The organism is Kitasatospora sp. NPDC058063, from assembly GCF_042885395.1.
In the GTDB taxonomy this organism is placed as follows: domain Bacteria; phylum Actinomycetota; class Actinomycetes; order Streptomycetales; family Streptomycetaceae; genus Kitasatospora; species Kitasatospora lactacystinica.
On record NZ_JBHVSD010000012.1, the window covers coordinates 207,153 to 264,823 of the forward strand.

Genomic DNA, 57,671 nt, shown 5'->3' on the forward strand with positions numbered 1-57,671 from the left:
GAGCTCGACGCCGACCTCACCCCCGTGGCCTGCATCGACGACGTGTGGGTGACCTACGTCCCGACCAACTTCCCCTGTGAGTTCAACTCCTGATCCCTTCGGATCCCGAGGCACGACGGACCACGGCGGACCGGGCAAAGGACGGAACGATGAGCACACCGCCCGACCCCGGCTCCGCCGCGGTCCTGGGACAGTCCGCGGCGGTCCTGGGGCAGGAGCAACTGCGGCGCCGGGCCGAGGAACTGGCCGCCCGGGCGCCCGGCCCGCACCGCCCGCTGCGCACCGACGGCCAGTGGTGGTACCTCCCGGACCCCCGGATGCCGGAGCTGGCCCACGGCTGGAAACTCCACCTGTCCGCCCGCCCGGAGGGCTTCGCGGACCTGCTGGACACCGTCCTCCCGATCCTGCTCGGCCGTGTCTGCGACGTGAAGTTCGCGGTGAGCGCCGCGGCACTGTGGGAACTCAACAGCGGCCGGCACGGCGCGGCCGCCGTCGGCAAGGCCGTCACGGTCTACCCCCGGCCGGAGGAAGTCCGCTCCCTGGGGCTGGAGTTGGCGCAGGCATTGGCCGGCCGGGAAGGCCCCGCCGTGGTGAGCGACCGCCCCGTCCGGCCCGACGCCCCGGTGTACTACCGCTACGGGCCGTTCCGCGTCACCGACGACGAGGCGCAGGCCGGCATGGCGGGGCCGGACGGCTCGCTGTTCCCCGGACTGGCCGCGGCCCGCTACCGTCGGCCGCCGTGGGCGGACGACCCCTTCGAGGCGGCCGACGCCCCCGCCCGTCCGGCGACCACCCGGGTCGGGGCCGGCCGCTACCGGATCACCGCCGGCATCACCCGGGCGCCGAGCGGCCACGTCTACCGCGCGGTCGAACTCGCCACCGGGCGCGAGGTGGTGGTCAAGCAGGCCCGGGCCTTCGTCGCCGAGGACGGCGCGGGCACCGACGCGCGCGGCCGGCTGCGGCACGAGCGGCGGGTGCTCGACGCGCTGGCCGGGATCCCCGGCGTGCCCGCACTGGTCGACTACTTCCGGCACGGCACCGACGAGTACCTGGTCAGTGCCGCCCGCGGGCGGATCGACCTGCGCCGCGAGGTGCTCACCGCCGGCCCGTACGACGCCGACGCCGACGCCAGTGCCGATGCCGGGACAGCGGGCGGACGGGACTGGTGGACGCTGGCGCGCCGGCTGCTGCACGTGCTGGACGCGGTGCACGCCCGCGGCGTGGTGGTCTGCGACCTCAAGCCCGCCAATGTGGTGCTCGACCCGGACGGCCGGCCCGCGCTGGTCGACTTCGGCGTGAGCGCCCTGGCCGGCGACCGCCCCCCGGGCGCCACCGCCGGGTACGGCCTGCCGGGCGCCACCGGCGAGGACCCGACCGAGGACCACTACGCGCTGGGCGCCACCCTGCACCACGCCCTCACCGGCCTCGACCCGGTGGTGATCGACCAGGACCCGGCGACCAACCGCGATCGCACCCTGGCCTGCCTGCGCGCCGCCCTCCCGGAGCCCGGGCACCCGGCGGCGGTACTGGTCGAGGGCCTGCTGAGCTTCGACCCGGTACACCGCGCCGCCGCGGCGGCCCGGCTGCGGGAGGGGTCCGTGCCGGCCGGGCGCACCGGGAACGCCCGGTGGAACGCGCAGACCCGGCGGGCCGTCCTCGCCGGGGCCCTCGACCACACCGTCACCACCTGCGTCCGGATGGCCCGCGAACTGGTCGCCGCCGACCCCGGCGCGGAGCGCCCCCGGACGCTGCTCTCGCTGTACGACGGCGCGGCCGGCCTCGGCCTCGAACTGCTCCAGCACCCCGAGCGCCCGGATGCCCGGGCCGCCGCCGCCGAACTGGCCCGCTGGACGGCCGCCCACCCGGCCCTCGACCACCTCGACGGCTCGCTGTACCAGGGCCGTTCGGGCGTCGACCTGTTCCTCGCCGAGGCGGCCGCCGCGCTGGGCACCGAGCCCCCGCGGCACCGCCGGTACGAGGGGACGGGCGTGGACCAGATCGGCGGCACCGCCGGCATCGGCACCGGGCACCTGCTGCTCGCCGCCCTCGGCCCGGCGGCCGGGGCACACCGCGCGGCGGCGGCCGACTGCGCCGCCGACCTGGCCGGCCGGTCACTGGACGACCTCGGGGAGGAGCCCAACCCCGGCACCGCGGCCCTGGCCGAGGGCTTCGCCCACGGCCGCGCGGGCCTCGCCCACTTCCTGCTCGCGATGCCCGACGAGGCGTCCCGGCATGCCGCCCGGCAGATCGTGGACGCACTCGCGGCCGACCTCCCGCGCATCGTCGCCGCCGCCCGCGCGCCCGGGGCGACCCGCCGCTACCTGTCCTGGTGCCGGGGCCTGGCCGGGCTCGGCAGCCTGCTGGTCCAGGCCGGACGGCGGGACGGCGACGACGCGCTGATCGCCCTGGCCGCCGAGGCGGCCGACACCTGCCGGACGCTCGCCCCGAGGACCGCGCAGGTGTTCCGCTGCTGCGGTCTCGCGGGCGTCGGAGACCTCTTCGTCGACCTCGCGATGGTCACCGGCGAGGCCCGGCACTGGGCGGCCGCCGAGGAACTGGCGGCCCTGATCCTCACCCGGGCCGGCGGCCGGCCCGACCGGCCGCTGCTGCCCGGCCGCCGACCGGACGCGGAGGCCCGGGCCTGGGCGGTCGGCACGCCCGGCGTCACCACCTTCCTGCGCCGCCTCGCCCGGCGCGGCGGCCCGGTGCCGGGACTGCTGCCGCTGCACTGACCGGCCCCGGGCGGACGGAGTCCCGTCCGGTCGGGCCCTGATTCCGGCCGGTCGTACGAGACCGTGGTGATGACGTTCCGTCATGTCTTCCGTGCGGCTCCGCCGAGCCCGTACGGCGCCAAGGTCCTCCTCGGCGACGGCGAGACCCGCGCGGACGTCACCCCGTCGGGCGCCCTCTCACGCCCCGGCGCCCACTGCGACCAAGGGCGCCGGCCCGGACCGGGGGCCATCGACATGGCCGTGCTGTCGAACGGCCCAGGCCTGCCCCTTCGACGGGCTGGGCGGTCGATAGGAGTCGTCTGTCCGGTTGGTGGCGCCCCCGAGGGGATCGGGGCGCGTCTCCGGGGGCCGTCGGGGTCGGGCCCCTACCCAGGTCGTAGCCATCCGGCCGGAGGGGTGCGACCTGGTGGGGAGAAGGGGTCGGACCTGAGTTCGACGATCCGCCGCCGGAATGCTGGGAGAGTTTCAACTAGCAGACAACAGATGGGAGTTGGAGACGACTTCCAGTCGAGATCGCGGAGGTTGCCATGGTGGGGACGTCGATGGACGGAGCCGGCCGCACGGGTGCGCGGCCGGCGACCGGACGGCGCCGGGTGTCGGCCGTCCGGGTGGCGGCGGTCGTGCTGGCAGGAGCGGGCCTGGTGGCCGGCGTGGCCCCGGCGGCGAACGCGCAGGACACCGGCGGCGCGACCGCCGTCGGCGCGGCGGCGGACCAGGCGCGGAGGGTCGACCGGGCGGCGCTGGACGCCGGCCTGCGGGCCGTGGTGGCGCCGGGCGGTGCCACCGCCGCGCTCGGCCGGGTGGGCGAGGCCGGCCGCACCCTCTGGAAGGGCGCGGCCGGAACCGCCGACCTCACCACCGGCGAGCCCGCCGCGGCCCGAGACCGCTTCCGGATCGGCAGCGCCACCAAGACCTTCGTGGCCACCGTCGTCCTCCAACTCGTCGCGGAGCACCGGATCGGCCTGGACGACCCGGTCGAGAAGCACCTGCCCGGCGTCGTGCGCGACGGCGCCGGCATCAGCATCCGCCAACTGCTCAACCACACCGGCGGCATCTACAACTACACCTCGGACCCGGCCTTCGCCTACGACGACGACGCCACGTTCCGGACCTGGCTCAGCACCGACCGCTGGAAGTCGCGGACGATGGCGGAACTCGTCGCCATCGCCGAAACCCACCCGGCGTACTTCCCGCCGGGTCAGGACTGGCACTACTCCAACACCGACTACATCCTGCTCGGCATGCTCATCGAGAAGACCACCGGCCGCAGTTGGCAGCAGGAGGTCGACCGTCGGATCATCCGGCCCCTCGGCCTGAGCGAGACCACCATGCCGGAGAACGACCCCGCCGTCCCCGGTCGCCACACCCGCGCCTACGTCAGTCTGCCCGGCGGCCCGGTGGACGTCACGCTGTTCAACCCGAGCATCGCCGGCCCGTCCGGCGCCGGCATCTCCACCACCGCCGACCTCGCCGCCTTCATGTCCGCCCTGCTCGGAGGACGGCTCCTCGGGCCTGCCGAACTCGCCGAGATGAAGCACACCACGGGCCTCGGGCGCGGCGCCGACTACGGCCTCGGCCTGGAACGCACACCCACCCCGTGCGGAGACTTCTGGGGCCACCGCGGCGACAGCATCGGCTACAGCAGCGTCATGCTCGCCGACGACACCGGGCGGCGCCAGGTCGTGCTCTCCCGCAACCCGTACGACCCCGCCGGACTGCCCGCCTCCGAGGCCGCCTTCACCAGCCTGGTGACCGCCGCGGCCTGCGCCGGCCGGACCGCCTAGGGTCCTGCGCCAGGAACACGCTCAAGGCGTGACGCGAATGGTCCGAGGAACTCCTCGGCGGTCCCGGCCTCGGTGGACGGGCAGGGTCCTCGTTCCACAGGACCGCACGGCCGATGGGGCGGGGGATCCGTGAGGACTGGGGTTCCGCTTGAGTGGAAACGGTATTGAGCCGACCAGGCGCGGGCTCCGGCCAAGGTGGCGGCGGCCCGTACCGCCGCCCGCCGCCCGCCGCCTAGAGTCGCCGTCGGGCGGTGCGAAGCCCGGGTCCGAGCGACCCGCGGGCGGCGCACCCACGGGGGCCCGGCACATCCCGCAACATCTGATCGCAGGCCCGTCTTCCGGTTCGACCGGCAGGCCTGCCAACGTGAGGGAGAACGCCATGTCCGACATCACCGCGTCCCGCATCGAGAGCCTCGACCTTCAGGACCTCGACCTCAGCGAGCTGACCGTCACCTCGCTGCGCGACACCGTCGCGCTGCCCGAGAACGGCGCCTCCTGGGGTTCTTGTTCCTGCCAGGCCTCGTCCTCCTGCGCGCAGCCGCAGGACATGTAAGGAACAGCCCGAACCCGTCGGCCGGGCCCTTCGAGGCCGCGGCCACGGTTCCAGGAGGGACCCGGCGCGTCCACCGGACGCGCCGGGTTCGTCCCGCGTCCACAGCGCCTGCCGCGCGTCCGCGGGACCTGTCGCGCGGACCCGGACGGGCCGGCGGCGTTGCGGCCGGAACCGACCAGTCCCACGAGACGCGCCCCAGGCCCCGTCGGAGGGAACCGCCCATGCCCGACCGCGCCGCCCGGCCCCGGGACGCCCGGGCTCCGGCCCCCGTACCGGCTCCGGCCGCGTACGCCGCGCGCCACGCCCTGGTGCGCTCCACCGTGCTCGCCCGGCCCGCCCAGTCCGCCGCCACGGCGCACACCCGGGCGCTGCTGCGCGACCTCGCCGCCGCCGAGGCCGCCGCCGAGGCCCTGCGGCCGGCCCTCTGCGACGACCTGTACGCCGGCCGGGCCGGGCACGACGAGGAGTTCCACCGCAGGGTCGTGCTGCCGCTGCGCCGCGACCTGCACAACGGGCGAACGCCGCGGGCGGCGCTGCTCGACCGGCTCGCCGACCTGCCGGGCCGGATCCCACGGCTCGCCGAGTGGCTGGAGTTGCGACGGCTGCGGGCCCGGCTGCTGGACGCGCTCGCCGAGGCCGTCCCGCCCGCCCTCGCCGCCGAACGGGCCGCCCTCGCGGACATCTGCCGGGAGCCCGCCTTCACCCGGGCCGTCGCGCTCGGCAGCGCCGACCTGCTGCGCGCGGTGGCCAATACGGCGGGCGCGACCGGGGAACCGCGCGGCCGGGCGCGCAAGGAGGAGGCGGCCGTACTGCGGCACGCCCTGCGGGCCACCGCCAAGACCAGCCCGCTGTCCTGGTTCACCGCCGTCGGCTGGTCCTCCGAGGACGCCGAAGCCGCGGCGGGCGAGCCCCGCGCCTGCGTCCGGGAGAACCGGGCGCTGGTCACCGCGCTCGTCCAGGCCCTGCTCGACGACCCCCGCCGCAGCCGCGCGCTGCCGCACCGGATGAGCAGCGCGGCCCGGGTCGCCGACGGCCGGGCCCGCTATGCCCGTGCGGAGGCACTGTTCGCGGGCGGGCGCTTCCTGGTCACCCGGGAGGAGGAGGTCGAACTCGCCGCCCGGCCCGAACTGTCCCTGCTCACCTCGCTCGCGGCCACCCCGGCCCCGCCGGACCGGCTCGCCGCCGGGCTCGCCGAGGCCCTCGGGCGGCCGGGCGACGACCCGGCCGCGCACCGCTTCGTGGACCAGCTCGTCACAGCCCGGCTGCTGGTGCCCAGCGAACCGGTCGACCCGCAGGACCGGCACCCGCTCCGCAGCCTCGCCGGGTGGCTCCGGCAGTGGCCGCAGGACGCCGAGCTGGCCCACCGGATCGAGCAACTCGAACGGCAGACCGCCGAGTTGGCCATGATCCCGGGCGCGCACCGTCCCGCACTGCTGGCCGTCCTCGCCGAGCACTGGCGGCGGCTGCTGGCCGACGCAGGCCGGCCGGTGCCGCAGGAGGCCGCGCCGCTCAGCGTCCTCAGCGAGGACGTCCACGCGCCGGCTCCGCCGCAGCCCCGGCCGGGCGCGGCCGACCGGGCGGCGCTCGCCGAACTCACCGCGTTCGCCGAGCTGTTCGACCACGCCCACCTGATGCGACGGGCGGCCCGGGACCGCTTCGTCGCCCGCTACGGCGTCGGCGGGGTGTGCGACGCCCCCTGGGACTTCGCTGCCGACCTGGCGGACTCCTGGGCGGATCCGAAACCCCCGGGCGAACTGGCCGCGCTGCGCGAGGAGTTCGCGAAGCTGCCGGAGCAGGACGGCGAACTCGTACTCCCCGCCGAGCGGATCCGCGCCCTGGCCGCCCGACTGCCCCACTGGACCGCGGTCCGCCCGCTCAGCTACTCCTGGTTCGTCCAACGCGGCTCCGCGGACGGCCTGTTGTGCGTCAACCACGTCTACGGCGGCTGGGGGCGCTTCACCAGCCGCTTCCTCGACGGCCTGGCCCCGCAGGCCGCCACCGAGGTCGCCCGGCAGCTGCGGTCCGGACTCGGCGCCGGCGCCCGCGCCGCCCAGATCCGGCCGGTCGGCGGGTTCAACGCCAACCTGCACCCGCGGCTGCTCGCCGACGAGATCGGCCCCGACCGGCAGTGGACCAGCCTCGCCGAGTCCGACCTCGACCTCGTGCACGACCCGGTCGACGACCAGCTCCGGCTGCGGCTGCGCACCACCGACGAGCTGCTCGACGTCCTCTACCTGGGCTTCCTCGCACCGGTCATGCTGCCCCAGCGGCTCGGCCCGCTGCTCAACGACCACCCCGAGGGGGTCGTCGACTTCCGGCCGCTGCTGCCGCGCACCACCCTCGCCGCGCCCGGCGGCAGCGTGCTGCGCACCCCGCGGCTGCGCCACCGGCACGTCGTCCTCGCCCGCCGCCGCTGGCTCCTGCCGGCCGGAGTGCTCGACGCCCTGCGGGCCGACCTCGCCGCCGACCCGGGCCCCGACGGGGTTCCGGCCGCGGCCGTCGCCCGCTGGCGGGCCCGGCTCGACCTGCCCGAGCAGCTCTTCCTCCACCCCGCACCGGCCGCGGCCGACCCCACGGGCACGCCCGGCGACGCCTTCGTGGCCCACCTGCGAGCCCCCAAGCCGCAGCCCGTCGACCTCGGCAACCCGCTGCACCTGCGCCACCTCGCCAAATGGCTCACCCGGCACCCGCACGGCGCGGTCCTGGAGGAGGCCCTCCCGGCCATCGCGGGGCAGCCGGAGCCGACCCGGGCCGTGGAACTCGTGGTGGAGACGTACCGGCCCGGCCGGGGCAGCCCGCCGGCGGGCGCCTTCGAATCCGTCCGCACCGCCATCGCCGAGGAGGCGCCCGATGAGTGACCCGGCCGACGGCCGAGGAGCCGTGACCGCCTGGGACGTGGTCCTGTACCACTACCGGCCCGACAAGGCCCGCGCGCTGCGCGAAGCCGTCCTGCCGCTGGCCCGGCAGGCGGCGGCCGAGGGGCTGGCCGCCCACGTCGAGCGGCACTGGCGGTTCGGACCGCACCTGCGGCTTCGGCTGTGCGGCCCGGAGGCACGGGTGGCCGGGGCGGCGCAGCGGGCCGCCGAGGCGCTGCGGGCGTGGTCGGCCGCGCACCCGTCCGTGGCCGACCGGTCGGACGAGGAACTGCTCGCCGAGGCCGCCGTCGCCGGACGCGCGGAGCTGATCGCGCCGCCGTACGCGCCGCTGGTGCCGGACAACACCGTCGTGGCGGCGCCCGTCGACCGGTCCGCCGAGGAAGCCCTGCGGGCGCTGATCGGCGCCGAATCCGCCGAGCTGCGCGAGGAGTTGCTGCGGACCGGCCTGCCCGCCCTCGACTCGGCCTGCCACTTCCTCGGCGCGCACGGCGACACCGCGCAGGCGCGGGTGCAGCTGGTCGTGACGGCGCTCGCGACCCACGCCACCGCGCACCCGGACGGGCTGGTCGGCGCGCACTACTCGGTGCTCTCGCACCTGGAGGACTTCCTGGTCCACGAGGACCCGGACGGCAGCCTGCGGGCCGCCTTCGAGCGCCGCTGGGAGCAGAGCGGCCGGGCGGTCACCGCGCTGGTCGGCCGGATCGCCGACGGCGGCGCCCGCGACTGGGAACGGGACTGGGCGCACTGGTCGGCGACCGCCTGGAGCCTGGCCGAGCGGCGGCTGTCGGCCGGCGCCGACCTCGGCGGCCGCCACGCCGAGTACCGGGAGCGCGCCGAGGCCCTCGGCGACCCGGCCACCGCCGAGCGCTGGAACGCCGAACTGCGTACCCGCTACAGCGAGTTCCACCGACTGCTGCAGCGCTCCGACCCCGACGGCAGGATGTGGCACCGTCCCGACTACCTGATCAACCGGGCCGGCACCAACGGCCTGTACCGGCTGCTCGCGATCTGCGACGTCCGCCCGATGGAGCGCTACCTGGCCGCCCACCTGCTGGTGCGCAGCGTGCCCGAGCTGACCGGGCACCGCTGGCAGGCGCTCCTCGGCGCCGCGGAGGAGCAGGGCGGCGCGGTGGCGACGGGCGCCGCGGAGCAGTCGGGCGCCGCGGTGGCGACGGGCGGCGCGGAGCGCACCGAACTGGAGGGGGCGGCATGACGGCCGAACCGGACGCCGTTCGGCCCCGCTTGCGCCCCGGAGTGGCGGTGACGCCGCTGCGCGAAGGGCTGCACCTGCGCGGGCGCGAGAGCAGCGTCACCCTGGAGGGCAGCCGGGCGCTCCCGGCGCTCTGGCAGGTGCTCGCCGCCCGGCTCGGGCCGCAGGCGGAGGCCGTCGACGCGGCCGTCGACGCGGAGGCCGTCGACGCGGCCGTCGAGCCGAGGGTGGCGGCCGCGCTGGCCACCGTCACCGCCCGGCTGCGCGAGCACGGCCTGCTCGTGGACCACCCGGACGGGGTCCGACTGCCGCCCTGGCCGGGCGCGGTGGCGGACGACCCCGGCGGTGCGGAGGCGGCCCTGGCGGCCGCCCGCCCGGTGGTGGCCGCCGCGGACCCGGACGGCCTGTCGGCCCGCGCGGTGGCGCGCGCCTTGGCCCGGGGCGGGACGGCGGCTCCGGCGGTGGTCGCCGAGCCCGGGCTGCCCGCCGGCCGGGTGGTGGCCACGGCGGCCGGTCCGGCGGGAACGGAACTGGCGGTCGCGGTGCAGTGCGGTGCGGACGGCGGCTTCGTCACCGAGCCCGCCGACCCGGCCCGGGCCCGGACGGACGCGGCGGCGCTCACCGCCCGGCTGGAACCCGCCCCCGCTGCGGACCCGCCGCCCGTGCTCCTCGCGCTGCTCGCCGCGGCCGGCGCCCAGCGGCTGCTCTGCGCCGTCGCGGGTCTGCCGGACCCGGGCGAGCCGGCCGACGATCCGCGGCTGCTCGACGGGCGCCCCACCGTCCTGATCGCCGACGCCGCTCCGCCGCACGCCGAGCACCACCCGTGGGCGGCGGGCCCCGGGGCCGTCGCCGCGCCGCCCGGGAGCCTCGCCGAGGCGCTGCGCCGGGTGAACGCCCTCGGTGACCCCCGGCTGGGTGTGCTGGACGCACCCTCCGCGGGCGACCTCCCGCAGCTGCCCGTGGCCCTGGTCTCCTGCGCCACCCCCGCCGGCCCGCTGGCGGCCGGGGCCGTGCGGACGGACCTCGCCCGGCTGGCCGCCGCCTGCCGGTCCGCCGAACTGCACCTGGCGGCGGTGGGCGGGGGAGCCGTGCCGGTGGTCGGAGTCGACCCGGACCACGCCCTCGGCCTGGCCCTGCGCCGCGCCGTGCTCGCCCGGGCGGCGCGGGGCGACGGGCCGCTCCCGGACGACCGGGCGGTGCGGGGGGAGCGGGCGGTGCCCGAGTCCGCCTGGCGGGACCACCCGCAGGCCGGGCACTGGTACGGCGTCCTGGCCCGCCGGCTCGGCCGAGCACCGGTTCTGACGGTTCGTCAGCTCTCCGGTGAGTCGGTGTACCTGGCGCAGGTGGAGGAGGGCAGGGCGGTCGAGGGCGCGCCCGCCGACGCCGCCGCCCACGCCGCACTGGCCGCCCTCACCCGGTTGATGGCCCGGGACGCCGGCCTCGCCGCCGTCCACCACACCGTCCTGTCCGGCGCCGCCGCCCCGCTCGCCGCCGCCGGCCGGACCCCGGCGGCCTGGACCGACCTGGGCTGGGCCGACCGCTGGCTCGCCGACATCGCCGACCGGGAAACGGACCTGCAGGCCGCCCTGGTCCGGATCACCGGTCTGCGCACCGCCCGCTGGCAGCCCGCCACCCCCGAGGCCCGCCCGTTCGCCGACGCCCTGGACGGCTGCGGCTTCACGGCCCTCACAGCCGAAGGAGGCCGCCCATGAGCGAGTTGCCGGTCCTGACCCCGGTCGAGGCACTGGCCGCCACGAGCGGCACCGCCGTCGTCCACCTCGCCGAATGGACCCTGGGCCTGGCCGCCCGGCTCAGCCGGCACGCCCTGGCACACCCCGTACGCCTGGTGCCGGTGCGCGAGGACGGCGCGCTGACCGTGGTCGGGCCGGTGCTCGCCCCCGGCGCACCGGCCTGCCTCGCCTGCGTCGAGTACCAGCGGCTCGCCACCGCCGGCGGCCGGGTGCCCTGGCAGAGCCCGGCCCTGGCGCTGGGCGGCACCGGCACCCCGGCCTTCGCCGAGGCCGTGTCCGCGCTCGCCGCCGAGCTGGCCAAGGGCACCGAGGCCGCGAAAGGCGCCGGCGGCCCCGAGGCCGCGGAGAGCGCCGACGGCGCCACCGTCCACATAGTGCACGGCGGCCGGGCCACCTGGTCCACCCACCGGGTCCGCCCCGTCGGCGGCTGCGAGGTCTGCCGGCCGCTGCCCGCCGACACGCCCGAGGCCGCCCGGCTGCCCGCCACCCCCCGCCCGCTGCCCGACCCGGCCGTCCTGCGCGGGCCCAACGACCGCACCGACGCCGGGCAGTTGCGGGCCGAACTGTACGACGAGCGGTTCGGCCCGGTCCGCCGGCTGTTCCGCACTGAGGACTCGGCCTTCGCCCTCACCACCGCCTGGGTGACCGACGGCCGGGCGCTCGACGACGGCGGGTACGGGCGCGCCGAGGACTTCCGCTCCAGCGAGCGGGTCGCGCTGTTCGAGGCGGTGGAACGGCACGCGGGCATGCGGCCGCTCGGGCGCCGCACCGTCCTGCGCGCCTCCTTCGCCGAACTGGCAGGCGAGTTGGGCCCGGAAGCCGTCCTCGACCCGGTCCGGCTCGGCCTGCCCGACGACGCCCACCAGGGGCACCCCAGTCCGGCCACCGCCCCGTACACCCCCGAGCTGGTCCTCGACTGGGTGCACGGCTGGTCGCTCACCCGCCGCCGCCCGGTCGCCGTCCCGGAGCGCGTCGCCTACTGGGAGGTTCCCGGCCGCGACCGCCCCCGGGTGGTCTACGAGTCCTCGAACGGCTGCGGACTCGGCAACAGTCCCCAGGAGGCCGCGCTCTACGGCCTGTTCGAGGTCGCCGAGCGCGACGCCTTCCTGATGGCCTGGTACGCCCGCACCCCGCTGCCCGGCGTCGCCGTCCCCACCGAGGACCCGCAGATCGCCGAACTCGCCGACCGGGCCGAGCTGTTCGGCTACCGCCTCACCCTGCTCGACGCCACCAACGACCTCGGCGTTCCCGCCGTGATCGCCCTCTGCCGCCACCGCGGCGACCACCCCGACGCCCCGCGCACCCTCCTGGCCGCCGGAGCCCACCACGACCCCCGGACGGCGATCCGCTCCGCCGTCGCCGAGGTGGTCACCAACGTCCAGGAGGCGCCCCACCGCTCCGCCGCCCCGGGCGGGCCGCGCGACCCGCAGCGGCTGCGGCCGATGCTGGAACGCCCGGAGCTCGTCCTCTCCCTGGACGACCACGTCGGCCTCAACACCCTGCCCGAGGCCCAGCCCCGCCTCGACTTCCTGTTCGCCGGCCCGCCACCGGTGCCCTGGACCGAGCGCTGGCCCGGCGACCCCGAACCGGTCACCGACCTCACCGACCTGCTGGAGCGGACGGTCAACCGGCTGGCGGAGGAGGACCTGGAGGTCCTCGTGGTCACCCAGGACGAGCCCGGCGTCCGCGACCGGCTCGGCCTGCACTGCGCCAAGGTCGTCGTCCCCGGCACGCTGCCGATGACCTTCGGCCACGCCAACCGCCGCACCCGGGGCCTGCCCCGCCTGCTGGAGGTCCCGTACCGCCTCGGCCGCACCACCGCGCCGCTGCGCCACGACGAACTCCCGCTCTACCCGCACCCGTTCCCTTAGGGCGTGTCTTTCGGACACGCCCCCAGCCCACCGGAGAGCACGCGATGACCACCCACGCGCTGCCGGCCACCGCCTGGCACAGCCTGCACCTCGCGCTGCCGCTGCCCGCCCGCGAGGCCGACGCCTTCCTCACCGAGGACCTCGCCCCGCTGATGGACGGGCTCGCCGGCACCGACTGGTTCTTCATCCGCTACGGCGAGGGCGGCCCCCACCTGCGCATCCGCCACCGCGGCCCGGGCCCGGCGCCCGCCTCCCTCGCCGCCGACCTCACCCGCCTCGCCACCCGGCGCACCGCGCCCGACGGCCCGTTCGCGGACGGGCACGGCACCGTGACGGAGGTCCCGTACGAGCCCGAGACCGAGCGCTACGGCGGCGCGGACCTGCTGCCGATCGCCGAAGAGGTGTTCACCCACTCCACCCGCGCCGCCGTCGGCGCCCTGCACGCCCTCGGCGCGGCCCCCGAGAAGCGGCTGCAACTCGCCCTCGACCTCGCCCACACCACCGCGTACGCGCTCGGCCACGACGAACTCGCCGCCTCCCGCTGGCTGCGCCGCCACGCCGCCGCCTGGCGCTGGGTCACCGAGTTCCGGCCGCTGCCGGGCGCCGCCGTGCACACCCGGGTCAACACCGTGTTCGCCCGCCAGCGGGAGACGCTGGCCCGCCGCGCCCGGGAGCTGCGCGCGGCACTGGACGCCGGCACGGCCACGCCCTGGCTGGGGGACTGGGCGGCGCGGGTCGCCGAGGCCGCCGCCCGGATGCGGGCCGCCGTGTCCGCTGCTCCCGCCGTGGCCGCCGCCCACCCCGCGCCCGCAGAGGCCGCCGAGGCCGAGGATCGCCTGGAGTGGATCTGGGCCTCCCAGCTGCACATGCTGTTCAACCGGCTCGGCGTCGGCCCCGACGAGGAACGGGCGGTCTGCCGCCTCGCCGCCCGCACCCTGCTGGAGACCGGACAGCCGTTCACCTTCTTCCCCGCCGACCACCACGCCCCCGACCACCAGTACCTGGAGCGCAGCAAGTTCCAGATCGGCCGCGGCGAGGACACCGCCCTGCGCGACCTGCCGCACCACCCGGCCCCGAGCCCCCGACCCGGCGACCTCCCGCTGCCCGCCGACCCGCTGCCGCCCGTCACCCTCGCCGACGCCCTGCGCACCCGCCGCTCCACCCGCGGCCCGCTGACCGGCCCGCTCACCGCCGGCGCCCTCGGCGGACTGCTCTGGTCCGCCTTCGCCCCCGACCCCGACGCCGGCCACCGCCCGTACCCCAGCGCGGGCGCCCTGCACACCGTCCGGCTGCGCCTGCTCGCCCTCGCCGTCGACGGCCTGCCCGCCGGCACCTACCACTGCCTCCCCGAACACCGCAGCCTGCGCCCGATCGGCCCGGCCCCCGCCCTCGACGACCTCAAGGCGCTCTCCTCCTACCTCTCCCGCCCGGCCGAGGACCCGGACGCCATCGGCGTCGACCGGGCCCCCGCCGTCCTCGCCGTGTACCTCGACCTCGCCCGGCTGCGCCGCCGCTACGGTCTGCGCGCCCTGCGCCTCGGCGTCCTGGAAGCCGGACACCTGGCCCAGAACCTGCTCCTGACCTCCGCCGCCTTCGGCCTCGGCACCACCCCCCTCGGCGGCCTCCAGGACGACCTCGCCCACGAACTCCTCGGCCTGGACGACCTTGGCGAGCCGATCCAGTACCTGCTCCCGCTCGGCCGGCCGGGGACTGCCGCACCCTGATCCGACGCGAATTGTCAGACACGCCGCCGGACCGAGGCGGTCCCGTGTGCCTCAGGGCCGGGCGGGGGAGGCCGCCGGGGTCTTGTCCGCCGCCCCGGCCCGGGGCGTGCCCTCGACGGCGACGCAGATGCCGAAGACCCGGTCGTGGCCGGTCCAGCCGTTGATGCGGCCCCGGTTGTTGCTGATCTGCACGCGCCGCCTGGCCGGATCGAGGGCCGACACCAGGTGCAGGTACACGGTTCCGGCGACCCGGGCGAGAACGATGTCGCCGAGCTCCAGCTTGGACGGGTCGACCGGGGCGACGGCCACCAGCTGCCGACTGCGGATCAGCGGGACCATCGACGAACCGCTCGGCCTGAACTCGACGGTGGCTCCGCCGGCGACCCTGGCCGCCACCCCATCCAATGCACCCATCCGCCGAGCGTGGCAGATCCGCCCGCGCGGGCCCAACAGGTTTTCGCTCCCCGGCCCCCCGGCCTCCCGGCCCGCCCGAAACTCCCCGGCGGATTCCCGCGGTGCGGCACGAGGAGGAGCTTGACATGTTGATGCGGGTTCCATATCCGGCATAGCCTCATGGAATGGTGCAGAGCAGGGCGAGCGACGTCGACGGCTATCTGACCGGGGTTCCCGAGGGACGCAGGGCCGTGCTGGCCGAGTTGCGTCAGCTGTGCCGGGAGGAACTGGTGGGTTTCGACGAGGTCATGGCGTACGGGATGCCCGCGTACGAGCGGGACGGTGCCGCGGAGATCGCGTTCGCCAGCCAGAAGCAGTACATCTCCTTCTACCTCATGCGCGGTGACGTCCGTGAGGCGTTCGAGGAACGGCTGGCCGGGCAGGACATGGGCAAGGGCTGCCTGCGGTTCCGCAGGCCGGAGAACGTCGACTTCGGCCTGCTGCGGGATCTGCTCAGGGCCACCGCGGCCCGGCCCGGCAGGATCTGCTGACGCCGCCGCCGGGCGCCGGGGTGCCGCCCGGGACGGGTCGGCGAGGCGGAACGATCCGGGGAGGCCGGTTCACGGTGCCGCGGGCGGGCCCGGCGACGGCTGCCGGCCGCCGAAGAAGACCTGCACCTCCCGGATCAGCCCGTCCCGGACCGTGATCGCCTCGACGTTGCGGTAGCGGTCGCCGGTGGTCAGCTCGTACTCGTAGTAGGCGAAGACGAGTTCCTCGCCGGCGGGCGTCACCCGCAGCAGCCGCTGCTCCGTGAACCGGTCGGCGGTGGGGAAGCACCGGCGGAAGAAGGCCTCCTTGTCGATGCGGTCGTCCTGGGGGCTGGTGAACGTGAAGTCCTCGGCGTACAGCGGCACGGCCGCGTCCCGGTCCTGTGACCGGTAGCAGCGGAACGCGGCCTCGACGATGCTCGCGGGGGTGCGGTTCATGCGATCTCCCTGGTTCTGCTTCAGTCGGCCAGTCCCAGCGGGTCGTCGGCCGGGTCCAGCAGTTGCGGGCCGTTGTTGCGGACACTGTTGACGGTGGTGGGGACGGCGCGGACGCGCAGGTCGCCGTCGGCGGGGCGGCGCAGCAGGTGGTGGAGCTCGGCGTGGTCGGTGTGGGCGGGGGAGAGCCAGGTGGGGAGGTCGTCGGGGGCGATGGTGAGGGGCATCCGGTCGTGGACGCGGCCGGCGGAGTCGGTGGCGTCGGTGGTGATGACGGTGGCGGTGGCCAGCCAGGCGAGCGGGTCGTCCTCGGGGCGGGTCGCGTCGCGCCAGAACTCGTAGAGGCCGGCCATCAGCATCACGTTGCCGGTGCTGAGGAAGTACGGCTGCTTGTACTTCTTGCGGTCGGCGGTGGCGGGGACCTCGCGCCATTCGAAGTAGCCGTCGGCGGGGATGACGCAGCGGCGGGCGGTGAAGGCCTTGCGGAAGGCGGGCTTGGTGTCGACGGTCTCCGAGCGGGCGTTGATCATGCGGGCGCCGCCGGACGGGTCCTTGGACCAGGACGGGACCAATCCCCAGCGCAGCGGCCGCAGTTGGCGCAGCACCTCGCCGGTGTCCCGGTCGACGCGTTCCAGGACGGCCGGGACCGGGTCGGTCGGGGCGACGTTCCAGCTCGGTGCGAAGGTCTCGGCAGGGTCCCACCGGAGCTCTCCGAGCAGTGAGACGAGGTCCTGGGGCGTGGTGGTGGAGACGAAGCGGCCGCACATGCTCCCCAGCCTCCCACGTCCCACGGACAACGGCGTTCAACGGGGCGCCCGCGCGCCCGGGGTGTGGCCGAAGGCGCGGCGGAACACGTCGATGAAGGCGCTGGCCGAGGCCCAGCCGCAGCGGTGCGCGACGGCGGTGACCGGCAGTCCCTCGGCGAGCAGGACCAGGGCGTGGTGCAGCCGCAGTTGGGTGCGCCACTGGGGGAAGGTCATGCCGAGGTCGGCGCGGAACAGCCGGGACAGGGTGCGGTCGCCGGCGCCGACGGTGCGGCCGAGTTCGGCGAGGGTGCGGCCGTCGGCCGGGTCGGCCTCCAGCAGTGCGCACAGGGCCCGCAGCACCGGTGCTGCGGGGGTGGGCAGGTGCAGCGGCTGCTGGGGGGAGGCGCGCAACTGGTCGAGCAGGACGGCGCGCAGCCGGGCGCATTCGGGGGTGTCCTGTGCGGGACCGCGGGTGTGGGCGACGATCAGTTCGCGCAGCAGCGGGCCGACGGCGAGGACGGTCGGGCGGTCGAGGCCGAGCGGGTTGTCGGCGGCGGGCAGGCCGATCAGGTGGAGTTCGAGTTCGCCGTGGGCCCGGTGGGCGTGGACGGTGCCGGCCGGGATCCACAGCGCGCGGTTGCCGGGGGCGACCCAGGAGCCGGCGTCGGTGGTGATGCTCAGCACGCCGCGGGCGGCGTAGGCGATCTGGTGGTCGTCGTGCCGGTGCGCGTCGATGGCGCCGCCTGGGGGCAGCAGCCGGGCCTCGGTCGACGCGACGGGCTCATGGCGGATTCTCGGCATCGGATGGCAGATTATCGGAAGTCCGACGGCGGGTGGAGGCCCGAGGCTGGCGGCATGCCGAAGAACTCCGACCACAGGTCGATCCTGCTGCTCTCCGTCGGGCACTCCTGTGTGGACGTCTACCAGGGTGCGGTGGCGGCCCTGGTGCCCTTCCTCGTCGCCGAACGCCACTACGGCTACGCCGCGGTGTCCGGGGTGGTGCTCGCCGCCTCGCTGCTCTCCTCGGTGGCGCAGCCGCTGTTCGGGGCGCTCACCGACCGTCGGCCGCTGCCCTGGCTGCTGCCGGTCAGCACGCTGCTGGGCGGCGCCGGCATCGCGCTCAGCGGGGTGAGCGGCTCGTACGGGCTGACACTGTTCTTCGTGGCGCTGTCCGGGGTCGGGGTGGCGGCCTACCATCCGGAGTCGGCCCGGGTGGCCCGGCTGGCGGCGCAGCGGGCGCCGGGGACGCAGGGAGCGTCCGCGGCGCCGGGCGGGCCGGGCGTCCACCGGGGGATGGCCTGGTTCTCGCTGGGCGGCAACCTGGGCTTCGCGGCCGCCCCGCTGCTGGTCGCCGCGGTGGTCGGGACGGGCGGCCTGCGGCTGACCCCGCTGCTGGCCCTGCCCGCGCTCGCGGGCGCCGCGCTCTGCCTGCCGGTGCTGCGCGAGCTGGAGCGGCGCCGGGCGGCCGGGGTGGCGCAGCCCCCGGCTCCGGCAGCCGACAACCGGGCGGCGTTCCTGAGGCTGTCGCTCGCGGTGGTCTGCCGCTCGATCGCCTTCGTCGGGCTGAGCACCTTCCTCTCCCTGTTCGCCACCCAGCGCCTCGGCGGCGGTCCGGCGGCGGGTACCGCGGCGCTGGTGGTGCTGTACGCGGGCGGTGCGGTGGGTTCGGTGCTGGGCGGCGCGCTGGCGGACCGGTGGGGGCGGGTCGCGGTGTCCCGCTGGTCGTACCTGGTGGCGGCGGTCGCGGTGGCCGGGGTGCTGCTGGTGCCGGGCCCGGCGCTGTACCTGTTCGTGGCGCTGACCTCGGCGGGGCTGTACGTGCCGTTCTCGCTGCAGGTCACCCTGGGGCAGGACTACCTGCCGTCGCGGATCGGCACGGCGAGCGGGATCACCCTCGGGCTGACGGTCAGCATCGGCGGCCTGGCGAGCCCGGTGATCGGCGCCCTCGCGGACGCGACCTCGCTGCGTACGGCGCTGCTGCCGCTGGTGCTGATGCCGGTGCTGAGCTGGGCGCTGTTCCGGACGCTGCCGGAGCCGGTGCTGCCCGAGCCGGTGCTGCCCGAGTCAGCCGGGTCCGGGCCGGCGGCGACGCGGGAGGCACCGGTCGGGCGGTGACCGCCGGGCCCACCTCCGCACAGGCGTCGAACGGCTGGACCTGCCGGCCGCGCGTTGCATCGACCCGGCGCGGGAGTGCCCGGGGGCGGAGGTGGTGGAGGAGCAGCAGGGCGGGGTCTCAGCCCTCGCGCGGGTCGTCCTCCGTCCACGGGCGCAGCTTCTCCGGGTTGCGGACCGCCCAGATGCGGGTGATCCGGCCGTCCGCGAGCTCGAACGCCGCCACCGTCGCGGTGCGGCCGCCGTGCCGGGCCACCAGGCCGGGGCGGCCGTTGACGGTCCGTTCGAGGAGTGTGAGCCCGGGGGCCCGGTCGGCGAGGTGGACCAGGTACTGGGCGATCCGCTCGCCGCCCCGGACCGGGCGCAGGGCGGCGCCGGCCAGGCCGCCGCCGTCGGCGGTCATCGTGGCGTCCGGGGCGAGCAGGGCGATCAGGGCCGTGATGTCCCGGGCCTCCCAGGCCTGCTTGAAGTGCCGCACCAGACCGGCCTGCGCGCCCGTCGGCGTCGTCGGGGCCTGCGCGGCCCTGATCCGTCGGCGGGCGGAGGCGGCCAGCTGCCGGCAGGCCGCCGGGGTCCGGCCGACGATCCCGGCGACCTCGGGGAAGGGGTAGCGGAAGACGTCGTGGAGGATGAACGCCACCCGCTCGGCCGGGGTCATCGCCTCCAGCACGACCAGGAAGGCCATGCTCACCGACTCGTCCAGGGTCACCCAGTCCGCCGGGTCGGCCGGTCCGCCGCCGCCGGCCGGCCCGCCGATCCACTCGCTGCGGTCGGGCAGCGGCTCGGGGATCCACTCGCCCACGTACCGCTCCCGCCGGGCCCGCGCCGATCCGAGCAGGTCCAGGCAGACCCGGGTGGCCACCGTGGTCAGCCAGGCGCCCGGCGAGGCGATGGCCTCCTGCTGCCGGCGGGGCAGCGCGTACCAGCGGGCGTACGTCTCCTGCACCGCGTCCTCGGCCTCGGCCAGCGAACCGAGCAGCCGGTAGGCGAGGTTGATCAGCTGCCGCCGCTCGCCGACGATCACGCTCAGCTCCGGTACGGGCCGCTCCTGCCCGGGCTCGGACGGGGTGTTCATGGTCGGGGCCGCTCCCTGCCTCGTCTCGTCCGCCGGCGCGCTCGCCGCGCTCGCCGCGCTCGCGGCTCCTGCCGTTCTCGCCGCTGCGACCCGACCACGAGCCGGCCTGCGATGTCCGCCGCGGGACGGACCCCGCCTCACACTTCGCCGGCCTGTGTCGTCGGATCACCGGGACACTATCGATCAACCGCCGCGAGGCAGAAGAGGGGAACACGACATGGCCATCCACACCACGGCGAGGGCGTCGACGGGGACGGCGCCGACGGGGACGGTGTCGGGAACGGCGGTGGCACAGCGCACCCGGGCCTTCCTGCGGGTCTCCGTCGCGCTCCAGACCGCGACCGTCCTCCTCCAGGCGGTCTCGGCCGGCCTCCTGCTCTCCACCTCCTACGGCGAACTGCTGCACGGCATCGGCGCGCGGGTGATGTACGGGGCCTCGATGCTGTACGTGCTCGCCGCCGTCCTGGCCTGGCGGCTGGGCGGCGGCTCGCCCCGCCCGATCCTGTACGCGTCGGGCTTCCTGGTGCTGGCCTCGGCGCAGGTCGTCCTCGGCATCGCGCACGTGCCGTCGGTCCACGTCCCGCTGGGTGTGCTGATCTTCGGCCTGAGCGTGGCCGTGCTGGTCCGGATGCCGGCCGCCCGCTCCGTGCGGACGGCCGGCCCCGGGTCCTCGTGACGCGCTCGGCTCAGGAGGCGACGGTCCAGCTCTGGCCGGCGGCCGGGCGGGTGGTGACGGGGGTGCCGGCGGTGCCGGCGCCCGCGTCGAGGGCGAGGCCGGTGGCGACGTTGGTGACGGTGACGCCGGCCGGGCCCTGCGTCAGTTTCCACTCCTGCCAGGGGTTGCCGGGCGACAGGTCGAGCAGGTAGGCGCTGTTGCCGGCCGAGCTCCCGGCGGAGAGCACGGTGTGCCGGTGGGTGGCGGTGGCGCAGTTGTCGGTGATCCGGACGGTGCCGTCGGGGTTGGTGGTGAAGGTCCACTGCTGCGCCGCGTCACCGGGGCGCGCGGGCTCCAGGTCGGTGATCGAGGCGATCGGCGCGGTGCAGGAGCCGAGCAGCGAGAGCGCGAGGCCGCCGCTGGTCAGCGTGTGGTACTTCCCGTCGTCGACGACGCCCGACGGCCCGCCCGTCGACGCCGGGGTGAGCCGGTAGAGGGCCGCGCCGTGCGCCGGGAGCGAGGCGCCGATCGGCCCGGTGACGGTCGAACTCGCGCCCGTCCACAGCTCCTTGGCCCGATAGCCGGAGCCGCCGAGGCCGAGTTCGGTGAGACTGGTGGAGACAGTGCGGCCGGCCGACGGGTCCTGGTTGACCAGCAGCACGGCGGTGTCGCCGTTGGCGAGCTGCCGCTTGAGGACCACCGGCGCGCGCCCGTCGGCCGGCCTGGCGCCGACCAGGGTGGCGGGCTTGGTGAGGCCGTCCTGGTCGATCGCGATCACCTCGCGGTTCTTCAGGATCGCCAGGCTCGCGCCGTCGATCCCGGTGGACCAGGTGTAGCCGCCGTCGCTGTGCCCGGACTGCGCGGCGGTGCGCAGGTCGGCGCCGGAGATCAGCGGCGCGGCGAGCATCGCGAGGATCGAGGTCTCGGTGCGGGACTCGTCGTCGGTGAAGGGCTTGTGGCAGACGCAGGTGTCGGTGGTGCCCCACAGGCCGTAGACGTCCTGCCAGCCGGTGAACATCATGTCCAGGTCGTTCCAGCTGCCCGGGCGGACGTTGCCCGGGTACTGCAGCGCGGTCTGCAGCTGCCCGTTCCAGAGCACCCCGTCGAGCTCGCTGTCCCGGTCGCCGCCGATCCGGCAGAGGTTGGCGACCTGGCCGCACCAGACGCCGGTGGGCGCGTAGCCGGGGGCGTGGAACGGGGCCGTCCCGGCGGCCTGGACCACCGGGTCGGTGCGGGCCGGGTCGTCGGCGGCGAGCAGGTACGGGACGCCGGTGTGGGCGGGCTGGGCGGAGACGCTGAGGGTGACCTTGGGCCTGCCCTGGGCGGCGGAGGCGGCGTCCAGGGCGCGCTGGAAGGTCTGCACCCGGGCGTAGACCGAGCGGGTCAGCTCCTTGCCCTCGCCCTGGGTGTAGTAGTTGTGACCGTCCGGGCCGACGATCTGCGGGCCGTACGGGCAGTCGTCGTACTTGACGAAGTCGACGCCCCAGGAGACGAAGTCGGCCGCGTCGGTGGACTCGTGGCCGAGGCTGCCGGGGTGCATCTGGCAGGTGAGGTAGGTGTCGGTGGCGTAGAGGCCGAACTTCATGCCCTTGCCGTGCGCGTAGCGGGCCAGGTACTCGATGCCGTTGATGCTGCGCCCGTCCACGGTCTGCGCGGGGAAGTGGTCGGGGCGGGGGATCAGGTGGCCGGAGGTGGGGTCGTTGCCGGTGCCGTCGGTGCCGCTGACCGGGTTCCCGGCGTTGTCGTAGAGCTGCATGCCGCCGTCGGCGTTGCGGACCAGGTCGGTGCTCTGGCCGTCGCGGTGCCAGAGCGACCAGCCGTCGTCGATGGTGACGGTGTCGTACCCGGCCGCCACCAGGCCGTTGGCGGCCATGAAGTCGATGGTCTGGACGACCTGCTCCTGGGTGACCTCGGTGCCGAGGGAGTTCCAGGAGTTCCAGCCCATGGGCGGGGTCAGGGCGTTGCCGTTGCCGAGCGCGGCGGCCGGGGCGGCCGTGCCGAGGCCGACGGCTCCCAGGCCGGCGGTGGCGAGGGCGAGGGACAGGAGGGATGCCGCGAGACGGCGGCGGGTTCGGCGCATGTGCGCACTCCTGAGGATGTGGGGGGACCGGTTGGTCGGGAAGACTCGTGGGGGGAGAGGGGACCGCGGCCGGCCGGGTGGGGCCGGCCGGCCGCGGGTGGTGCGGTGTGGGGGTCAGTCGGTGACGGTCGCGGTCGCGGAGCGGCCGGGGGCGAGGGTCACGGTGGTGGAGGTGTAGGTCACGCCGTCGACGGTCGTGGTGCGGGCCTCGCGCGGTGCGCCGTCGACGGTGACGCGGGCGTGCTGCCCGGGGAAGCGGGCCTCCCAGGTCAGCCGCTCGGTACCGGTGTTGGTGACGGTGCTGCGCTGTGCGCCGTCGTGGCGGACGGTCACCGTGCCGGCGCCCACCGGGATGCCCGCGACCTGGAGCCAGCCCATCGAGGAGGGCAGCTGTGGGGCGGTGGTGAGCGCGTGGCCGGCGGCGTCCGGGGTGACGCCGAGCAGGCCCTGGACGGTCTGGGCGAGCAGGGTGAACGGGACCTCGGGGTAGTCGCCGTTGAGCATCGCGCCGCTCACGTGCGGCTCGCCGGTGCTCTCGTAGATGTGCCGCATCCACTTCCAGGCGGTGGTGCCGTCGTGGTTGGCGAAGAAGGCGTCCGGGAGGTAGGTGTAGGCCTCCAGGTTGGCCGAGCGCTCCGGGCCGGAGTCGGCGGCGTCGACGGCGGCGAGGAAGCCGTCCCGGCGCGGGCCCGGGTCGAGCAGCCGCTTGACCGGCATCAGCACGCTCGCCTCGTAGCCCCAGCCGGTGATCGGCTTGCCGGTGGTGTCGTAGCCGTGGACGACCTCGCCGGGCTGCGAACCGTCCACGCTCCAGGTGGAGTTGACGTACGTGTGCAGCTGGTCGGCGGCCTTCCGGTAGCCGGCGGCGGAGGCGCCGTCGCCCCGGGCCTCGGCCAGCGTCGCGGCGGCGAGGTAGGCCTGGTACTGGGCGCCGACCGCGTCGCCCGCCTCGGCGTAGGTGCGGGTGGCGTTCTCGGCGTAGCTCGCGGTGCCGGCGAAGATGCTGCGGCTGGTGGCCTGCGGGATCGGCACCCCGCCGTTGTCGACCGGGCCGGGGCGGGCGGCGATGAACGGGCCGAGGGTGTTGCGGACGTAGCGGCCCAGGCCCGGGTCCTGGGCGTAGTCCCGGTCGCCGGTCCAGCGGAAGGCCTCGCCCGCCTGCTGGACGAGTTCGAACGGCGCGGGCAACTCGCGGACGAAGCGGTCCGGGCCGCGGTAGTCGATGGCCGCGTAGCTGCGGGCGTCGAAGTTGAGCGCCCAGACCGGGTAGAGCCGGTTGACCTCGGTGGCGGAGGCCGCGAATCCGCGCAGCATGGTCTTGTTCTCGGCGTCCAGCCCGAGCAGGTGGGCGCCGACCAGCTGGTGGGCGAAGTCACGGCTGTAGAAGGCGGAGCGGAACGGGTAGCCGGCCCAGTAGGAGGCGTCGTAGGTGGTGGTGCCGGTGCCGCCGGGGTGGTTCTCGTCCTGGTCGAGCACGCCGGTGGCGCCGGGCTGCTGCACCCAGCTGTTGGCCTTGGTCTTGGCCCAGTCGAAGAGGGCGACGACCTCGGGGTCGGAGGAGCTGATCACCGGGTCGTTGGGGGCGGACGGAGCGACGGCGGCGTCGTCCACGTTGACCCAGCCCGTCGGGGAGGAGCCGATGGCGAGGGTGAGCCGGTCGCCGGCGGCGACCCGCACCCGGGGGAGGGTGTACTTCGCGTAGGTGGACTGCTCGGGCAGCGGCAGGGAGCGCACGGGGGTGCCGTTGACGCTCACCGAGAGGCTGCCGCCGGCGCCGCCCGTCGCGATCCAGGCGGACAGGTCGTAGGTGCCCGCGGTGACGGCGGTGACCTGCTGGCTCACCGTGTAGCCGGGGCCGGCGTCGAGGTAGGCGAGGCGGCTGCCGCCGTGCGGGTTGTTGGTGGCGGTGCCGGTGTGGGCGGTGAAGGTCCAGCCGGCGGCCGTCGCCGACCCGCCGGTGGCCGAGCTGTCGGCGGCGGGGGCGGCCGTGGACGGGCCGCCGCTTCCGCTGCTCTGCTCGAAGCCGGGGTCGGCGAGGACCAGCGGCTCGGTGCGGGTGAGCGTCCAGCGGTGGGCGGGGCGGTGGTCGCAGTGGTGGCTCACCGGGGCCGGGTCGGCGGTCAGGCAGGCGCCGGTGCCGCGGACGGTGAGGGTGTAGGTGCCCTGCGGAGCACGGGAGACCGTGAAGCGCTCGGCCTCGGGGGCGGAGCCGCAGTCGGCGGTGGCGGGGCGGCGGTCCGGGCCGCCGAGGGTGAGGCAGCGGCCGCTGGCGGCGTTGACCAGGAGGTAGTCGCCGCCCGTGCGGCGCAGCTGCCAGCGCTGGCTGAGCAGGCGTCCGCAGGCCGCGCCGAGCACCGGGGTGCCGGGGGCGGGCTGGGCGTACTGGGGGCCGAGGCAGGAGCCGTCCAGCGCGGAGCCGAGCTGGTAGCTGCCGCCGTCGACGAGCGGTGCTCCGGCGGCGGCCGGGGCCGGGGCGGCGCCGAGGGCCTGGGCGGTGAGGACGGTCAGGAGGGCGAGACCGGTGGGTAAGGCGCGGGGGCGGGGCGGCATGGCGGAGCTACCTCCGGTCGGTCGGTGGGGTGAGGGCGTTGGAACGTTCAAATCGGGTGGGAAAGCCGAGCTATGATGCATCGCATGTGATGGGTGACATTTCACATGGTTGTTTCGGTCGCGTCAACGGGATGTGCGGTAACGGCTTCCGGGAGGTGACCGGGACGAATGGTGAAGGCTCCCGCCCGACGGGGGTGGGCGGGAGCCTTCACGTCCTGGGGCGGGGTTCAGCGCTTCAGCGTGGCGAGCGTCTCGTCCAGGCTCGGCGTGCCGGGGCGGGGCCGGTTGTACGGGAGCTTGGAGAGCATCGATCCCATCGCGCAGGTGTTGGTCAGCGCGGAGAAGGCCAGCCCGCCGCCGACGGCCGCGGAGACCCAGCGGGCGCCCGGCAGGGCGAGGTCGATCAGCACCCCGGCCAGCACCAGCGAGCCGGCCACCAGGCGGACCTGGCGGTCCAGTGCCCACACCCGGCGGGCGCCGGCCACCTGGTCCAGCGGCCGGCCGGCGTCGGCCCAGGCGTTGGTGCCGCCGGTCAGGGTGAGGGTCGGGATGCCGGCGTCGGACAGCTGGCGGCACGCGTTGTCGGCGCGCGGCCCGGCGGCGCAGACGACGGCGATCTCGCCGTGCGCGGCGGCCTCGCGCAGCGTGGGCAGGGCGCGGTCCAGCTGGTCGAGCGGGACGTTCAAGGCGCCGGGGATGTGGCCCGCGGCGTACTCGCCGGGGGAGCGGACGTCGATGAGGGTGAGCTGCCCGAGGCGGGGCTGGAACTGCTCGACGGTCAGCGGCGTGGTCATGGGGATGCGGGGTCCTCTCGGGAAGGGGGTGTGGCTGGGGGATGGGGGATCGGGGGGCTGGGCGTCGGCCCGCCGCGTTGGCGCGGTGTGCTGATCGGCCCGGCGTGGTGAATCAGGCCAGCGTGGTGATCAGCATCAGCGCGGCGACGGCGAGCAGGGCGACGGCGAAGGCCTTCCGCAGGGTGCTCCCGCTGAGCTTGTCGGCCAGCCGCTTGCCGTCCCAGGCGCCGAGGATCGCGGCCCCGGTGAAGGGGGCGGCCACAGCCCAGTCGATCGCGCCGGTCGCGCCCAGGCGGGGCAGCAGGGCGGCGAGCGAGTTGGCGGTGATGACCAGCAGGCTGGTGCCGACCGCCTCGGCCATGGTGAAGGCGAGCACCGAGACCAGGGCCGGTACGGCGAGGAAGCCGCCGCCGACGCCGAGCAGTCCGGTGACGGCGCCGAGCCCGGCGCCGGCGGCCGTGGAGCGGCCGAGTCCTGCGGCGGAACGTTCCGCCGCTTCGGCCTTGGGTGGCCTCAGCATCCGGAAGGCCGCGAGCGCCGCCAGTACCGCGAAGGCGCCGGTCAGCAGCGCACCCGGCAGGTGGGCGGACAGCGCCCCGGTGGCCGCGGCGAGGGGCAGTCCGGCGGCGGCGAACAGGGCGCCGGTGCGCCAGCGGACCCGGCCCGCCCGGGCGTGGGCGATCAGGCCGGTCAGCGAGGTCGCGGCGACGATCACCAGGCTGGCGGTCGTGGCCAGTGCGGGGCTGAAGCCCAGCAGGTAGACCAGGGCGGGGACGGCGAGCATGCTGCCGCCGCCGCCCAGCCCGCCCAGGGCGAGACCGACCACCGCACCGGCGGCGAGTGCCAGGAGCAGCGTGGTCATATCACGTGCCCGGCGCTTCCGTCGGGCGTGGTGACCGGGAGCCCGGACAGGGCCCAGGCGTTCATGCCGCCGGCCACGTTCAGCACCTCGACGCCGCGCTGGGCGAGCAGCTCCGCGGCGCGCTGGGAGCGGTGGCCGGAGCGGCAGATCGCCAGCACGGTCCGGCCGGCCGCCGCGGGCGGCAGCGGGACACCGGCGACCAGGCCGATCAGCGGCTGGTGCAGCGCGCCGGGGGCGTGCCCGGCGGTGAACTCGGCGGCCTCCCGGACGTCGAGCAGCACGGCGGCGCCGGTGCGGGCGAGTTCGTGGGCCTCGGTGGGGGTGGTCCGCCCGGGGGTGCGGTGTCCGCGGGCGCGGTCTTCGTGGGCGCGGTCTTCGTGGGCGCGGTCTTCGTGGGGAGCGGCCCCGTGGGCGTGCGGCAGCAAAGGCATGCGGTGTCTCCAGTGGTGCAGACCGGACCGCAGTGGTCCGGCGGGTCGGGGGCGGCGCGGGCGTCCGTACGGGCCCGATGGCCCGGTACGGCGGCGTGGCCGGTGCGTCCTCGGCCCCGCCCGTATCGGCTCGGCGGCGGTGGCCGACCCCCTCGATGGCTTCACCATAGTACCCCCGGGGGTATTATCGAAATCGTTCGGACATACCCCCGCCCGTATCGGCTCCCGAAGCCGTATGCTCGGAAATATACCGAGGGGGGTATCACGATGGCGCTGTGGCGCCCAGGAATCCGGCTTCGCCAACCAGGAGAAGGCCAAGGCCCGACCCGGAGGAGACAACCCCGTGATCTTCAGCCAGTACTACCTCGACTGCCTCTCCCAGGCCTCCTACCTGATCGCCGACGAACGCACCGGCCAGGCCGTGATCGTCGACCCCCGCCGGGACGTCGACGAGTACCTCGCCGACGCCATGGCGCGTGGCCTGACCGTCGTCGGCGTCATCAACACCCACTTCCACGCCGACTTCCTGGCCGGCCACCTCGAACTCGCCGCCCGCACCGGCGCCTGGATCGGCTACGGCCACCGCGCCGAGACCGAGTACCCGATTCGCAAGCTCACCGACGGCGAACGGATCGAACTCGGCGACGTCACCGTCCAGGTCCTCGAAACCCCCGGCCACACGCCCGAGTCGATCAGCATCCTGGTCTTCGAGCAGCCCGACGACACCGTCCCGTACGGTGTGCTCACCGGCGACGCGCTGTTCATCGGCGATGTCGGCCGCCCCGACCTGCTCGCCTCGGCCGGCGTCACCGCCGAGGAACTCGGCGCGATGCTCTACGACAGCGTCCACCACAAGCTGATGGGCCTGCCCGACGAGACCCTCGTCTTCCCCGCCCACGGTGCCGGCTCGGCCTGCGGCAAGAACCTCTCCGCCGACCGCCAGTCCACCATCGGGGCGCAGCGACTGACCAACTACGCCTGCCGGCCCATGGACCAGGACACCTTCGTCCGCATCGTCACCGCCGGCCAGTCCACCGCCCCCGCCTACTTCGGCCACGACGCCGCCCTCAACCGGCAGGACCGCCCGCTGCTGGATCCCACGAACGCAGCCCGCCCCCTGTGCCCCGAAGGCTTCAAGGAGGCCCGTTCCGCAGGCGCCGTCGTCCTCGACGCCCGCAGCCCCCAGGAGTTCGGCGCGGGACACATCCGCGGCGCCATCAACGTCCCCGTCGACGGCCGCTTCGCCGAACAGGCCGGCACCGTCCTCACCCCCGACAGCAGCATCGCGATCATCGCCCCGCAGGACCGCGAGGGCGAGGTCATCACCCGCCTCGCCCGCATCGGCTTCGACCACATCGCCGGCTACCTGCGCAACCCCGGCAACGCCCTGCCCGCCCTCGCCGACGAGGTCACCCCCGCCGGCCGCCTCACCGCCGACCGGCTCCGCACCGCCCTCGCCGACGAGCAGCCCCCCACCGTCCTGGACGTGCGCACCTGCGGCGAGCGCGAAACCGGCTCCATCGAAGAATCCCTGCACATCCCCCTGACCGAACTCCCCGGCCGCCTCGACGAGATCCCCACCGACCGCCCCCTCGTCGTCCACTGCGCCAGCGGCCACCGCTCCTCCATCGCCGCCAGCCTGCTGCGCCACCACGGCCACACCGAGGTCTCCGACCTCCTCGGCGGCTACGCCGCCTGGCACACCCTCACCCACCCCGCCCAGGTCTGAACCCAGCTGCCCCGGGCCACCCCCGTCGGGGTCCCGGAGTGCTCCCGAAGCCGCGCCCGCCACGGGACTTCAGGACACGATCCCGGTCCTGGAGTCCGGCGAGCGTCGCGACCGTGCTGGTGCCGATGGTCCGGCCCGGGGAAGTGCCGGCATCCCCCTCGTCGCACGTCTGCTTCAGCAGCGAGCATCGGGTGTTGCGGGCTGCCGGCTCGGACGAGCTGTTGCAGTAGATCGGGATGGCACTCGCCCAGGCCCCGTTTGCAGGCCGGTCTGCTTCGGGTCCTGGGCGCCAGGCTCCGGAACGAGGCCGGGGAGAGCTCGGCGTGGCGAGATCCCGATGGTGCGACGCGAGCACGAATCCCTGGACTTACTAGGACGTCCAACTATATGGTCGATGACAGGTCCGCGGTGTCAGGGAAGCCGGTGTGAGTCCGGCACGGTCCCGCCACTGTGACCGGGGAGTCCGTCCTCGCAGATGACGGCCACTGGCAGCCAGCCGGGAAGGCCTGAGGGCGTGCGGTGATCCGGGAGTCAGGATACCGGCCGCGGGTGATCCGTGTTTTCCACGAGGATGGAGACGACACGCATGACTCCGGGCTGCTCCCGTTCCGCTGCTCCTGGCTGTCCTGTGCCGACGGCTGTCGGAGCCCACCTGCTCTGACGGTACGTCATGCCACCGCCACCGTGACGTTGCGGGGCCGCATCACCGTGCGCCCGACCGTCGGCGGCGGCCTCCATTCCTCCTCTCCCCACCCCTGTCGAGAGAAGGAACCGATGGTCCGAGAACTGACCCACTTCATCGCCGGAAAGCCCACTGTCGGCACCTCCGGTCGCTTCGGCGACGTGTACGACCCCAACACCGGCCGGGTGCAGGCCCGGGTGCCCCTGGCGAGCCGCGCCGAGGTCGAGGCGGTGATCGCCGACGCCGCGCAGGCCCAGCCCGCGTGGGCCGCCTGGAACCCGCAGCGGCGGGCCCGCGTCCTGCTGCGCTTCCTCCAGCTGGTCGAGCAGGAGAAGGAGGAACTGGCCCGGCTGCTCTCCGCCGAGCACGGCAAGACCGTGGCCGACGCCCACGGCGACCTCCAACGCGGGCTGGAGGTCGTGGAGTTCGCCGCCGGGATCCCGCACCTGCTGAAGGGCGAGTTCAGCGACAACGCGGGCACCGGCATCGACGTCTACTCGATGCGCCAGCCGCTCGGCGTGGTCGCGGGCATCACGCCGTTCAACTTCCCGGCGATGATCCCGCTCTGGAAGGCCGCGCCTGCGCTGGCCTGCGGAAACGCCTTCGTGCTCAAGCCCTCGGAGCGCGATCCCTCGGTGCCGCTGCGGCTGGCCGAGCTGTTCCTGGAGGCCGGGCTGCCGCCGGGCGTGCTCAACGTGGTCAACGGCGGCAAGGAGGCCGTGGACACCCTGCTGGAGGACCCGCGGGTGCAGGCCCTCGGCTTCGTCGGCTCCACACCGGTCGCCCAGTACGTGTACGCCACCGCCGCCGCGCACGGGAAGCGGGCGCAGTGCTTCGGCGGCGCCAAGAACCACATGATCGTGATGCCGGACGCCGACCTCGACCAGGCGGCCGACGCGCTGGTCGGCGCCGGGTACGGATCGGCCGGCGAGCGGTGCATGGCGATCTCGGTGGCCGTCCCGGTGGGGGAGGAGACCGCGGACGCCCTGGTGGCGAAGCTGGTCGAGCGGATCGGCGCGCTCAAGGTCGGACGCTCGGACGACCCGGCGGCGGACTTCGGCCCGCTGGTGGGCCGTGACGCGCTGGACCGGGTCCGCGGCTACCTGGACCTCGGGGTCGAGGAGGGCGCCGAACTCGTCGTGGACGGACGGGACTTCCGCCTGGAGGGGCACGAGGACGGCTACTTCCTGGGCGCCACCCTCTTCGACCGGGTCACGCCCGGCATGCGGATCTACCGGGAGGAGATCTTCGGCCCGGTGCTGACCGTGGTGCGTGCCGCCGACTACGAGGAGGCGCTGCGGCTGCCCAGTGAGCACGAGTTCGGCAACGGCGTGGCCATCTACACCCGGGACGGCGACACCGCCCGGGACTTCGCCCGCCGGGTGAACACCGGCATGGTCGGGGTCAACGTGCCGATCCCGGTGCCGATCGCGTACCACACCTTCGGCGGCTGGAAGCGCTCCGGCTTCGGGGACCTCAACCAGCACGGGCCGGACGCGATCCGCTTCTACACCCGCACCCGCACCGTCACCTCGCGCTGGCCCTCCGGGGTCAAGGAGGGCGCGAGCTTCACCATGCCGACGATGGGATGAGCGCGATGCACGACCTCACCGAGGACCAGCGCGCCATCGCCCGGACCACCCGGGCCTTCGCCGAGGAGTACCTCGCGCCGCACGCCGTGGAGTGGGACCAGGCCAAGCACTTCCCGGTGGACGTGCTGCGCAAGGCAGCCGACCTGGGTCTGGCCGGTGTGTACGTCCGGGAGGGCGCGGGCGGCTCCGAACTCTCCCGGCTGGACGGCGTGGTGGCCTTCGAGGCACTCGCCACCGGCTGCCCGTCCATCGCCGCCTACCTGTCCATCCACAACATGGTCGCCTGGATGCTCGACCGCTACGGCACGCACGCGCAGCGCGCTCGCTGGCTGTCCGCGCTCTGCACGGCCGAGCACCTGGGCAGCTACTGCCTGACCGAGCCCGGTGCCGGCTCCGACGCGGCCGCGATCGCCACCCGGGCCGTGCGCGACGGCGACCACTGGGTGCTGGACGGCGTCAAGCAGTTCATCTCCGGCGCGGGAGCCTCGCAGGTGTACGTGGTGCTGGCCCGGACCGGTGCCCCCGGGCCGGACGGGATCTCCGCGTTCGTCGTCGAGCGCGACGACCCGGGGGTCGCCTTCGGGCCCGACGAGAAGAAGATGGGCTGGAACGCCCAGCCGACCCGCCAGGTACTGCTGGACGGGGTCCGGTTGCCCGCCGACCGCCTCCTCGGCGCGGAGGGCGAGGGCTTCCGGATCGCGATGAACGGGCTGAACGGCGGCCGGCTCGGCATCGCCGCCTGCTCCCTGGGCGGCGCACAACACGCGCTGGAGCGGGCCACCCGCCACCTGGCGGATCGCGAGGCGTTCGGCGCCAGGCTGCTGCACGCCCAGGCCCTGCAGTTCCGACTCGCCGACATGGCCACGGAGTTGGAGGCCGCCCGGGCGCTGCTGTGGAGAGCCGCCGCGGCGCTGGACCGGGGCGACCCCCGGGCGCCGCAGTTGTGCGCCATGGCCAAGCGCTACGCCACCGACACCGGCTTCGAGGTGGCCAACCAGGCCCTCCAACTGCACGGTGGCTACGGCTACCTGGCCGAGTTCGGCATCGAGAAGATCGTCCGCGACCTGCGGGTGCACCAGATCCTGGAAGGGACCAACGAGATCATGCGCGTCATCGTCGCCCGCGGCCTGACCGGAGCCGCGTGATGGCCGGGACCGACCTCGACGAGGTCATCCTCCAGCGCGAGGGACGGGCCGGACTGATCGTCCTCAACCGCCCCGCTGCGCTGAACGCCCTCACCCACGGCATGGTGCGGACGATCTCCGAAGCCCTGGACGCCTGGGAGGGCGACGACCGGGTCGACACCGTCGTCGTCACGGGCGCCGGCGAGCGGGCCTTCTGCGCGGGCGGCGACATCGTCGCCATCCACCGCGCCGCCACCGGCGGCGATCCGGGCGCCGTCGAGGAGTTCTGGCGAGACGAGTACCGCCTCAACGCCCGGATCGCCCGCTACCCCAAGCCCTACGTCGCGCTCATGAGCGGCATCGTGATGGGCGGCGGGGTCGGCGTCTCCGCCCACGGCAGCGTCCGGATCGTCACCGAGAGCACGCGCGTCGCCCTCCCGGAGGCCGGCATCGGCTTCGTCCCCGACGTCGGCGGCACCTACCTGCTCGCCCTCGCCCCCGGGGAGCTCGGCACCCACCTCGCCCTCACCGCGGGTTCCGTCGGTGCCGCCGACGCCCTGCTGTGCGGGCTCGCCGACCACTTCGTCCCCGCTGAACGACTGCCCGCCCTGCTGGACGACCTGGCCGAACTGCCCGTCCACGACGCCCTCGAACGGAACGTCGAGCCCGCGCCGACCGGTGCGCTGGCCGACCGACGCGGGTGGATCGACAGCTGCTACGCGGCCGGAACCGTGGAGGAGATCCTGGACCGGCTGCGGGAGAGCGGCGAACCCGAGGCGAAGAAGGCCGTCGACCGGATCGCCGCCAACTCCCCGACCGCCGTGAAGGCGACGCTCGCCGCGCTGCGCCGGGCCCGGGCACTCGGCCCGCTGGAGGCCGTCCTCGACCAGGAGTACCGCACCTCCTGCGCGGCGCTCGCCACGCCGGACCTCGCCGAGGGCATCCGGGCCCAGGTGATCGACAAGGACCGTTCGCCACGATGGCGTCCGGCGACGCTGAGCGCCGTCGAACCCGCCACCGTGGCCCGCTACTTCGCCCCGCTCGGCGAGCGCGAACTCGGCCTTGCCACCACAACCCCCCTGGAGCGCTGGTGACCCTCACCATCGGATTCATCGGACTGGGCAACATGGGCGGCCCGATGGCCGCCAACCTCGTCGAGGCCGGACATCAGGTGACCGGCTACGACCTCGCGCCGGAGGCGCTGCGGCAAGCGGAGACGGCCGGCGTCCGCCCGGCGGCCTCCGCCGCCGCGGCGGCCCGACAGGCCGACGTCGTCATCAGCATGCTGCCGGCCGGCCGCCACGTCCTGGCCGCCTACGCGGAGCTGCTGCCGTCAGCCCGTCCGGGCACCCTCTTCGTGGACTGCTCCACGATCGACGTCGCCGACGCCAGGGAGGCGCACGACCTGGCCGTACGTGCCGGGCAGCGCGCGGTGGACGCGCCGGTCTCCGGTGGGGTGGTCGGCGCGACGGCTGCGAGCCTGACCTTCATGGTCGGCGCCGAAGAGGCCGAATTCGCCGCGGTCAAGCCCGTGTTGGCGGTCATGGGGCGCAAGGTGGTGCACTGCGGCGCGGCCGGTGCCGGCCAGGCGGCGAAGGTCTGCAACAACATGATCCTCGGCATCTCGATGATCGCGGTCAGCGAGGCCTTCGTGCTCGGCGAGAGCCTCGGGCTCAGCCACCAGGCGTTGTTCGACGTGGCCTCCACCGCCTCCGGGCAGTGCTGGGCGCTCACCAGCAACTGTCCCGTCCCCGGGCCGGTGCCGGCCAGCCCGGCCAACCGCGACTACGCCGCCGGGTTCGCCGCCGCCCTGATGGCCAAGGACCTCGGACTGGCCGCCGGCGCGGCCGAAGCCGCGGGCCTGCCCACGGAACTCGGGCGCAAGGCAGCGCAGTTGTACGCGGACTTCGCGTCGTCCGAAGGCTCGGGCCTGGACTTCTCGGCGATCATCACCACCCTCGGGAAGGACACCGCATGACGTAGGAGACGATCCTGGTCGAACGCAAGGGCCGGGTCGGGCTGATCACGCTCGACCGCCCGAAGGCGCTCGACGCGCTGAACACCCAGCTGATGAACGAGGTGGTCGCGGCCGCGGCCACCTTCGACCGCGCCCCGGAGATCGGCTGTCTGGTGGTCACCGGTTCGGAGAAGGCCTTCGCGGCCGGCGCGGACATCAAGGAGATGCAGTCCCTCGAGTTCGTCGACGCCTACCTCGGCGACTGGTTCGCCGCCTGGGACCGCTTCGCCGCCCTGCGCAAGCCCGTGGTGGCGGCCGTCGCGGGCTACGCGCTGGGCGGCGGTTGCGAGTTGGCGATGATGTGCGACGTCCTGGTGGCGGCGGACACCGCGGCGCGCGTGGCATCCGGGTCCGGGCCCGGGATCCCTTGACCCGCTGTTCGGGCATCGCCATGATGGGCCGTCATGTTGTGACTCCGCCGCTGGGGGAAGTCCGGTTCGAATCCGGCGCTGACCCGCAACGGTAGGCCGCCGACCCCGCGTCGGCGGCGAGCCCGAGTACCCGTCGGCGGAGGTGTGTCACCCCTCCTCCCGTCGTGGTCTGCGGGCCGGAGCCCGCTGGCCCCTCGGCGCTCGCCGACGCCTTCCGGGCCCCTGCGCCCAGGCCCGGAAAGGCATCCCATGCCCGCTGTTCGCCGCTCCCTCGGTCTGCTCGCGATACCCGCCCTCACGCTCGCCACCGCACTCCCGGCGGCCACCGCCGCCCACGCTGCTCCCGCCACCTCGACGTCGTCGCCGACGGTCCGTCCCGACGCCGCCGCGGGTGGCTGGCTGGCCCGCCAGCTCGTCGACGGCGACCACTTCGAGTCCGTCTTCAACGGGACCGCCTACCCCGACCAGGGCCTGACCATCGATGCCGTGCTGGCCTTCGCCGCGTCGCACAGCTCCGACGAGGCCGCCGCGAAGGCCACCGCCTGGCTGGCGAAGCCCGAGATCATCGGCGGCTACCTCGGCGACGGCACCACCGAGGCCTACGCGGGCGCGACCGCCAAGCTGCTGCTCGCCGTCGAGGTGCGCGGCGGGAACCCGACGGCCTTCGGCGGAGTCGACCTGCCGGCCCGGCTGCGCTCGCTGCAGACCGCCGAAGGCCGCTTCTCCGACCGCTCGCAGTGGGGCGACTACAGCAACGCCTTCGGCCAGTCGCTGGCCCTGATCGCCCTGCACCGCACGCCCGGTGACGCCCCGGCGGCGGCCGTGGACTACCTCGCCAACAGCCAGTGCGCGGACGGGGGCTTCCCCGTCTCCTTCGGCCAGGCCGCCTGCACCAGCGACCCGGACGCCACCGCCCTGGCCGCCCAGGCCCTCGCCGCCACCGGCCGCACCGCCAAGGCGAACGCGGGCCTCGGCTGGCTCACCGCCCACCAGAACGCCGACGGCGGGTTCGCGGCCGCCGGGTCGACCACCTCCAACGCCAACAGCACGGGCCTGGCCACCCAGGCGCTGCTCTCCGGTGGACGCCTCGGCTCCGGCCTCAAGGGCTGGGGCCGGCTGGTGAAGTTCCAGCAGGGCTGCGCCGCCGACCCGGCGCTCCGTGGCGCCGTCGTCTACGACGCGTCCGGCTTCAACGCGGGCAACGGCGCCCGGGCCACCGCGCAGGCCGTCCTCGGCCTCGCGGGTACCCCGCTGGCCACGCTCTCCGCCGCCGGGGCCCGCCCGGACGCGCCCACCCTGGCCTGCCCGACCCCGGCCACGCGCTGAACACACCTGACATCAGGAGGATTTCACCGATGACCGACACCTTCATGGTGGCCCGCCCGGCCCGCCGTACGCTCGGCTCGATCGCCGCGGCCGCCGCCCTCACCGCCGGACTGCTCGGCGTCTCCGCCGTCCAGGCCCCGCAGGCGCAGGCGGTCGCTTGCAGCGGGACCACCGGAGTCACCGTCGTGGTCGACTTCACCGCCGTCGGCGGCGGCGTCCAGACCGGGTGCGCGCCCGGTGACCCGGCCAGCGGCCTCGCCGCGCTCACCGGCGCCGGATTCTCGTACGCCTTCCACCCGCGCTACCCGGGCTTCGTCTGCACCATCAACGCCCTGCCGACGACCTGCACCAACCCCACCGGCAGCGCCTACTGGTCGTACTGGCACGCCCAGCACGGCGGCCCCTGGTCGTACAGCAGCCTCGGTGCCGGCAGCTACAACCCGGCACCCGGAGACGTCGAGGGCTGGTCCTTCGGCGCCGGCGCGCAGCCGGGCATCACCGCCCCCTGACCCGTCTGCCCGTACACGTCGACGCCCCGGCCTCCCCGATGAGGGAGGCCGGGGCACAGGGGTCAGGCGTGGGGTGCCCGCCGGCGCCGGACGAGGTGGTCGTACAGCACGCCCAGCCCGCCCAGCCCCGCCAGCAGGCTCGCCACACCCACGTAGCAGCCTGCCATCCATCGGGAAGCACCGATCGGAACCCGTCCCTCTGCTCCGCGAAGCCGGCGGGCGATCGCCCGCCGAGGCCATGATCCTCCTTCGCCCGGCCACTCACCGGACCGGGCACGGGAGCCGCCGTCGCGGCGGTCCCGGTGCTCGGTAGGCTCGGCTGCACGGATCCCAGGCGCCACCGTCGGCGCGCAGGCGTTCCTGGCGAGGAGGTACCCGCCGCGGACACCGGGGGATCGCTCCCTCGAAGGTGGACCGTTTCTCGTGGTGATCCCGCAGCAGAAGTCCGACGGCACGGCGGAGGCCGGCCGGTCGCCCGGCGGCCTGGTGATCGAACGGGCGTGCCGCACGGAGGAGGGGGCATGCCGCCACCTGTTGGTCTGGCGCTGTGGGCCCGGCTGGCGGCTGCTCGGCAGCGCCGTCCTCGGCGGTGGCCTCGGCGAACGGGAGTGGGTGGTGAACGCACAGGTCAGGCCGGGATACAGCCGGATGGACCCGGAGCAGCACCTGGCGGAGCTGGCTGCCGCGGAGCGGCTGCGGGGCGCCGGGGCGGGGCTGATGACCGCCGCCCAGGTGGACGACTTCACCTGGGCGTGCGACGGCGGGGCCTCGGCGGTGGTCACGACGGGGATCGGCGTGCCGATCTGGGCCGCCGAGCCCGAAACCGCCCCGGCGTACGCATACGTGCCGGGCACGATCAACATCCTCGTCGTCGTCCCGGCGGCGGTGTCCGACGCGGGCCTGGTGAACCTGCTCGCCACGGCCACGGAGGCGAAGGTCCAGGCCCTGTTGGACGCCGGCTACGACTGCTCCGGAACGCCCTCCGACGCGGTGTGCGTCGCGGTGCGGCGCACCGGGGCGGGCGAGGAGCCGGAGCCGTTCGGCGGCCCGCGCTCGCTGTGGGGCGCACGGGTGGCGCGTGCGGTCCACGCGGCCGTTCGCGCGGGGGCCGAGACGGACCGCGCGCGCCGGGCCCGGGGGCCCGCACCCGAACACGCACGGCCGATGCAGGACTGCCGCCGCAGCTTCGTCCTGTCGGTGGATCAGCTGCCGTAGCGCAGCGAGACGGTGTCGCCGAGGTGGACGGTGGTGGCCCGGGTGGCGGCGGTGGAGGCGGTGCCGTCGAGACTGACCTTCCAGGTGGAGGAGCCGCTGTTGGCGGTGCCGTTGAGCGTGGTGACGGCGCCGCCGCCGGTGGACGGGGTGACGGAGGTGACGCAGCCGCTCGGGACGGCTGTGGCCGCCGCGTCGAGGACGTCGCCGAGGGTCGTGGTGGTGCCGGTGGGGGTGAGGGTGATGGCGCAGACCTTGAGGTTGCTGGTGCCGTCGTCGACGACCAGGGCGAGCTTCGCGGCCGTACCCGCGGTGAAGTCGCCGGTGGCGGCCCAGACGGGCTCGCCCGAGGTGGTCGGTGTCGGCGGGGTGGCGGTGAACCCGGCGCCGACGACGGCGCGCAGGCCGTCGACGGAGGCGTAGGGGGACGGGGAGGTGTCGGTGGGCAGGTACTTGAAGCCGCCGCCGGGCTTGAACTGCTGGGCGATGAGGAAGTCGAGCGGGGTCTTGCCGGTACCGCTGGTGAAGTCGGTGCCCTGGGGGTTGATGCCGCAGGCGTTGAGACCGGACACGGCCCAGCCGTTGGAGTCGGTGTTGACGCCGAACATGGCGTTGAAGGCGCCGGAGGAGGCGAGCTTGCCCTTGAGGAAGTTCTTCGCGGCCACGACCGCGGCGTCGGTGTTCGGGACGCCGCCGGCACACAGCGAGGCCATGGCGGCACCGGTCATGTCGATGTCGCTGCCCTGGGCGAGCGCCGTCGGGTCCCCGGCGGCCTTGCTGTAGTTCCAGCCGCCGTCGTTGTGCTGGTTGGCGCGCACGGCCGCGACCGAGGCGTTCAGCAGGGCCTGCGGGACGCGTTGTCCGCCGCTCCGGGTCTTGGCGCCGCCGAGGGCGAGCAGGCCGAAGACGGTCCCGTTGAAGTTCGCGGACGGGCCGTAGTAGCCGGGTTCGGCGGTCTGCCAGTAGGCGGCGAGGTCGGCCACGAGGTTGCGGCCCGGGCCGATCCGCGCGGGGTCGATGCCGGCCGCGTAGGAGTTGAGGATGCCGCGCTCGTAGTCGGTGACGACCGGCGAGGTGCTCGGCCAGCTGCTCGCGGCGAGCTGGTTGCGGTAGACCAGGCGCGCGTTCTTGCTCGTGTCGCCGCCAGGGGTGACATCGGCCGCGGCGGTGCCGGCGGCGGCGAGCGCGCCGAAGGCCCACTCGTTGGAGAGCCCGCCGCCGGTGACGTAGCTGCCGTCGGCGGCCTGGAGGGACTTGAGGTACGTGACGCCGGTGCTTCTGGAGGTGGCTATCTGGCTCGGCGAGGCGGTGGCGTGCGCAGGGACGGCCGACATCAGGAGGGCGCCGGCGGCCATCGAGACGGTCGCCGCGGAAGCGAGACGTGAGGGGACGAAGCGCGAGTGCGCGGGAACGGACACGGAACGGGCTCCTTGGGGTGACGGGCGCGCCGGTCCTGCCCCGGGTCCCGGCGCACTCGTTCCAGGAGCGCGGCGGTACGGGGCGGCGGCCGCCCGGATCGCGTGGGCTGGCTGGTGCTGGTGCTGCACGACCGCGCGGGCATTCGGGCTCGGGGCCGGTGCAACCACCGCCCCACACCGCTGCGCGTCAGCTCCGGATTCGCACCGGATTCCCCCGCTCGGCCACCGCGGACGTTACCGCACCCGTGAACGGATCTACGAGGTGGCGAAAGCGACATGACGACTCGTTGACGATGGCTCCGAGCACATGGTGTGATGAACCGCTTTTTAATCCTCGGCAGTCAGGGGAAGCCGGTCCGATTCCGGCGCTGACCCGCAACCGTAGACCCGCCCGCAAGGGCCGGTGAGCCGGAATGCCTGCGCCGGGGCCTTGTTCTTGAGTGCATGCGTCGTCGTGGACTACGACGCGGTCGCGACGGGCCCCCGTACCGGGGAGAGCCGTCGGCTGCGTCGTGGGACCCCGACGACCGATCGGGGAGTCGCCGGTGAGGGTCAGCAGCAGTCCTACGCGTCACAGAAGCAGAGAACTGGGCTCGCTTCTGGTCACCACGGCCGTCGCGGTGGCCGCGGGAGGAACCGTCCTGCTGGGCCACCCCGGCTCCGCGGCAGCCGATCCGATCGAGCAGTGCACGGCGACGACGGGCGCGATCGTCGCCGTCGACTTCAGCCACTGGGGCGGCGGGGTCGTCCGGGGCTGTGACGCCCACCCCACGACGGGCATGAACCTGCTGCACAACGCGGGATTCACCACGACCGGAACCGAGCACGACGGGCCCGCCTTCATCTGCCGACTCGGCACCGGGACCTTCAACGGCGGTGTCCAGTACCCGACTCCGGCCGAGGAGCCGTGCGTCAACACCCCGCAGGCCACCGCGTACTGGTCGTACTGGATCGCCGCACCCGGCCAACAGACCTGGTCCTACAGCCGGTTCGGCGCCGGCACGCAGCAGCCCAAGCCCGGTGAGGTCGAGGCCTGGGTGTACGGCGGCACCGACATCGGGGGCACCAGCGGGGCGCCGAGCTTCACCCTGGACTCCGTCCGGGCCAAGGCCGGCGGCCCCTCGCCCTCCGCGACCCCTTCGCCGTCCGCGAGCCCGACCGGTCCCAGTGCCACCGGCGACCCGGCCGCGGCCGCGGCCTGGCTGGCCGGACAACTGGTCGGCGGCGACCACATGGAGAACTGGGCCGCCCCGGGGCCGGACTACCCCCGGACCGCTCTCACCGCCATCGCGCTCGCCGCCGCGGGCACGCAGGACCCGGCGCTGCGGAAGGTCGTCGGCTTCCTCGCCGACCACACCGACGCGTTCCTCCACCCCGCCGGCCCCACCGGCACGCCCGACACGCGGGCCGCCGCGCTGCTGGCCCTCGTCGCCGAGAGCACCGGCCGCGACCCGCGCACCTTCGGCGGGCGGGACCTGATCGCCGCGCTCACCGACCACGTCTGCACCGCAGCCGGGGAGAACGGCAACTGCACGGCCGCCGGGGACTTCCTCGGCGCGGCCTCGCCCTGGGTCCAGTCCCTCGGCGTCATCGCGCTCCAGCGCGCCGGCGTCACCCCGCCCGCGCCGGCGCTCGCCCGCTTCACGGCCCTCCAGTGCGCCGACGGCGGCATGGCCGGCTCGATGATCGTCGCGGGTGAGCACTGCGAGTCGGACCCGCTCACCACCGCCGTCGCCGTCCTCGCCCTGCGGACCGCCCCCGGGTACGAGGCGGCGGCGAGGAAGGCCACCGACCAGCTGGCGGCGAGCCAGCAGCCGGACGGCTCCCTCCTCCCGTACGTCGGCGCCCCCGGCGACACCACCAGCACCGCGAGCGCCGCCCAGGCCTTCCAGGCCACCGGCCAGGGCGCCCGCCGGGCCGCAGCCACCGCCTGGCTCGCCGCCCGCCAGAACAAGGACGGCGGCTTCGGCCCGGATGCGGTCACCACCGACCCGGACGCCGCGGCCACCGAACAGGCGATCCTGGCTCTGACGGGCACCGACCTCACCAGCGTCCGGCACAACCCGGACGGCGCCACCATTCCGCCGACCACCACGCCGACCACGCCGGCCACCACGCCCCCGACCACGCCCGCGGGGCGAAAGCCGGACGCTGCCAAGGGCAGCGCCTACCTCACCGACCCGGCCCGGCTGATCGACGGCCACTACTACGAGGGGTTCCCGGCCTTCGCCGACTTCGGCCTGACCATCGACGGGGCCTACGCCCTCGCCGCGACCGGCACCGACGACGCGGCGCTGCGCCGGATCGTCGACTTCCTGGACCAGCAGGGCAAGGACGCGAGCGAGCGCACCGTCAACGACTGGACGGCCATCGGTACCGAGTACGCCGGCGGTGGGTCGATCGGCAAGGAGGCGCTGCTCGCCGAGGTGGTCGGCCGCGACCCGCGCGCCTTCGGCGGTCACGACCTGATCGCCGCCCTCGCCGCGCTGGTGTGCACCAAGGCCGACGCGAACACCGGCTGCGCCGCCCCGGGCAACTACGTCTACGCGACCTCGGTGTTCTCCCAGGCGCTCGCCGTCATGGCCCAGCTCCGGGCCGGGGACGCCGCCAACGCCGCCCCTGCGATCGCCTACCTGAGAGGCCTCCAGCACCCGGACGGCTCCTGGCCGAGCCTGATCCCCGCCACCGGCGACTCCGACGTGGACAGCACGGCGATGGCCGTCATGGCCCTGACCCTGGTTCCGGGTGACGAAGCTGCGCAGGCGGTCGACAAGGGGCTCGGCTGGCTCGCCTCGCGGCAGCTGCCCGACGGCGGCTTCCCCGGTGCGGCCGGCGACTCGACCAACTCGGCCGCGCTGGCCGTCCAGGGCATGACGCTGCGCAAGGCCGCCTACGGTGGGCAGATCGCCAAGGCGCTCGACTTCCTCGCCGGGCAGCAGAACGGCGACGGCGGGTTCAACGTCGCCTCCGGGGGACAGCAGGGCTCGGACGTCCGGGCGTCCACGCAGGTGCTGGGCGGTGCCACCGGGATCTCCTTCGGCACGCTGTCCCGCAACCTCGCCGGCACGCCGACGCCGACCCCCACCGGGACGCCGACCGGCACTCCCACGGGCACCGCGACCGCGACCGGTACGCCGACCCCGACGGGCACCGGCACGCAGACGGCGACGACGTCCCCCACCTCCGTCGCGTCCAATCCCGGTGACGGCTCGACCACCCGTCCGTCCGACGCCCCGCCCGTCGGTGACCCGCTCGCCGTTGGCCCGGTCGGCGGTGACGTTCCCGCCGGTGCCGGGCGGTCCGGTACCGGCGGCCTCGCGGCCACGGGGAGCGAAGCACTCGCACTGACGGGGGCCTCCGGTCTGCTGACCGTGCTCGGCGCTGCGGCCCTCCTGGCCGCCCGCCGTCGTACCGCCTCCGGCCCGGGGCGTCACCGGTGATCCGGCGCTTCGGCCGACTGCTGGGCGCAGCGGCCACGACCCTGGCCCTCGCGTTCGGCGGCGTCGCCGTGGGCACCGCCCCGGCGTCCGCGGCGCCGTTGCCGATGGACCAGTGCACCACCACCTCCGGGGTCGTGCTCGCCGTGGACTTCGGCACGTGGGGCGGCCCGCTGCTGCGGTCCTGCGGCACCACGCCGACCACCGGGTACGCCCTGCTGAACCAGGGCGGCTGGAAGACCACCGGCACCGGGCACGACGGCCCGGCCTTCATCTGCCGCATCGGCTACAGCGGCTTCCAGGGCGGCAAGCAGTACCCGACCCCCGACCAGGAGAAGTGCGTCCTGACGCCCCCGGCCACCGCGTACTGGTCGTACTGGCACGCCGACCCGGGCCAGAACACCTGGTCGTACAGCCAGTTGGGCGCGATGAGCTACCAGCCGAAGCCCGGCAGCGTCGACCTGTGGATCTTCGGCGGCACCGACATCGAGGGCACCGAGGGGCGTCCGACCTTCTCGCCCGACAGTGTCCGGGCGCACAACTCCAGCCCCGGTGGGCAGCCGGCCGACCCGGGCCAGGGCACTGCGGGCGGCACCGGCGGTGCCTCGGGCGGTTCCGGCAGCGGGTCGACAAGTGGTGGTGCCGGGACGACCGGCGGCAACGGTTCCGGCAGCGGCTCCGGCGGGTCCACCGGCACGACCGGTGGCTCCGGGACCGGACGGGCCCCGGCTTCCACCAAGCCCCCGGCGGGCGGCGCCCGTCCGCCCGCGCCCGGCACGCCCCCCGGCACCGCCGTCACCCCCGAGGACGGCATCACCCCGCCGGGCGCGCCCGAGCCGACGCCGGTACCCGCGACACCGGTACCGGTCGATACACCCACCGCAGCGCCGACCGACACCCCGAGCGACCAGCCGACGGAGCAGCCCGCCGCGGCCGCGCCGACGCCCACCCCCGCCGTACCCGGCGGGGTGGTGGACGCCAACCCCGTGGCCGACGCTCCGCACGACTCCGGCTCGATGCTCCCCGCGGTGGTGGGCTCCGTCCTCGTCGTGGTCCTGGGCGTGGTGACCGTGATCACGGCGCGCCGCCGCCGGCGACAGGCCGAGTGATCCGGTTGACCACGCTTGACAAGCACGCTGCCACGCCGCCCGTCACCCCACCCACCGCCCCCGGGCGGGTCACGGGGGGTCGGCGCATCCCGCGCAACCTCCATCCGCTGGCCTGGTGGGCCTGGGCACTCGCCCTGGCGACGGCGGCCAGCCGCACCACCAACCCGCTGCTGCTCCTGCTCGTCCTCGCCGTGCTCGGCTACGTGGTCACCGCCCGCCGCAGCGAGGCCCCGTGGGCGCGCGGATTCACCTACTACCTGTGGCTGGCCCTGACGGTGGTGGCGATCCGGGTGGTCTTCCGGTGCGTCTTCGCCACCGGGATCACCCCGCACGACCACCTGCTCTTCTCCCTGCCGCACATTCCCACCCCCGACTGGTACGCGGGCATCCGGATCGGCGGCCCGGTCTCGCTGGAGGCCACGCTCTCCGCGGCCTTCGACGGGCTGCGGCTGGCCTGCCTGATCTGCTGCATCGGCGCCGCCAACACCCTCGCGAACCCCAAGCGGGCCCTGCGGGTCCTGCCCGGTGCCCTGTACGAGCTGGGCGTCGCGGTGACGGTGTCGCTCAGTGTCGCGCCCCAGCTGGTGCAGAGCGTCCAACGCGTCGCCCGGGCAAGGCGGTTGCGCGCGGGGCAGCGCAAGGGCGTGCGCGCGCTGCGCAGCATCGTGGTGCCGGTCCTGGAGGACGCGCTGGAGCGTTCGCTCAGCCTCGCGGCCGCGATGGACTCGCGCGGCTACGGGCGTTCCGGTACGGCCTCGCGCCGCTCCCGACGGCTCACCGGCGCGCTGATGCTGCTCGGCATGTGCGGCCTGTGTGCCGGGGTGTACGGGCTGCTGGACGGAACGGCGCCTGCCGCGCTCGGTCTGCCCGCCTTCCTGGCGGGCGCCGTGCTCTGCGTGGCCGGCCTGCTGCTCGGCGGTCGGCGCGTCCGGCGCACCACCTACCGGCCGGACCGCTGGCGGGCCGCCGAGTGGGGCGTGGCCGGGTGCGGGGTGGCCGCCGCCGTGCTGCTGTTCGCCACCGTCGGCTACGACGCCACCGACCTCAACCCTTCCCTGTACCCGCTGACCTGGCCGGCCCTGCCGCTCGTCCCGGTGCTCGCCCTGCTTGTGGCGGGCGCGGCCGGGATCGTCTCACCGCCGCCCGGCCGGACGCCGGTAGCCGCTGGTGTTCCCGGCAGGACCGGCGGAACCAGCAGCACCCGCACCGACCGCACGACCTCCGAGGTGAGCACGTGATCCGATTCGACCGGGTCGGCGTGGTGTACGACGGCGAGACCACGCCCGTCCTGCGCGACGTCGACCTGCACATCCCGGAGGGCGAGCTCTGCCTGGTGGTCGGCCGCACCGGCGCCGGCAAGTCGACCCTGCTTGGCGCCGTCAACGGCCTCGTGCCGCACTTCACCGGCGGCACCCTGCGCGGCCGGGTCACCGTGGACGGGCGCGACACCGCCCACCACCCGCCGCGCGAACTCGCCGACGTGGTCGGCGTGGTCGGGCAGGACCCGCTGGCCGGCTTCACCACCGACACGGTGGAAGAGGAACTGGCCTACGTCATGGAGCAGTTGGCGATCCCGCCGGAGACCATGCGCAAGCGCGTCGAGGAGACCCTCGACCTGCTCGGCCTGGCCGAGCTGCGCCACCGCGCCCTGCACGAGCTCTCCGGCGGCCAGCAGCAGCGCGTCGCCATCGGCTCGGTGCTCACCGCGCACCCGCGCGTCCTGGTGCTGGACGAGCCGACCTCCGCGCTCGACCCGACCGCCGCCGAGGAGGTACTGGCCGCGATCACCCGGCTGGTCCACGACCTCGGCGTGACCGTCCTGCTGGCCGAGCACCGGCTGGAGCGGGTCGTCCAGTACGCCGACCGGGTCGCCTACCTGCCCGGCGACGGGACGGTCGTGCACGGCCCCCCGGCCGAGGTCTTCCGGGACACCGCGATCGCGCCGCCCGTCGTCGAGCTCGGCCGCCTGGCCGGCTGGCGGCCGCTGCCGCTGTCCGTCCGGGACGCCCGCCGGGCCGCCGCGCCGCTGCGGGAACGGCTCACCGATCTGCCGGTTCCCCCGCCGCGCCGGGCAGCGGTGGCGGGGGAGCCGGTGCTGGACGCGAAGGGGGTGATCGTCCGGTACGGGCCGGTGGCCGCCGTCCGGGAGGTCGACCTGGCGCTGCGCGCGGGCGAGGTCACCGCGCTGATGGGCCGCAACGGCTCCGGCAAGTCCTCGCTGCTGTGGGCCCTCCAGGGCTCCGGGCCCCGCCAGGGCGGCAGCGTGAAGGTGGTCGGCACCGAGGGCGGGAAGCCCGAGGACCCCAAGCGCCTGCCCGCGGCCCGGGCCCGGCAACTGGTCGGGCTCGTCCCGCAGACCCCCACCGACCTGCTGTACCTGGAGACGGTCGCCCAGGAACTCGCCCAGAGCGACCTCGAAGCCGATGACACCGGGGGGCCGACCGCACGGCGGATCCTCGACCGCCTCGCCCCCGGGATCCCGGACGACACCCACCCCCGGGACCTCTCCGAGGGACAGAAGCTGGCCCTCGTCCTGGCGATCCAACTCGCCGCCGCACCACGGGTCGTGCTGCTGGACGAACCCACCCGAGGGCTCGACTACCACGCGAAGGAGGCACTCACCGGGATCGTGGACGCCCTCGCCGCCGAAGGCCGTACGGTCGTCGTCTCCACCCACGACGTCGAGTTCGTCGCCTCCGCCGCCGACCGCGTCGTGGTGATGGCCGAGGGCGAGATCGTCGCGGACGGACCCACCGCCGAGGTCATCGTCGCCTCGCCCACCTTCGCCCCGCAGACCGCCAAGATCCTCGCCCCGCTGCCCTACCTGTCCACCCGACAGGTCGCCGAGGCCCTCGAACCCGCGGAGGCGGCCCGATGACCGCCCTACGGATCCCCGGCCGGGCCCGGGTCGTCATCGCCCTGGCGGCTTTCATCGGGCTGGTCGCCTTCACCTGGCCGTTCGTCGTGGCCCCGGGGAAGTTCGGCTCCTCCTACGCCCCGCCGCTGATCTTCGGCGCCCTCCTGGTCCTGGTCCTCGCCGTCGTCATCGCGGAGATCTCGTCCGGCGGCATCGACGCCAAGGCCCTGGCCATGCTCGGCGTCCTGTCCGCCGTCAACGCCGGACTGCGTCCGCTCGGCGCCGGGACGGCCGGGGTGGAGACGGTCTTCTTCATCCTCGTCCTGGCCGGCCGGATCTTCGGCCCCGGCTTCGGCTTCACCCTCGGCTGCACCTCGCTCTTCGCGTCCGCCCTGCTCACCGGCGGCGTCGGCCCCTGGATGCCCTACCAGATGTTCGGCTGCGCCTTCGTCGGCCTGCTCGCCGGGCTGCTGCCGAAGGTCCGGTGGCGCCGTGTGGAGGTGCCCATGCTGGCCGTGTACGGGGCGTTCTCCGGCTACCTGTTCGGCTTCCTGCTCAACCTGTCGTTCTGGCCGTTCTCCACCGACCCCAACAGCTCCATCGCCTACCTCCCCGGCCTGCCCTTCACCGAGCAGTGGCACCGCTACCTGCTCTTCGACCTCGCCACCTCGCTCGGCTGGGACACCGGCCGCGCCGTCACCACCTTCACCGCCGTCCTCGTCGTCGGGCCCGCCGTGCTCACTGTCTTCCGCCGTGCGGCCCGCCGCGCCAACTTCGAGCCCACGGTGCGCTTCGAGGCTCACCACGGTCCGGCCGCCGATGTGGGGCCGCCCACCGCTGCGCAGCCCACTGGACCGGCGCACCCCTGAACCGAAAGGGCGGGGCGCAGGCACAGGTCGCCGGGACGAAGCTCCACCTCCACCGGGGACGGAAGCTACTGGGGGAAGCCCAACGGGCTGCAAGGTCTGCGAACGCCCGGCCTGTCCGCAGCGCTCCGCCCCGGCCATCGGCCGGCCACTGGCCGTCGACGAGCACACCAGCACCTTCGTCCCCTATGCCGCGCTGCCTGGCCTCCGGGGCCGACGTGCGGGAGCGGAGTTCCGGTGAACCTCGCGCCTTGTTCCGTCTCGAAGGGCGGTGCCTGGGCGCGGATCGGACGCGGTCGAGAGGTTGAGTACCAGGGCTTCCTGTCCTACGAGGAGAAGCACCCGGCGGGCTTCGGACTGCCCACGAACCGCCCTGACGGTCCTCCTCGGCCCCGCCGCCACCCTGTGCTGCTGCAAACACCTGATCCGCCGCACCGCACAGGACCCGGTCGGACCGTCAAGCTCAGGTTTGAAGATGCGGTGGAGTCCGGTTCGGCGCAGGCTGGAAGGAGGCCACAGAGGCGCCGGGCGACAGCTTCCGGCACCGTGACGGGAGTTCGCGCTACCTCCTGTTCGGCCCTCGAACTTCGGCGCTCAAATCCGGACAGTGTGCGCGTGAAGCGCGGTACCTCATCAGGCTGATAATCCAGCTCCCTGATGGAGCTTCGGATCGCCATGAGTGACGAGGGACCTCAAATGACCCTGACCAAAACGCAACGGGACGCAGTGTGGGCTGCGATCGAGGGTCGCCGCCAGAGCGAGGAAGAGTTCTCCCGCCTCCTCAGGCACGCAAGCCGAAACGAATGGCGCCGGCGCGCAGAGGCGGCCTTCCCGGAGCGAGCGCAGGCCCAGCGCAGACTGCTTGAGCTTGCCGGCATTGACACCACCAAGCTGGACCGGCAGGGCCGGCGGGACGATTCATGGGCTCGGTCGTTCCTCGAAGTCCGGCGGGCCAATGTCGTGGGCCGCTCCAAGGCCGTCGCCGAGCGTCAAGCGCGAGAGACGGAGCAGCATGCGGCTACGGTCGCGAAGATCGCGAGGGCCGCCAGGCCGATTCCGGCGTTGGGGAACGGGCCGCTCCAGTGGCAGGAAACGGCCAATCTCGAAATCGCCTCAGAAATTCGACCCACGCCGTTTATTACGTCGGAGGACACCAGCTTCGATTCAGAAATTGTCCAGATGGATCCCCTGAATAATCGGGCCAAGGTGTATGCCAATATGAGCACCGATTATGGTGACAATCCGGACTACTTTTCGGTTTTCAGGCTGGATTTCATGTTCGAATGGCTCATGGATCGACCATTGCTACTGAACGCGATCACGTACGTCCAGCCCAATGGGTCGTACTTCCTGGAGGGGGACTGGCCTTTGGGTAGCGGGGAGCTGTCCTATTCCACGATCCTGCTCCTCTATTCCTATTCGCCTGATGGTGCAATGACGGAACTTCCGGCCGGTGATGCCAAGGCCCCCGTCGTTGCGGGCGTCTCGTCCGGATTTTGGGACAGCTACACCGACAAGAGTGGACTCATCAGCAACTCCTCCTTTCTCGCCGACAGGAACCTTTCCTTTGTGGATCAAGGATCCACTGCGGTATTTATTGTGAGGGTGGAGCTCGTCCTCGGCGCCCAGGACTCCGGTCAGGCCGAGTTCGATTTCAAGACCGGGGAAAGCGGAATCAATGTGCCGCAGCTGGTCGCCTGTGGATTCACTTTGCCATAGCCCGCCCTGCAGGCCGATCAGTGAGATCGAACGGCCGAAAAGCGGTGGCAACCGCTGAGGCTGCCGGGTGATCGCGCATTCTCCGGGTCTGAAGTGCCGCGTGGGAAACCGAGAGGCCGGAAATCGGGCGATCCCGCTTTCGGCCAGTGCAGGTCCGGTTCGCGCCGCATGCGGTGAATCGGGCTTCCCCGCTTTCCGTCCGGCAGGACAGTGCTGGTACAGGGGCCGTGCCCGTGGGGGCGAGCGCCCGCACAGCAGAAGCAGGGGGTTCTCAGCGGTGGCATATCTGAACTACGAAATCCTCACCGACCCGGCTCCGCTCCAGGTGTCGGAGGCGGGTGAGGAATCGCGGGGAGCCGTGTACCTCGTCGTCTCCAACCCGACCACCGACGACGCGCTCTGGTTCTCCACCGAGGTGCGCGTGCCCTTCGGGGACAAGGACGGCGACCTGACGCCGGATCCGAAGGCCGTCGCCGTGCGGATCGCGCAGAACAGCGCGACGGACCCGGTGGACGAGCCGACGATCGGCTGGGACCCGACGACGGGTCTCCTCAGGGTGGCCGCCAGGGACCCCGGCCGCTCCGTGTTCAAGGGAAGCGGCTCGCTGGTCCTGGTGCTGGAGGGCTTCCCGGTCTCCGCGAAGGCGGGCCTGGTCCTGCTGCTGGTGGCGGAGCGGGCGGCGAACGGCCCCTGGGTGAAGACGAATCCGGTGACCCTGAGCCTGCTCAAGCGGGAACCCAGGGTGCCGCGCAACTTCCGGCCCAGGACGTCCCTGGTGGCCGCGGGCCAGGACGTCGTCCTGCAGTGGAGCGGCCCCGACGATCTCACGTACCAGATCCAGGGTCCGGACGGTCCCCCGGAGGCGGTTCCGCCGAGGACCGGGACGGCGGCCGGTTGGCAGTGGTCGCCGAAGCCGGGGCAGGAGCCGAAGCGGGACGCCACCTACACCCTGATCGCCACCTCGCCGAGCCGGCAGCAGCCGGGCTACATCCTGACCACCACCGTCCACCTGCGCAGCCCCGAGTTCGAGGGCGTGACGGCGACCGGCGGGGTGCACACCCCGTGGGTGGAGGGGACGACGGACCGGGGCCGGGTCGTCCTCACCGCGCAGGGCGCGCAGGTGCGGAACGACTCCGACGCGCCCGGGACGGTCTCCGCCGCCACGGCGGACGTCGACACCGTGACCGCCACGTGGGTGCGGGGCCGGGACGGCAGCGCCGGGTGGATCCGGTTCCCGTCGGACGGGATCAAGGTCGGCCACGGCACCGGCAACGACCTGGGAACGGTCACGGCCGAGAAGATCAGCGTGAACGGCATCAACACCACGTGGGTGGGGGACCGCGACTCCGGCAAGGGATGGATCGACTTCCCGCAGTCCGGCGTGAACGTGCGCAAGGACGGACAGCAGGAGTGGGGGACGGTCGCCGCTGACAAGGCGGATCTGAACGGTGTCAACACCAAGTGGGTGCAGGGGCGTTCGGCGAGCGACGGGTGGATCGAGTTCCCGCCCGCGGGCCTCAACGTGTACCAGGGCGCCGGAAGCAACCAGTGGGGAACCGTCGCCGCCGACAAGGCGGACCTGAACGACCTGGTCACCCAGCGGGCCCAGGTCAAGGAGCGGCTCACCCTGCACGGCGGGCTGACCGTCGACAACGTGCTGGAGACGCTGGACGGCCCGCCGCGGCTGGTCGTCCACGGGGAGTCGGAGTTCGAGAAGAAGGTGAACGCCAACGGGCACCTGTCGGTCCGCAACGGGGGCGCCTGGGTCCTGCACACCGAGGACGGCCGGATCTCGATCAACGGTGGCCTGCGCGTCGGTGGGGACTCGATGTTCGTCGGGAAGGTGAACGCCAACGGGCACCTCTCGGTCCGGACCGGGGACGCCTGGATCCTGCACACCGCCGACGACAAGGTGGCGATCAACGGCGACCTGCGCGTCCACGGGGCGTTCCGGGCTGACAGCTGACAGCTGACGGCCCCGTCGGCGGCCCCCGCTCCCCGGATCGCCGGGGAGCGGGGGCCGCCGGTCGTCGGACGGACGCGGCGGCGGGGCTCAGATCCGGCGGACGCGCAGCACGCTGGTCAGCATCGGGAGGGTGAACTCGCCGGAGCCGGTCTCCGGCCGGTCGGCGAGATAGGCGTGGGTGGCGTCCAGCAGGGCCGCCCGCTCCTGCTCCGGCATGACCAGGACGCCCGCCTTCGTGGCGAGGGTGGCGGCGAGGGACTGCGCGGTCCGCCGCTGCCCGTGCGGGAACTCCGCCTGCTCCGGCGAGTCGAACCACGCGTCCCCGCCGGACCTGGGCAGGTGCATCCGTGCCGTCGCGGTGCGCCAGCTGACGGGCACGTCGCGCGGGCCGATGGCGGCGGGGCCGGTGACCCGGGCGAGGCCGGCCACCCAGTCGACTCCGTCGTCGAAGACGTTCCACAGTCCGGCCAGCACGCCGGCGGGCGCGAGGACCCGGGCGATCTCCGGGCCCGCGAGGTCCATGTCGAACCAGTGCATGGCGTTGCCGGACACCACCGCGTCGACGGAACCGTCCGCCAGCGGGATCGCCTCGGCGCTGCCCGGCAGTGCGCGCACGTCCGGCAGCGTGCCGCGCAGCTCGGCCAGCATCGCCGGGTCGGGCTCGACCGCCACGACGTCGTGGCCGAGCGCGACCAGGGTGGCGGTGAGCTTGCCCGTTCCGGCGCCGAGGTCGAGCACCCGCGGGCCCGGCGCGGTTTCGAGGGCCCAGCGCACGGCGGCGTGCGCGTAGTCCGGGCGGTGCTCGGCGTAGGCGACCGCCGCCCTGCCGAACGACGAGCTGTGCAGCTGCCGTTCGTCCTGTGCGGACGACTGCCCGGTGCGCGGGTGGTCCGGTGAGGCGTCCTGGTGGTGCCCGGTGGTGTGGTCGGTCCCCGTCATCGAAGCTCCTTCTGATCGGCGGTCTGTGCCGGGTGGGCGCACAGCACGCTGCGGCCGACCGGGGTCGACCCGACCCGGACGGCGTGATGTATCGGTCCGATGTATCGAACCGATACATCGAGACCCTAGGCATCGAAGTGCCGCGGCACAAGGCCCACGTCCGCCGACCGGGGATCAGGACCGTTGCACGGGCAGGTGGTCAAGGAGCCGGGCGACGGCGGCCCGTGGGAGATCGCTAGCCTGACGCGGTGTCGATCGAACTGCGGATACTGTCCACCGTCTCCTGCCGGGGCGAGGAGGTCACCGCCCCCGGACTGCGGTGGCTGCTCGCGCTGTTGGCGCGGGAGGTGCGGGGCGGGTGCGGCCGGGGGAGCCTGGTGGACGGGCTGTGGCCGGAGGGCGGGCCCGAGCGGCCGGAGAAGGCGCTGCAGGTGCTGGTGTCGCGGGCGCGGGCGAAGTTCGGGGCGGACCTCGTCGTCAGCACGCCGACCGGGTACCGGCTGGGGCTCGGAGAGGAACGGGTGGACGCCTCCGCCGTGCTGCTGCACGCCGCCGCCTGCGCCGAGAAGGCGAGGGCCGGGGACCACGCCGGGGCGCTCGCCGAGGCCGAGGCGGGGCTGGAACTCTGGGAAGGGCAGAGCGGGCCCGCCGACCCCGACGGGACGGACCCGGTGTCCGCGCTGCGCGTCGAACGGGACCGTACCCGCCGGGCGTTGCGGCGTGGCCGGGCGCTCGCGCTGGCACGCACCGGGCGGCACCCGGAGGCCGTCGAGGCGCTCGCCGGGGAGGCCGCCGGGCAGCCGAGGGACGAGGAGGTGCTGCTGGAGCTGCTGCGCAGCGAGGCCAGGACGGCCGGGGCGGCGGCCGCGCTCGGCCGGTACGACCGCTACCGCCGCGGCCTGCGGGACACCCTGGGCGTCGACCCCGGCCCCGAACTGCGGGAACTGCAAAAGGAGTTGCTGCGCGGCGAGGAGGCGCCGGTGCGGCGCGGGGTGCCGCACGAGCCGAACGCCCTGGTGGGCCGGGAAGCCGACCTCGCCGCCGTGGCGGAGCTGCTGGGCACCGCCCGGGTGGTGTCGGTGGTCGGCCCCGGCGGGCTCGGCAAGACCCGGCTGGCCGCCGCCGCGGCCCGCGCGGCGACGCAGCGGGTGGTGCACCTGGTGCCGCTCGCCGCAGTGGCCGCCGACCAGGAGGTGGCCGGGGCGGTCGCGGCCGCGCTCGGCACGGGCGACCGGGCGGGGATCGCCGGCGCCCTGGGCCCCGGGCCGGTGCTGCTGGTGCTGGACAACTGCGAGCAGGTGGTGCGCGGCGTCGCCGACCTGGTGCGGGCGCTGGTCGCCGCCCGCCCCGACCTGCGGGTGCTCACCACCAGCCGTACGCCGCTCGGGATCTCCGCCGAAGTGCTGTACCCGCTTCCCGAGCTGGACCGGGCGGCCGCCGTCGAGCTGTTCGCCCAGCGGGCCCGCGCGGCCCGGCCCGACGTCGAGCTGCCCGTCGGTCCGGTCGCCGGGCTGTGCGCCCGGCTGGACGGGCTGCCGCTGGCGCTGGAGCTGGCAGCGGCCCGGGTGCGGGTGCTGACGGTGACCGGGATCGCCGACCGGCTGGCCGACCGCTTCGCCCTGCTGCGCGGCGGACCGCGCGACGCGCCGCAGCGCCACCGCACCCTGCAGGCCGTGGTCGACTGGAGCTGGAACCTGCTGGACCCGCCGGGCCGGGCCGCCCTGCGCGCGCTGTCCGTCTTCCCCGGCGGCTTCACCGCCGAGGCGGCCGAGCGGCTGCTCGGCGGCGCCGCCGACGGCACCGGTGCCGACGTCCTGACCGTCCTGGAGGACCTGGTCGACCAGTCCCTGCTGCGCCTGGCCGACACCCCGAGCGGCGGACGGTTCCGGATGCTGGAGACGGTCCGCGAGTTCGGCGCGGCCGAGCGGACGAAGGCGGCCGAGGACGAGACCGTCACCTTCCGATTCCTCAACTGGGCACGGGAGTTCGGCATCGCCCACCACGACGGCCCGTTCGGCCCGGCGGCCGTGCCGCAGTGGCGGCTGGTCCGCGCCGAACAGGACAACCTGGTCCGCGCGCTGCGCCTGGCCCTCGCCGCCGGGGACGGACCGACGGTCGCCGCCACCGCCGCCGTCCTCGCCGGGCTGTGGACCGCCGAGGGCAACTACGTCCGGCTGCTCGCCCTCGCCGAGGACACCGGCGGCCCGGTCTCCCGGCTGCGCCCCGGGCCCGAACTGCTGGAGCCGGTGCGCACCCTCACCGCGCTGAGCACCGTCAACACCCTGCTCGCCGCGGGCGGCGGGCTCGGCACCGGCACGGGCGCGTTGCGCCTGCTCGCCGCTCTGCGCCGGCTGCCCCCGGCCGCGCCGGACACCCCGGTCCGGGCGATCGCCACCGTGATGGCGGCCGTCCCCGAGGTGCTGGGCTCCACGCCGGACAGTCCGGACGGCGCTGTGAACGGCGCTGTGGACGGCCGCCCGGACGGCGGCGCGCTGGCCGTCCTGTGCGCAGCCCCCGAACCGCTGCTCGCCGGTGTGGCCGAGGCGGTGGCCGGCTACCGGTGGGAGCGCGCCCAGGAGACGGAGCGGGCGACCGCCTCGGCGCGGCGCACGCTGGCGGCCGTCGAGGCGCTGCCGGTGCCCTGGCTGCGGGTGCTCGCGCTGGCCCGCCTCGGCGAACTGCACCTGCAGGGCGAGCGCGGCGCCGAGGCGCTGCCGCTGCTGCGTGCGGCGATGGCCGAGCTGGACCGGCTCGGCGACTGGAGCGACATGCTGGGCCTGCGCTGGGGCATGGTGATCGGCAGTCTGCAGGCCGGGGACCCGGACGGTGCCGAACACTGGCTGGAGCTGGCGGTGCGGCACCGGCCGGCCGATGCCGTCGACCTGCTCACCCCCGAGCTGGGCGCCCGGGCGGAGATCGCCCTCGCCCGGGGCGAGGTGGGGACCGGGCTGGCGCTGTGGCGGCGGTCCGCTGCCATGGCCGCGCGTGCCGCGGAGCCGTCGGCGGGAATGCTCGCGCGTGCCGCGGAGCCGTCCGCGGAGCTGCTCGCGGAACGGCTCGCCCGCGGTGCGGAGTGGCCCGCGGAGCCCCTCCCCGACCCGTCCTGGGCGCTGGAGCTGGTGGCGGCCTGCGTGGCCGCGCACGCCCGGCACGGCGAGCCGGACCGGGTGGCCGCCCTGGCCGCCGGACTCCCGGAGCGGCTGGCCGAACTGCTCGACCGGCCCGCCGCCCTGGTGGAGGGCCCGCTCGCCGGGGCGCTGCTGCTGGCACTCGGCCTGGCGGCGCTGGACCGGGGCGCCCGCGACGGCGATCCCGAGCGGACCAGGGCGGGCGTGCGGCTGGTCGTGCTGGCCGAGCGGTTCCGCTGCCTGCGCAACTTCCGGCCGACCATGGGCTCGGCGGAGGCCCGGGCCGAGGCCGAGCGGGCCGACCCGGGGGAGTGCCGTCGGGCGATCGCCGAGTACGGGGCGGCGGACCGCACCGCCCTGGCGGCGGAGGCCCGCCGGCTGGCGGGCGTCCGACCGTGGGGTGCGGACGCCCGAGACCGCGGCCCGCTGTGACGGCGGCCGCTCAGAGCCGCACCGGCAGCCGCAGCAGGTGGAAGCCGTCGGCCGGCCAGTGGCCGAACTCCAGCTCGTCCCGGGCGACCCCCAGGGCCGCCTCCGGGCGCCGGATCACCACCTGCTCCAGCACCACCGAGGTGACCAGCCGGCCGAGGGCCGCGCCCAGGCAGTAGTGCGCGCCGTGGCCGAACGCCAGGTGGCCGTCGCCGCGTCCGAACTCCCGGGCGATGTCGAGGCGTTCGGGCGCCTCGCCGTACTCCTGCGGGTCGTGGTCGGCGGCGAGCAGGGCGACGGTGACCGGGTCGCCGGCGCGCAGCGCCGTCCCGGCGAACTCGAAGTCCTCGGCCGCGTACAGGGTCGCGCCGATCCGCACCAGGGTGACGTGGCGCAGCAGTTCGGGGACGGCCCGCTCCAGCAGCTTCGGCTCGGCGCGCAGCCGGGCCAGCTGGTCGGGGTGGTCGAACAGGGCGAGCAGTCCGTGGGCGAGGAACAGGGCGGGCGGGGTGATGCCGGTGTTGATCAGCAGGACGACGATCGAGATCAGGTCGTCCTCGTCCAGCGGCTGCTCGCCCTCGCGGGTGTCGTGCACCAGGGCGGAGACGAGGTCCTCGGTGCGCTCGGAACGGCGGCGGGCGACCAGTTCCCTGACGTGGTCGACGATGCCGACCAGGCCCTCGACCATCCGGCTGCCGTCGCCGTACGCGAAGTCGCGGATCCAGTCGCAGACCCGGGGTCGGTCGGCCTCCTCGGCGCCGACCAGCTCGCAGACCAGGTGGGTGGTCAGCGGGTAGGCGAACTCGCCCAGCAGGTCGGCCGGTTCGTCCCGGGCGGCGAGGTCGGCCAGCAGCTCGTCGGCGGTGCGCTCGACGAAGCCGCGCAGGGCGGCGATCCGGCGGGCGGTGAAGGCGCGGGTCAGCGGCGCGCGGCGGCGGGCGTGCTCCCCGCCGTCGAAGAGCGCGAGGTGGCCGGAGAGGTATGTGGCGTACTCGGCGGGGAAGCCGTCGAAGGCGGCGGCCATCAGTTCGTCCTGCGGGTCGGATTCGGCGCCGGCCGGGGCGGCGATGCCCGTGCGGTCCCGGACCAGCCGAGGTTCGGTGAGCGCGGCCTTGACGTCGGCGTAGCGGGTGACCAGCCGGACCGGGGTGTCCAGGCCGGGCAGGACGACCCGGGGCAGTTCGCGCTGTCCGCGGAACCGGGCGTAGGGGCCGGCGGGGTTCTCGATGTCCTCGGGGGTGAGCCGGACGGGGGTGGTGGTCATGCCGGGTGCTCCTTCAGGGCTCTGCCGCCTCGTGGCGGGCTTTCCGATGGCCAGGAGCTTGCCGGGGTCCGCCTTCAACGCGGTTTCAGCACGGTTTCGGTCGTCCGGGGGCAGCGGTCCAAGGACGGATCGAGCAGTGGAATTGAACGCGTTCAGAAGAGTGGGCTAGGCTGGTTCCGAGGAACCGAGGCACGAGGGGGAGCTCATGAAGGTCGTCATTCCCGGCGGATCGGGTGCGCTCGGGGCGCTGCTCGACCGGAGCCTGACCGCCGCCGGACACGAGGTCGTCGTCCTGAGCCGCAGGCCCGCCGGGCCCCGGCAGGTCGGCTGGGACGGGCGGACCCTCGGCGCCTGGGCGGCGGAGATCGACGGCGCCGACGTCGTGCTCAACCTCGCCGGGAGCAGCATCAACTGCCGCTACACGGAGGCGAACCGGCAGGAGATGATGGACTCCCGGGTGCGGTCGACCCGGGTCGTCGGCGAGGCCGTCGCGGCCGCCCGCCGCCCGCCCGCGTCCTGGCTCCAGATGAGCACCGCCACCGTCTACGCCCACCGCCACGACGCCCCCAACGACGAGCGGGACGGCCTGATCGGCGGCAGCGAGCCCGACGCCCCGCCCGCCTGGCGGCACAGCATCGACGTCGCCCGGGCCTGGGAGCGCACCCAGGCCGAGGCCGACACCCCGCACACCCGCCGGGTCGCGCTGCGCACCGCCGCCGTCCTCGGCCCCGAACGCGGCGGCTCCCTCGACGCGCTCTCCTGGCTGGCCCGGCTCGGCGCCGGCGGCCCCGTCGC

42 protein-coding genes, 1 pseudogene and 4 riboswitches (1 of these 47 only partly in view) are annotated in these 57,671 nt (G+C 74.8%); of the genes and pseudogenes, 30 read left to right on the forward strand and 13 right to left on the reverse strand.

Annotated elements, in window-relative coordinates; genetic code table 11:
* Positions 1–149 precede the first annotated feature (149 nt).
* The 8 genes from lanL (at position 150) to ACFVUY_RS22655 (ending at position 14,501) form a co-directional block, all read left to right on the forward strand.
* Positions 150–2,732 (forward strand): class IV lanthionine synthetase LanL, encoded by a 2,583-nt coding sequence (gene lanL, locus ACFVUY_RS22620; protein ID WP_387732466.1) that lies wholly within the window; start codon positions 150–152, stop codon positions 2,730–2,732.
* 527 nt (positions 2,733–3,259) lie between these two features.
* Positions 3,260–4,516 (forward strand): serine hydrolase domain-containing protein, encoded by a 1,257-nt coding sequence (locus tag ACFVUY_RS22625; protein WP_387732469.1) that lies wholly within the window; start codon positions 3,260–3,262, stop codon positions 4,514–4,516.
* A 379-nt stretch (positions 4,517–4,895) separates the two neighbouring features.
* A complete protein-coding gene (locus ACFVUY_RS22630) occupies positions 4,896–5,069 on the forward strand; it encodes a thiazolylpeptide-type bacteriocin (protein ID WP_387690256.1) in 174 nt (57 codons plus the stop codon).
* Positions 5,070–5,290: 221 nt separating this feature from the next.
* A complete protein-coding gene (locus tag ACFVUY_RS22635; protein WP_387732472.1) occupies positions 5,291–7,927 on the forward strand; it encodes a lantibiotic dehydratase in 2,637 nt (878 codons plus the stop codon).
* Positions 7,920–9,158: a hypothetical protein gene (locus tag ACFVUY_RS22640; protein ID WP_387732474.1), complete on the forward strand. Its 1,239-nt coding sequence runs from the start codon at positions 7,920–7,922 to the stop codon at positions 9,156–9,158. Before ACFVUY_RS22635 ends, ACFVUY_RS22640 begins: the two co-directional genes overlap by 8 nt.
* Positions 9,155–10,867 (forward strand): hypothetical protein, encoded by a 1,713-nt coding sequence (locus ACFVUY_RS22645; protein WP_387732477.1) that lies wholly within the window; start codon positions 9,155–9,157, stop codon positions 10,865–10,867. Before ACFVUY_RS22640 ends, ACFVUY_RS22645 begins: the two co-directional genes overlap by 4 nt.
* On the forward strand, positions 10,864–12,777 hold the full coding sequence (locus ACFVUY_RS22650) for a TOMM precursor leader peptide-binding protein (protein ID WP_387732479.1): 1,914 nt from the start codon (positions 10,864–10,866) through the stop codon (positions 12,775–12,777). The genes ACFVUY_RS22645 and ACFVUY_RS22650 overlap by 4 nt, the downstream gene beginning before the upstream one ends.
* A 44-nt stretch (positions 12,778–12,821) precedes the next feature.
* A complete protein-coding gene (locus ACFVUY_RS22655) occupies positions 12,822–14,501 on the forward strand; it encodes a thiopeptide-type bacteriocin biosynthesis protein (protein WP_387732482.1) in 1,680 nt (559 codons plus the stop codon).
* Positions 14,502–14,552: 51 nt separating this feature from the next.
* Here the strand turns inward: ACFVUY_RS22655 and ACFVUY_RS22660 are convergent, their stop codons facing one another.
* A complete protein-coding gene (locus tag ACFVUY_RS22660; RefSeq protein WP_387732484.1) occupies positions 14,553–14,915 on the reverse strand; it encodes a S26 family signal peptidase in 363 nt (120 codons plus the stop codon).
* A gap of 164 nt (positions 14,916–15,079) precedes the next feature.
* Between ACFVUY_RS22660 and ACFVUY_RS22665 the strand changes: the two genes are divergently transcribed.
* Positions 15,080–15,445: an iron chaperone gene (locus ACFVUY_RS22665; protein WP_387690272.1), complete on the forward strand. Its 366-nt coding sequence runs from the start codon at positions 15,080–15,082 to the stop codon at positions 15,443–15,445.
* A gap of 69 nt (positions 15,446–15,514) precedes the next feature.
* Here the strand turns inward: ACFVUY_RS22665 and ACFVUY_RS22670 are convergent, their stop codons facing one another.
* From ACFVUY_RS22670 to ACFVUY_RS22680, 3 genes are read right to left on the reverse strand one after another with little or no spacing between them, the layout of a single operon-like run.
* Positions 15,515–15,880 carry a nuclear transport factor 2 family protein gene (locus tag ACFVUY_RS22670; RefSeq protein WP_387732487.1) on the reverse strand — a complete coding sequence of 122 codons (366 nt, stop codon included), beginning with the start codon at positions 15,878–15,880 and terminating at the stop codon, positions 15,515–15,517.
* Positions 15,881–15,900: 20 nt separating this feature from the next.
* The gene (locus ACFVUY_RS22675; RefSeq protein WP_387732490.1) at positions 15,901–16,644 is read right to left on the reverse strand and encodes an SOS response-associated peptidase; all 744 of its coding nucleotides are present in this window, start codon (positions 16,642–16,644) and stop codon (positions 15,901–15,903) included.
* A 36-nt stretch (positions 16,645–16,680) separates the two neighbouring features.
* On the reverse strand, positions 16,681–17,424 hold the full coding sequence (locus tag ACFVUY_RS22680; protein ID WP_387732493.1) for an AraC family transcriptional regulator: 744 nt from the start codon (positions 17,422–17,424) through the stop codon (positions 16,681–16,683).
* 54 nt (positions 17,425–17,478) lie between these two features.
* Between ACFVUY_RS22680 and ACFVUY_RS22685 the strand changes: the two genes are divergently transcribed.
* Positions 17,479–18,738 carry an MFS transporter gene (locus ACFVUY_RS22685; protein ID WP_387732495.1) on the forward strand — a complete coding sequence of 420 codons (1,260 nt, stop codon included), beginning with the start codon at positions 17,479–17,481 and terminating at the stop codon, positions 18,736–18,738.
* A gap of 118 nt (positions 18,739–18,856) precedes the next feature.
* Here the strand turns inward: ACFVUY_RS22685 and sigJ are convergent, their stop codons facing one another.
* Entirely contained in the window at positions 18,857–19,810 is a 954-nt protein-coding gene (gene sigJ, locus ACFVUY_RS22690) for an RNA polymerase sigma factor SigJ (protein ID WP_387732497.1), read from the reverse strand.
* Positions 19,811–20,027: 217 nt separating this feature from the next.
* Between sigJ and ACFVUY_RS22695 the strand changes: the two genes are divergently transcribed.
* Positions 20,028–20,486, forward strand: coding sequence for a hypothetical protein (locus ACFVUY_RS22695; protein ID WP_387732499.1), 459 nt, complete (start codon positions 20,028–20,030; stop codon positions 20,484–20,486).
* Between the two features lie 10 nt (positions 20,487–20,496).
* Here the strand turns inward: ACFVUY_RS22695 and ACFVUY_RS22700 are convergent, their stop codons facing one another.
* From ACFVUY_RS22700 to ACFVUY_RS22720, 5 genes are all read right to left on the reverse strand, one after another.
* Positions 20,497–22,545 carry an alpha-galactosidase gene (locus ACFVUY_RS22700; RefSeq protein ID WP_387732501.1) on the reverse strand — a complete coding sequence of 683 codons (2,049 nt, stop codon included), beginning with the start codon at positions 22,543–22,545 and terminating at the stop codon, positions 20,497–20,499.
* Positions 22,546–22,659: 114 nt separating this feature from the next.
* Positions 22,660–25,095: an RICIN domain-containing protein gene (locus ACFVUY_RS22705; protein WP_387732503.1), complete on the reverse strand. Its 2,436-nt coding sequence runs from the start codon at positions 25,093–25,095 to the stop codon at positions 22,660–22,662.
* A gap of 227 nt (positions 25,096–25,322) precedes the next feature.
* Positions 25,323–25,889: a rhodanese-like domain-containing protein gene (locus tag ACFVUY_RS22710; RefSeq protein WP_387690289.1), complete on the reverse strand. Its 567-nt coding sequence runs from the start codon at positions 25,887–25,889 to the stop codon at positions 25,323–25,325.
* 112 nt (positions 25,890–26,001) lie between these two features.
* The gene (locus ACFVUY_RS22715) at positions 26,002–26,751 is read right to left on the reverse strand and encodes a sulfite exporter TauE/SafE family protein (RefSeq protein WP_387732505.1); all 750 of its coding nucleotides are present in this window, start codon (positions 26,749–26,751) and stop codon (positions 26,002–26,004) included.
* Entirely contained in the window at positions 26,748–27,182 is a 435-nt protein-coding gene (locus tag ACFVUY_RS22720; protein WP_387732508.1) for a rhodanese-like domain-containing protein, read from the reverse strand. The genes ACFVUY_RS22715 and ACFVUY_RS22720 overlap by 4 nt, the downstream gene beginning before the upstream one ends.
* 343 nt (positions 27,183–27,525) lie before the next feature.
* Between ACFVUY_RS22720 and ACFVUY_RS22725 the strand changes: the two genes are divergently transcribed.
* The 9 genes and pseudogenes from ACFVUY_RS22725 to ACFVUY_RS22765 all read left to right on the forward strand — a co-directional run bounded on the left by ACFVUY_RS22725 (position 27,526) and on the right by ACFVUY_RS22765 (position 37,747).
* Positions 27,526–28,911, forward strand: a complete 1,386-nt coding sequence (locus ACFVUY_RS22725) for a rhodanese-like domain-containing protein (RefSeq protein WP_387732510.1) — start codon at positions 27,526–27,528, stop codon at positions 28,909–28,911.
* 371 nt (positions 28,912–29,282) lie between these two features.
* A riboswitch (cobalamin riboswitch) is annotated at positions 29,283–29,474 on the forward strand.
* A gap of 211 nt (positions 29,475–29,685) precedes the next feature.
* Positions 29,686–31,185, forward strand: a complete 1,500-nt coding sequence (locus ACFVUY_RS22730; protein ID WP_387732512.1) for a CoA-acylating methylmalonate-semialdehyde dehydrogenase — start codon at positions 29,686–29,688, stop codon at positions 31,183–31,185.
* Entirely contained in the window at positions 31,182–32,330 is a 1,149-nt protein-coding gene (locus tag ACFVUY_RS22735) for an acyl-CoA dehydrogenase family protein (protein WP_387732514.1), read from the forward strand. The genes ACFVUY_RS22730 and ACFVUY_RS22735 overlap by 4 nt, the downstream gene beginning before the upstream one ends.
* Positions 32,330–33,403 (forward strand): enoyl-CoA hydratase/isomerase family protein, encoded by a 1,074-nt coding sequence (locus tag ACFVUY_RS22740; RefSeq protein WP_387732516.1) that lies wholly within the window; start codon positions 32,330–32,332, stop codon positions 33,401–33,403. Before ACFVUY_RS22735 ends, ACFVUY_RS22740 begins: the two co-directional genes overlap by 1 nt.
* On the forward strand, positions 33,400–34,287 hold the full coding sequence (gene mmsB, locus ACFVUY_RS22745) for a 3-hydroxyisobutyrate dehydrogenase (protein ID WP_387732519.1): 888 nt from the start codon (positions 33,400–33,402) through the stop codon (positions 34,285–34,287). Before ACFVUY_RS22740 ends, mmsB begins: the two co-directional genes overlap by 4 nt.
* Positions 34,288–34,298: 11 nt before the next feature.
* Positions 34,299–34,691: pseudogene (locus tag ACFVUY_RS22750) on the forward strand (enoyl-CoA hydratase-related protein); the annotation flags it as partial.
* A gap of 18 nt (positions 34,692–34,709) precedes the next feature.
* Positions 34,710–34,850, forward strand: a riboswitch (cobalamin riboswitch).
* Between the two features lie 96 nt (positions 34,851–34,946).
* Positions 34,947–36,023, forward strand: coding sequence for a prenyltransferase/squalene oxidase repeat-containing protein (locus tag ACFVUY_RS22755; RefSeq protein WP_387732522.1), 1,077 nt, complete (start codon positions 34,947–34,949; stop codon positions 36,021–36,023).
* A 29-nt stretch (positions 36,024–36,052) separates the two neighbouring features.
* The gene (locus ACFVUY_RS22760) at positions 36,053–36,532 is read left to right on the forward strand and encodes a flagellar hook-length control protein FliK (RefSeq protein WP_387732525.1); all 480 of its coding nucleotides are present in this window, start codon (positions 36,053–36,055) and stop codon (positions 36,530–36,532) included.
* 423 nt (positions 36,533–36,955) lie between these two features.
* The gene (locus tag ACFVUY_RS22765; RefSeq protein WP_387732528.1) at positions 36,956–37,747 is read left to right on the forward strand and encodes an adenosylcobinamide amidohydrolase; all 792 of its coding nucleotides are present in this window, start codon (positions 36,956–36,958) and stop codon (positions 37,745–37,747) included.
* On the opposite strand, the gene ACFVUY_RS22770 is transcribed toward ACFVUY_RS22765, so the two are convergent.
* On the reverse strand, positions 37,735–39,099 hold the full coding sequence (locus ACFVUY_RS22770) for a hypothetical protein (protein WP_387732589.1): 1,365 nt from the start codon (positions 39,097–39,099) through the stop codon (positions 37,735–37,737). The two genes, ACFVUY_RS22765 and ACFVUY_RS22770, sit on opposite strands and share 13 nt — an antisense overlap.
* Before the next feature lie 200 nt (positions 39,100–39,299).
* A riboswitch (cobalamin riboswitch) is annotated at positions 39,300–39,377 on the reverse strand.
* An 83-nt stretch (positions 39,378–39,460) separates the two neighbouring features.
* Positions 39,461–39,602, forward strand: a riboswitch (cobalamin riboswitch).
* A 105-nt stretch (positions 39,603–39,707) separates the two neighbouring features.
* Here ACFVUY_RS22770 and ACFVUY_RS22775 point away from each other — a divergent pair.
* From ACFVUY_RS22775 to ACFVUY_RS22810, 8 genes are all read left to right on the forward strand, one after another.
* Positions 39,708–42,602, forward strand: coding sequence for a prenyltransferase/squalene oxidase repeat-containing protein (locus ACFVUY_RS22775; RefSeq protein ID WP_387732531.1), 2,895 nt, complete (start codon positions 39,708–39,710; stop codon positions 42,600–42,602).
* Complete coding sequence (locus ACFVUY_RS22780; RefSeq protein ID WP_387732534.1) at positions 42,599–43,708, forward strand: hypothetical protein; 1,110 nt, start codon at positions 42,599–42,601, stop codon at positions 43,706–43,708. The genes ACFVUY_RS22775 and ACFVUY_RS22780 overlap by 4 nt, the downstream gene beginning before the upstream one ends.
* 5 nt (positions 43,709–43,713) lie before the next feature.
* Positions 43,714–44,946, forward strand: a complete 1,233-nt coding sequence (locus ACFVUY_RS22785; RefSeq protein ID WP_387732536.1) for a CbiQ family ECF transporter T component — start codon at positions 43,714–43,716, stop codon at positions 44,944–44,946.
* Positions 44,943–46,586 carry an ABC transporter ATP-binding protein gene (locus tag ACFVUY_RS22790; protein ID WP_387732540.1) on the forward strand — a complete coding sequence of 548 codons (1,644 nt, stop codon included), beginning with the start codon at positions 44,943–44,945 and terminating at the stop codon, positions 46,584–46,586. Before ACFVUY_RS22785 ends, ACFVUY_RS22790 begins: the two co-directional genes overlap by 4 nt.
* A complete protein-coding gene (locus ACFVUY_RS22795) occupies positions 46,583–47,434 on the forward strand; it encodes an ECF transporter S component (RefSeq protein WP_387732543.1) in 852 nt (283 codons plus the stop codon). The genes ACFVUY_RS22790 and ACFVUY_RS22795 overlap by 4 nt, the downstream gene beginning before the upstream one ends.
* Positions 47,385–47,672, forward strand: coding sequence for a short-chain fatty acyl-CoA regulator family protein (locus ACFVUY_RS22800; RefSeq protein WP_387732545.1), 288 nt, complete (start codon positions 47,385–47,387; stop codon positions 47,670–47,672). The genes ACFVUY_RS22795 and ACFVUY_RS22800 overlap by 50 nt, the downstream gene beginning before the upstream one ends.
* A gap of 455 nt (positions 47,673–48,127) precedes the next feature.
* The gene (locus ACFVUY_RS22805) at positions 48,128–49,150 is read left to right on the forward strand and encodes a hypothetical protein (RefSeq protein WP_387732548.1); all 1,023 of its coding nucleotides are present in this window, start codon (positions 48,128–48,130) and stop codon (positions 49,148–49,150) included.
* A 277-nt stretch (positions 49,151–49,427) separates the two neighbouring features.
* Positions 49,428–51,116 (forward strand): hypothetical protein, encoded by a 1,689-nt coding sequence (locus ACFVUY_RS22810; protein WP_387732551.1) that lies wholly within the window; start codon positions 49,428–49,430, stop codon positions 51,114–51,116.
* A gap of 87 nt (positions 51,117–51,203) precedes the next feature.
* Here ACFVUY_RS22810 and ACFVUY_RS22815 read toward each other — a convergent pair whose 3' ends face one another.
* Positions 51,204–52,055, reverse strand: a complete 852-nt coding sequence (locus ACFVUY_RS22815) for a class I SAM-dependent methyltransferase (protein ID WP_387732554.1) — start codon at positions 52,053–52,055, stop codon at positions 51,204–51,206.
* A 248-nt stretch (positions 52,056–52,303) separates the two neighbouring features.
* On the opposite strand from ACFVUY_RS22815, the gene ACFVUY_RS22820 reads away from it, so the two are divergent.
* On the forward strand, positions 52,304–55,615 hold the full coding sequence (locus ACFVUY_RS22820; RefSeq protein WP_387732556.1) for a BTAD domain-containing putative transcriptional regulator: 3,312 nt from the start codon (positions 52,304–52,306) through the stop codon (positions 55,613–55,615).
* 10 nt (positions 55,616–55,625) lie between these two features.
* On the opposite strand, the gene ACFVUY_RS22825 is transcribed toward ACFVUY_RS22820, so the two are convergent.
* On the reverse strand, positions 55,626–56,876 hold the full coding sequence (locus tag ACFVUY_RS22825; RefSeq protein ID WP_387732558.1) for a cytochrome P450: 1,251 nt from the start codon (positions 56,874–56,876) through the stop codon (positions 55,626–55,628).
* Between the two features lie 205 nt (positions 56,877–57,081).
* Here ACFVUY_RS22825 and ACFVUY_RS22830 point away from each other — a divergent pair, with 205 nt between their 5' ends.
* On the forward strand, positions 57,082–57,671 hold the 5' portion of the coding sequence (locus tag ACFVUY_RS22830) for a TIGR01777 family oxidoreductase (RefSeq protein ID WP_387690329.1). Its footprint extends 352 nt past the window's final position; 590 of the gene's 942 nt are visible here — the first part of the coding sequence; its start codon is at positions 57,082–57,084; its stop codon lies off the right edge, out of view.

Bases quoted from the DNA above. Each gene is read 5' to 3' on its own strand.
- ACFVUY_RS22715 (WP_387732505.1), bottom strand. From the start codon at position 26,751: ATGACCACGCTGCTCCTGGCACTCGCCGCCGGTGCGGTGGTCGGTCTC.
- ACFVUY_RS22710 (WP_387690289.1), bottom strand. From the start codon at position 25,889: ATGACCACGCCGCTGACCGTCGAGCAGTTCCAGCCCCGCCTCGGGCAG.
- ACFVUY_RS22655 (WP_387732482.1), top strand. From the start codon at position 12,822: ATGACCACCCACGCGCTGCCGGCCACCGCCTGGCACAGCCTGCACCTC.
- ACFVUY_RS22670 (WP_387732487.1), bottom strand. From the start codon at position 15,880: ATGAACCGCACCCCCGCGAGCATCGTCGAGGCCGCGTTCCGCTGCTAC.
- ACFVUY_RS22635 (WP_387732472.1), top strand. From the start codon at position 5,291: ATGCCCGACCGCGCCGCCCGGCCCCGGGACGCCCGGGCTCCGGCCCCC.
- ACFVUY_RS22705 (WP_387732503.1), bottom strand. From the start codon at position 25,095: ATGCCGCCCCGCCCCCGCGCCTTACCCACCGGTCTCGCCCTCCTGACC.
- ACFVUY_RS22795 (WP_387732543.1), top strand. From the start codon at position 46,583: ATGACCGCCCTACGGATCCCCGGCCGGGCCCGGGTCGTCATCGCCCTG.
- ACFVUY_RS22650 (WP_387732479.1), top strand. From the start codon at position 10,864: ATGAGCGAGTTGCCGGTCCTGACCCCGGTCGAGGCACTGGCCGCCACG.
- ACFVUY_RS22755 (WP_387732522.1), top strand. From the start codon at position 34,947: ATGCCCGCTGTTCGCCGCTCCCTCGGTCTGCTCGCGATACCCGCCCTC.
- ACFVUY_RS22805 (WP_387732548.1), top strand. From the start codon at position 48,128: ATGACCCTGACCAAAACGCAACGGGACGCAGTGTGGGCTGCGATCGAG.
- ACFVUY_RS22700 (WP_387732501.1), bottom strand. From the start codon at position 22,545: ATGCGCCGAACCCGCCGCCGTCTCGCGGCATCCCTCCTGTCCCTCGCC.
- ACFVUY_RS22825 (WP_387732558.1), bottom strand. From the start codon at position 56,876: ATGACCACCACCCCCGTCCGGCTCACCCCCGAGGACATCGAGAACCCC.
- ACFVUY_RS22625 (WP_387732469.1), top strand. From the start codon at position 3,260: ATGGTGGGGACGTCGATGGACGGAGCCGGCCGCACGGGTGCGCGGCCG.
- ACFVUY_RS22640 (WP_387732474.1), top strand. From the start codon at position 7,920: ATGAGTGACCCGGCCGACGGCCGAGGAGCCGTGACCGCCTGGGACGTG.
- ACFVUY_RS22740 (WP_387732516.1), top strand. From the start codon at position 32,330: ATGGCCGGGACCGACCTCGACGAGGTCATCCTCCAGCGCGAGGGACGG.
- ACFVUY_RS22730 (WP_387732512.1), top strand. From the start codon at position 29,686: ATGGTCCGAGAACTGACCCACTTCATCGCCGGAAAGCCCACTGTCGGC.
- ACFVUY_RS22680 (WP_387732493.1), bottom strand. From the start codon at position 17,424: ATGCCGAGAATCCGCCATGAGCCCGTCGCGTCGACCGAGGCCCGGCTG.
- ACFVUY_RS22770 (WP_387732589.1), bottom strand. From the start codon at position 39,099: ATGGCCGCCGGCGCCCTCCTGATGTCGGCCGTCCCTGCGCACGCCACC.
- ACFVUY_RS22735 (WP_387732514.1), top strand. From the start codon at position 31,182: ATGAGCGCGATGCACGACCTCACCGAGGACCAGCGCGCCATCGCCCGG.
- ACFVUY_RS22660 (WP_387732484.1), bottom strand. From the start codon at position 14,915: ATGGGTGCATTGGATGGGGTGGCGGCCAGGGTCGCCGGCGGAGCCACC.
- sigJ (WP_387732497.1), bottom strand. From the start codon at position 19,810: ATGAACACCCCGTCCGAGCCCGGGCAGGAGCGGCCCGTACCGGAGCTG.
- ACFVUY_RS22720 (WP_387732508.1), bottom strand. From the start codon at position 27,182: ATGCCTTTGCTGCCGCACGCCCACGGGGCCGCTCCCCACGAAGACCGC.
- ACFVUY_RS22665 (WP_387690272.1), top strand. From the start codon at position 15,080: ATGGTGCAGAGCAGGGCGAGCGACGTCGACGGCTATCTGACCGGGGTT.
- ACFVUY_RS22760 (WP_387732525.1), top strand. From the start codon at position 36,053: ATGACCGACACCTTCATGGTGGCCCGCCCGGCCCGCCGTACGCTCGGC.
- ACFVUY_RS22645 (WP_387732477.1), top strand. From the start codon at position 9,155: ATGACGGCCGAACCGGACGCCGTTCGGCCCCGCTTGCGCCCCGGAGTG.
- ACFVUY_RS22815 (WP_387732554.1), bottom strand. From the start codon at position 52,055: ATGACGGGGACCGACCACACCACCGGGCACCACCAGGACGCCTCACCG.
- ACFVUY_RS22800 (WP_387732545.1), top strand. From the start codon at position 47,385: ATGTGGGGCCGCCCACCGCTGCGCAGCCCACTGGACCGGCGCACCCCT.
- ACFVUY_RS22630 (WP_387690256.1), top strand. From the start codon at position 4,896: ATGTCCGACATCACCGCGTCCCGCATCGAGAGCCTCGACCTTCAGGAC.
- ACFVUY_RS22685 (WP_387732495.1), top strand. From the start codon at position 17,479: ATGCCGAAGAACTCCGACCACAGGTCGATCCTGCTGCTCTCCGTCGGG.
- ACFVUY_RS22695 (WP_387732499.1), top strand. From the start codon at position 20,028: ATGGCCATCCACACCACGGCGAGGGCGTCGACGGGGACGGCGCCGACG.
- lanL (WP_387732466.1), top strand. From the start codon at position 150: ATGAGCACACCGCCCGACCCCGGCTCCGCCGCGGTCCTGGGACAGTCC.
- ACFVUY_RS22675 (WP_387732490.1), bottom strand. From the start codon at position 16,644: ATGTGCGGCCGCTTCGTCTCCACCACCACGCCCCAGGACCTCGTCTCA.